Genomic DNA, 56,507 nt, shown 5'->3' on the forward strand with positions numbered 1-56,507 from the left:
GATCAGTGCCGGCCCTGCCCCCTTGTACGGAACCTGCGAAACCTTGATACCCGCGGAGGAAGCGAACAGTGCAGCGATCAAGTGCGAACTGGATCCGACCCCCGCATTGCTGATGAACAGCTTGTCCGGGTTGGCCTTGCCGAAATCGACCAAGGCTTTGATGTCCTTGGCGGGATGCTCTTTGCGGACCATCAGCACCAGCGGCGTATCCGGAAAGCGGAACACCGGGGCGAAATCCTTGACTGGGTCGTAGTTGAGTTTCTTGTACAGGGCGGGCGCGGCGCCCATGTAGCCCATATGGCCGACCAGCATCGTGTAGCCGTCGGGCGCCGCGCGCGCCGCCTTGGCCGCACCGACGGTGCCGCCTGCTCCAGGCGTGTTGTCAATGACGATGGGCTGCCCCAGCTCACGCGCCACGCGCTCCGCAATGCTGCGCGCGAGTGCGTCGGTCGGTCCACCGGCAGCGAAGGGAACGATCCAGGTGACCGGCTTCGTCGGATAGGCCTGGGCGAGCGCACCGCCCGCCACGAATGCCAGGGCAAGCGCGCCCAGTTTCCAGTTCGAATTCATGATGAGTTCCTTGGGAGCGTGGATGGGGTCAGCGGGCAGCGGCCGGCACATGCATGTCGATGCCGGCGGGGTGGGGATTGGTGTCCTTCATGTCTTCCGGCAGCAGGTTGCCGTCGTCCAGTTGCGCGTCCGCCGCAGCGATGTCCGGGTAGCGCTCGGGATACAGATGACGCTCGGCGACCTTCGGGTCGAAGGTGCCCGACCACTTCGCGACCACCACGACGGCGACGCTGTTGCCGATCGTGTTGCAGGTCGCGATCGCCATCGACAGGAAGCGGTAGACGCCGAAGATGACCGCGAGTCCCTCGACCGGGAGGATGCCGGTCGAAGTCACGGTGGCCGCGAAGACCACGAACGAGCCGCCCGACACCGTGGCCGCGCCCTTGGACGTCAGGAGCATCAGCAGCAGGATGCCGATCTGGTGGTCGATCGACAGCGGAACACCGTAGGCATGCGAGATGAACATCACGCCCATCGCCATGAAGATCGAGGTTCCGTCGAGATTGAAGGCATACCCGGTGGGCAGCACCAGGCCGACCGTCTGCTTCGCACAACCCAGGCGCTCCAGCTTGATCAGCAGGCGCGGCAGCGCGCTTTCCGAAGAAGCCGTGCCGAGCACGATCAGGATCTCGTCCTTGATATAGCGCAGGAAGCGCCAGAGGCTGAAGCCCGCGAACTTCGCAATGAGGCCAAGGACGACCGCGATGAAGATCGCGATGACCGCGTAGAAGCTCAGCACGAACTGCGCGAGCGCCACGAGCACCGCGCTGCCGTTGCTGCCGACCGAGTAGGCGACGGCGCCGAAGGTCCCGATGGGCGCGAGCTTCATCACCAGGTTGATGAACGAGAAGAGCACTTCGGAGATGTAGTCGAGCCCGCCGTTGATCTTCTCGCGGCGGCCTTCCGGAATCGCGAGGATGCCGATGCCCACCATGACGGCCAGCACGACGACCTGCAACAGCTCGCCCTTGGCGAAGGCGCCGACGAAGTTGTCGGGAACGATGTGCGCCATGAACTCGAGGAATCCTTGCGGCGCCGCCGCCTTCGCCGTCGGTGCGACGGCGCCGCCCCCGGCGACGGTCATGCCCTTGCCGATGCCCAGCAGGTTGCCCGCCAGCAGCCCGACGCACAGGGCGATCGTCGAGATCACTTCGAAGTACACGATGGAGCGCCAGCCGACACGACCCGCGCTCTTGACGTCACCGGCCGAGGCGATGCCGTGCACGATGGTGAGGAACACCAGCGGCGCGACTCCTGCCTTGATGAGCGACAGGAACATGTCGCCGAGCAACTTGAGCTGTGATGCGAACTTTGGAAACGCGAAGCCGACCAGGATGCCCAGGATCAGCGAGACCAGCACCTGCATGCCGAGCTTGCGGTACCAGGGCAGCTTCTTCGGCGAGGCGAGCGCGCCGGGCTCGAGGGTGGATGTGGTTGTCATGTTGTCTCTCTCCAGGCGTCTCAGGCGCTGACTTCGGCGGACAGCGCCAGCGCGCGGTCCACCATCTGCGGTGCCAGGCCCAAGTAGTTGGCAGGGTCGGTGAGGCGATCGATGGTGGCGCGGTCGAAATGCTTCGTGACTTCCGGCAGGGCCGCCAGCGCTTCGGCCAGCGTGCCGCCCTTCTCGTTGACCGTGCGGCAGGCGTCGTACACGACGTCGTGCGCCTGCTGCCGACCGATGTGCGGGGCCATGCCCATCATCACGGCCTCGGCCACGATCAGACCCTTGGTGATTCCGAGGTTGTGGGCCATGCGGGCTTCGTCGACGATCAGCCCGCCGAGCGCGAACTTGGCCTGATGCAAGGCGCCCGAGGTCAGGATGAAGCTCTCGGGGATCGCGATCCATTCGGCGTGCCACGGGCCGGTGGCGCGCTCGAAGTCCTGCACCATCGCATCGACCATCAGGCCGGCGTGCTGGCGCACCGCCTTCGAGGCCGCCAGCATCAGCTCGCTGGAGATCGGGTTGCGCTTCTGCGGCATCGTGCTCGACGCGCCACGCCCCTTGACGAAGGGCTCGTAGACCTCGGCGAACTCGGTCGACGCCATGATCATGATGTCGAGCGCGATCTTGCCGAGCGAACCGGTGACGAGCGCCAGCAGGTTCACCGCTTCGGCAAAGCCGTCGCGGGCCACGTGCCAGGTGGTGGCGGGCACGCCCAGCTTGAGCTCGGCGGCCATCGCTTTCTGAACGTCGAAGCCCTTTTCGCCGAGCGATGCCAGCGTGCCTGCGGCACCGGCGAACTCGACGACCGCCACGCGCGGGCGCAACTCGGCGAGGCGCTGCTGGTGACGGTCGAACATGGCGAGCCAGATCGCCACCTTGTAGCCGAAGGTCACGGGCAAGGCCTGCTGCAGATGGGTGCGGCCGGCCATTGGCGTGTCGCGATGCTTGCGTGCCAGTGAGGCGAGGATGCCGCGCAGCTCGCGGATGTCGGCGTCGACGCTGTCGAGCGCGTCCCGCACCTGGAGAGCGACGGCGGTGTCCATGATGTCCTGCGTCGTGGCACCCCAGTGCACGTAGCGGCCTGCCTCGCCGCACATCCCGACGAGTTGGTGCACGAGCGGCAGGATCGGATAGCCGACGATGTCCGTCTCGTGGCGCATGTGATCGAAGTCGATGCGCTCGAGCTTCGATTCGCGTGCGATGACCTCGGCCGCGTCGGCGGGAATCACGCCGACCCGCGCTTCGGCCTTCGCGAGTGCGACCTCGACGTCGATGTAGCGCTGGATGAGCGCTCCATCGGAGAAAATTTGCCTCATCTTCTGCGTGCCGAAGGCATCGCGGAACAGGATGGAATCAACGACAGTGCTGGCCATGGGAATCGAAGGAGTCGACATGAATGCCTCTTGAAGTGGGGAGAGATGAACGCTAATATGTCCGAACATATTGAACTTTAATATGTTCGGACATAACTCCAATATGGGGTTTACCCTTAAGAACCATGAACGCCATCCTTGAACCGGCTCCGCAGAAGGCCAACTTCGCGAACATCGCCCGCCACCTGACCGACGCGATCACGTCGGGGCACTTCAGCGTCGGAGCGCTGTTACCGACCGAACTCGAGCTGTGCAAGCACTACGGGACCAGCAGGCACACCGTGCGGGCGGCGCTGGCCGAACTGCAGCAACTCGGGCTGGTATCGCGGCGCAAGAACGTGGGCACGCGGGTCATCTCGGCGAAGCCGAGGGCCGGCTTCCGGCCGTCGCTGGCGTCCGTCGACGATCTGGTCCAGTTCGGCGAGGAGCATCTGCGCGTGGTGCAATCGATCGCGCCCGAAACGGTGACAGGTGACTTGGCGAAGGAATTGGGGTGTGGGGAGGGCACATCCTGGCTGCGCATCTCCACCTTGCGCATGGTCGGAGACGAAAGTGCCATGCCGATCGGCTGGACGGACGTGTATATCGACGCCGCGTTTTCCGAGATCGGAGAACTTGTGGAGGAATCGCCGGACGCGTTGATCAGCTCACTTATCGAGGAACGCTACGGCCGTCAGATCGCAGAGATCCAGCAAGACGTGAGGGCGTTCACGATCACCGATGCCAGCTTGGCCGAGAAGCTCCACGTCGAGCCTGGGACCTCGGCGTTGAAGATCGTGCGGCGCTATCTCGATGCCGACGACGAGCTGTTCGAGGCCTCGGTCTCGGTGCATCCCGCGGACAGATTTTCCGTGTCCATGCGCCTGCGCAGATGACGGGAGCTTGCCGTCGGACTCGAACTGGATTCTGAAGTCCGCTTTCGAGGTAAGGCGACATTCAGGTCAAACGCAACGAAGGTCCGGATGTGGCCGGGTCCGGCTTGCCGCCTGCGCATAGGCTACTACCGCTCCAGACTGGTTGCTGTCATTCACGGACAAAGCGCGAACGGCATGGATGGGCCCGAAGCCGTCGTCGAGTTCAGCTATTTGGACGCCGCGAAGCGGTCGTTCGAAAGCTCCGCGCCGGCTCGACGGCTTAGACGGACGAAATCGACATGCACAGGCACAAACTCGACCAATCCTTTGTCGGGCCGACTTACGCACTGTCGCCACTTCTGGGAGATGGGCGGCGACAGGCCTCACCCTACACGCGGCAACATAGGTGTTAAAGGCCCCGTGAGCATGAATGGAGGTTGAGGCGAGGCGCCACCTCCCACGTGTGGTTGCCGTGCATGGGCAGTTCTGATACCGTAAAATTTGCAGTAGGCAACGCCAAAGTAGCGATGCTTCCGTTCCCCTGCCCGGAGATCCCGGCTGCATCACGGAGGTCCATATGCCCCTGTACATCATTGAGCGAAACTTCGCCGAAAAGCTCGACTTAAGTGACGAAGACGTGGTTGCCGTGTCGAAGATCAATGGCGATTTGGGAGTGAACTGGCTTTTCTCCTTCCTGAGTGCCGACAAACGCAAGAGCTACTGCTTGTACGAATCGAAGGATCCGGAATCGATCCGCGAGGCTGCGCGGCGCGCGAATATACCGGCCGACGTCATCGTCGAAGTGTCGCAATCGTTCGGCCGCGATCCCAGGGTGCTGGCCTCGGCGGCAGGCTGATCAGAGCTGGCCGGTCACCCGCATCGTCAGACCTGACTATTCTCCGAAGCGGGGCCGAGGCGTACAACCGTTTCGTGGATTCACGTTCACCCGGACGTGCCACCAACCGGAGAGACACCATGTTGAACGCCGAGAAGATTGCCGAGCTTTCCACTGCGCTCCGCGGCCGGGTCGTGCAACCGGACGACGCCGACTACGACGTTTCCCGCCGCGTCTACAACGGGATGATCGATCGCCGCCCCAGGCTCATCGTCTATTGCCGTGACGTGGCCGACGTGATGCAGGGCGTCAGGTTCGCGCGCGAGCAGTCGCTCTTGCTGGCCGTGCGCGGTGGCGGGCACAACGGCGGCGGCCTGGGCACCTGCGACGACGGAATGGTCCTCGACCTGTCGGCGATGAAGGGTATCCGTGTCGACGCAGCGGCGCGCACTGTGCGCGTCGAAGGGGGCTGCACCTGGGGCGATGTCGATCACGCCACTCACGCGTTCGGCATGGCCACGCCGAGCGGCATCATCAGCACCACCGGCGTCGGCGGTCTGACGCTCGGTGGTGGCCTTGGACACCTGACGCGCAAATGTGGCCTGACGGTCGACAACCTGATCGAGGCCGACGTGGTGGTCGCCGACGGCAGCCTAATGACTGCCAATGCCGAACAAAACCCCGACCTGTACTGGGCGCTGCGCGGCGGCGGCGGCAACTTCGGGGTGGTCACGTCGTTCGAGTTTCGGCTCCATCCGATCGACACGGTGGTGGCCGGGCCCACCTTCTGGTCACTCGAACAGGCTGGCGACGTCTTGCGCTGGTATCGCGATTTCATCCTCGCGGCGCCAGAGGACCTGAACGGGTTCTTCGCCTTCCTGACCGTGCCGCCGGTGGCACCTTTTCCTCCGGCGCTGCATGGCCGGCAGGTGTGTGGCGTGGTGTGGTGCTACACCGGCCCATCGGCCGACRCCGACGCTGTATTCAAACCCGTGCGCGAATTCGGGCCGCCGCTGATGCACGGCGTGCAACTGATGCCCTTCCCGGCCCTGCAAAGTGCCTTCGACGGGCTGTATCCGCCGGGCGACCAGTGGTATTGGCGCGCGGATTTCGTCAATGAACTTCCGGATGCCGCGATCGTCGAGCACCAGCGCTTCGCCGCAGCCCTCCCAACCCCGCAGTCGACGATGCACCTCTACCCGATCGACGGCGCGGCGCATCGACCCCAGCAGGCGGACACGCCGTTCTCGTACCGCGACGCGCAGTGGGGCGAGGTCATCGTCGGCGTCAGTCCGGATGCGAAAGACGCGCCGAAGATCACCGCCTGGACCAAGAACTACTGGGATGCGCTGCATCCCTACTCGGCTGGCGGCGCGTACGTCAACATGATGATGGACGAGGGCGACGAGCGGATTCGCGCATCCTACCGCGGCAACTACGCGCGGCTGGCCGCCGTGAAACGCCAGTTCGACCCGGACAACCTGTTTCGCGTGAACCAGAACATCCGCCCGCAGTAATGGCAGCAGTCGTCAGGCAGGCGGATCAAGACTCCAATAGACCTTCGCGATTGGCAAATGCCGCGGCCTCGGTCCGGTTCGCCGTGTAGGTCTTCTCGAGGATGCTGCGCACGTGGGCGGCCACGGTGTTCGGGCTGATCGCCAGCACCTGTCCGATCTCGCGGTTGTTGCGGCCCATCGCCATCAGCCGCAGCACGGCCACCTCGCGTCCGGTCAGCCCGCAAGGGTATGCCGGCGGCGGCGGCGATCCGATGCGTTCGGCGAGCGCGTCGATGCGCGGCGTTAACGCGTTCATGCCCAGCACCGTAGTCTCGGCCCGTGCGTCGACCAACAGTTCGCGCGCCCGGTCGAAATCGCCGGCCCCCGCGCGCCGATGCAGCATCACGGCATAGGCATAGCGGCTGTGCGCCAGCCAGACACGCGATCCGCTGCGGCGGTCCATGGCGAGCGCGGCCTCGAAGTGGCGCTCGGCCAAGTCCCATTGCGCCATCACGCCGGCCAGGTTGCCCAGCAGCCGATCGGACGAGCCCAGGCAGGGCCCGCCGAAATCGGGCACCAGGTTGATACCGGCGTGGGGCTGCAGCAAACGGTACAAGCAAGGCCAGCCCGGGCTGCCAGGCGTGCGCCTCGGGCGTGGTGCGCGCGAAGTACTGCAACATCGGCAGCGCCTCTCGCAGCCGGCCCTGCTCGCGTCGCAGGCAGAACATCTGCATGCCGTGGGCACTGACCGCCTGGTCCTCGGCGAGGCGCCGTCCGCTGTGCAGCGCCTGCGTGGTCGAGGACTCCGCGTCGGCGAAGCGGCCCTCGTTGATGGCCACCAGTGCTTCCGTGTGCCTGCACAAGGTTTCCAGGTACGGCGAGTGGGTCTGTTCCGAAATGCGAAGACCCCAGTCGACCAGGCGACGCACCGCGCGCGCATCGCCCACCTGGATCAAGTTGGCCAGAAAGTACGGAAACGAGTCGACGCCCGGCAACAGGTTCATCTTCTCCGCGATGGCCAGGGACTCTTCGGCGGCCGCCATGCGCTCGTGCAGCAGGTCTGGCCAGTAGATGGCGGCGGTAATCGCCGACAGTGCCATGCACAGGCCCTTCATGTCGCCGATCTGACGCGCCAGCGCCACGGCGCGGCGGTGGGCCTCCTTCGCCTCGTCTGCGCAGTCGCAGTAAACGTAGGCCCGACACAGACGGGCCAGCAACTCGACCCGCAACGGGTCATCCGCCTGATGCAGCGCAATGGCCTCCAACAACAAGATCACCGCCGGCTCGCCGGAACGGGCCGCCATCGCATTGCCAATTTCGAATCCCACGGCGGCTTGGGCAAATAGCGCGGCTAGGCCGTGATTGCGAGCCAGTTCGGCCGCTTCCTGGTACGCGGCTCGCGCCGGTTCGCCGGATCCCAGCGACAGCTGAGCTTCGCCGAGACCCAGCAGCAAGACGCAGCGCTGGGCCGTGTCCTTGGCGAAGTGCTGCAGTTGCAGGCGCAACGCCAGGCCGTAGAGGCGCGCCGCTTCTTCGAAAGCGAACAACCGCGCCGCGTACTCGGCCGATTCCTTGGCATAGCGCAACGCCTTGACGACTGCGGCGCCGGGCCCAGCCTCGCTGAAATGGTAGGCCAGTTGCGGCAGGGCCTGGGCCTCATCGTCGCCGCGGCGCTGCTCGAGCATCTCGCCGATGCGCAAGTGCAGCCTGGCGCGGCGCCGGCCGAGCATCTCGTCGTACAGCGTCTCGCGGATCAACGCGTGGCCGAAACGAAACTGCTGAGAATTCGGCACTGGCTCGATCAAATGAACCGCCAGCGCTTCTTCGAGCGCCAGCAGAACCTCGTCTTCCGACTTGTCGGCCGCAAGCGGCACCAAGAGGTCGAGATCGAATGTCCGGCCAATGCACGCAGCGATCGACAGCAGCCCGCCGGCGGACACCGAGAGTCGATTCAGGCGCTTGCCGATGACCTCGCGCACGCTGCTCGGGATCTTCATCAGCAGGTCCGCTTCGTTGCCGACGGACCCGTCAGCTTGCGAAGTACGCGCCTCCATCATGAAGCGCAGCATCTCCTCGAGGTACAGCGGATGCCCTTCGGTGCGAGCGTGCATGGCACTCACGAAGCCGGCGCTCGCCGCACCACCACTTGCCGCGGTCATCCACTGCTCGGTCTCGTGGCTGCTCAATCCAGTCAGTTCGAGGCGACGGAATGCCGAAGAGCGCGCCAGCTCGCCCAGCGTTTCGAACAGCGGATGCTGACGCGACAGCTCCGTGTCGCGATAGGTCCCTATCACCAGCAGGCCGCAGTCCTCGAGTTCGGCGGCAAGAAAAGCGAACAGCCGCAGCGAAGTGGGGTCGGCCCAGTGCAGGTCCTCGAAGATCAGGAGCAGAGGCGCGCGCTGCGCTGCCATGCGCCAGAATCCGACGACCGCGTCGAACAGGCGGAAACGCGACTGCGCGGTGTCGCTGGATTCGACGCCGGGCTGGAGCGAGGTGAACCGCTCGGCCAGTTCGGGAACGATGCCTGCGATGTCCGCCAGTCCCGGGCCAAAAGTCAGGACCAGATCGCTGTCGCCATTGCTGCGCAAATAGCCCCGAATCAATTGGCGCCATGGCCAGTAGGGTGGCGCTCCGGGCTCTTCCAGACAGCGGCCCCACAACACCTGCACGCCGTCCTGTTCGGCTCTCGCGGCCAGCTGCTGCGCCAGGCGCGTCTTGCCCATGCCGCCCGAGCCGGCCAACAAGACGACCTGTCCGCGACCCTTTCGTGCGTTCTCCAGCGCGTTCGTCAGGTGAGCCATTTCCTGCTGGCGGCCGACGAACAGGCCGGCCGGACGCTGGGCCGAGCGCCGCGGCACCGCAGTGGCCGGCGGGGCTTCATCCGCCGAGGCATGCGCACGGGGTTCCTGCCCCTGAGGTGGCGCAGCACTCCGAGTGGGTTCCCGCGTCGCACCGGCATCGGTCTTACCGCTGCCAGGGTGGATGGCGAAGACGCGTATCGGCCTGGCGATGTTCTTGAGCCGCTGCTCACCCCGGTCCGCGAAGGTTGCACGGACCCGGCCGCTGACGACACCCAAAACAGCGTCCGAGACGGAGATGCCGCCGGGTTCGGCGAGTCCCTCGAGCCGCGCGGCGACGTTCACCCCATCACCATAGACCGTGCCGTCTTCCTTCTCGATCACGTCGCCGAGATGCACTCCGATGCGAAAGTGCATGCGACGGTCCTGCCCCGTATCCTCGGAAGCGATCGCCAGGCTCTGCTGAATCGCCAGGGCCGCATTGACCGCACCGGCGGCGGTATCGAACACCGCAAGCACCGCGTCGCCTGCCATGTCGATGACACGGCCCTGGTGCGCTTCGATCTCGATTCTGAACACGGTGCGTGCAGCGTCCAGCGCTGCCAATGTCGCCCGCTCGTCGCCAGCCATCAAGCGTGAAAAACCGGCTGCGTCGGCGGCAAGAATGGCTGTGAGTCTTTGCCTGACAGAAGGTTCGGTCACGGGCTGCTGTCCACAGAATGGAATTGCGAAGGGACGGGCCAAGTATGTTTGGCATCCGATGCCGGGTCAAACGTCTACGACGATGATTTTCAGGTCCCGAAAACGCCCGATCTGAGTCACAGGTCGGCGCACGGCGAAGGACTGCAACCACTGCACACCTGCCGTACGAGGTCGAACGCGACGGACTGGACCGGACGACGCTGGACGCRGCCTCGTGTGCCGTTCAGGCTGCGACAGTCACACCGTGGCGATCGAGAACGGCCAGCAGCTTTGGAATATCGGGTGGGCCCACCGGAATCTCGTGGTCGACGSCGGTGAACATTTGGGCGGCCAAGGCGTTCTGCCCGGTGATCTCRAGCATCCGGCCACCACCCTTGCCGTACTGAAARCCGTGYRCCGTTCSGCGCGGTACATGCACGAGCGTTCCAGGATGACAGGCGTGGGCGCGACCGTCGCAGAGAAAGCTGATCTCGCCGTCAGTACGTAGCAGGACTCGTCCCAGTCGTGACTATGCGAAGGCGGACCGCTTCCCTCGCCCCCTGTTGAAAAGAGATATGTACGGAACATTGGCAATGGATCTGGCGGCATGGTCACCGGAGTCTGTGACCTGGTGAGCGAAATGCGCCGTGGCGGCGCCCGTGAGGGAACGGGTTAGGCCGCCTTCTGAACCGCAAGGCGCCACCAAAGCCCGATCGCGCGCGGCGGGCGCTGGCGCCGGCTGAAAGGTGTGGTGTCGTCAGTCCACCTTGATGCTCGCGGCCTTGACCACCTGCTGCGCCTTGGCGGTTTCGTCAACGATGAACTTGTTGAACTGCGCCGACGACATGGTGAACGGCTCGGCGCCGAGTTTCTCCAGCCGTTCCATCAACTCGGGCGACACCATGATCTTCGCGACTTCGGCCTGCAGTCGCTCCACCACCGGTTGAGGCGTCTTGCCGGGAGCGAAGAGGCCGACCCAGAACAGGTATGCCGACCCCGGCACGCCGGCCTCCACCGTGGTGGGGGCGTCGGGCAAGGCCGACGAGCGTTTGGCAGTTCCCACGGCCAGCGCCTGCAGCTTGCCGCTCTTGATGAGCGGCAGCGCCGACACCATCGGCGCGAAGAACCAGTCGACGCGCCCGGCCATCACCTCGGTCATGGCCTCGGGCGTGCCGCGAAAGGGCACGTGCTGCGCATCGACGTTGGCCGCGAGCCGGAACACCTCGGCATTCATGTGCGTGGCCGAACCGTTGCCCGCGGAGCCGTAGTTGAAGCTTCCGGGTTTGGCCTTTGCCTTGGTCACGAGGTCCTTCACGTCCGCGAAGTGCGAGGGCGCGGTGACCAGCACGTTGGGCAGGCTGGCCATCGGCGTCACGCCGGTGAAGTCCTTGATCGTGTCGTACGACAAGGCCTTGTAGATCCACGGATTCACGAGATGTCCGGCCGAATGCACCAGCAGCGTGTAGCCGTCGGCCGGCGCCTTGGCGGCGATGGCCGCGCCCAGCGTGCCGCCTGCGCCGGGCTTGTTGTCGACGATCACGCTGGTGCCAAGCGCCGGCCCGAGCTTCTCGGCCACCAGGCGCGCGACGATGTCGGTGCCGCTGCCCGCGGTAAAGGGCACGATCAGCCTGATCGGCTGCGAGCCCGGCCATGGGCCCTGCGCGTGGGCGCCGGTCAGCGTGCAGGCCGCGAGTGCGGCGGCCATCGCCAGCGCGTGCCGGCGGCTCGATTGGAATGCTCTTTTCATGCGTCTTGTCTCCGTTGGGTCGAATTCGATGTACGCCGTCAGGCCGGTGGCGCGTTGGACATCACCAGCGCGACCAGGACGGGCCGGTTGCTGCGGTTTTCAAGCTGGCGTTTTTCGCCAGGCGCGAAACGGCAGCTGTCGTAGGGCTGGAGCACGTCTTCCTGATGCGCGTCGTCGAGTTCGCCGACGACATGCAGCTGGCCTTCGAGCACGAGGTAGAGCTTTTCCATCGGCGAGCCGTCGAGCCCGGTGTGGCCGCCGGGCAGGATCTGGCTCATGCCCATCCACATCTGCGTGGAGGGGCCGGCTTCCTTGCCCTGCAGGCGCAGGCAGCGCATGTCGAAGTGATTGGGCGCCTCGTAGCGGGGCGCTTCGTTGAAACGGGTCACGTGCATGGCGTGTGTTCCTTGCGGGTTCAGGGGCGCAGCACGACGCGGTCGGTGCTGCCGGAGAGCACCAGCCGGTAGGCGTCGATGGCTTCGTCGAGCGCGAAGTGGCGTGCCACGGGAAAAGGCTTCAAGGTCCCGCGCTCGAAGCCCTCGCGCATCGCGTCGAGCTGCGCGGTGGCGGCGACACAGTCCATCGCCAGCGAATCGATGCCCACGAAGGTGTGCATGCCGCGGTAGAACGCGAAGATGTCGAACGGCACCGCGCGGTCGTGCGTGGCGATGAAGATCTGCGTCGCGCCCTTGGCCATCGCCTTGTTGGCCGCCTCGAAGTACACGCTGCCCACGGTGTTGTAGACGATATGGGCGCCGCGCCCGACGGTGAGTTCGCGCACCTGTGCGCCGACATCGGCGTGACGGGACGCATCGATCACGTCGACCGGACCGCTCGCGAATCCCTCGAAGGGCCCGGCGCTGCGCTGCACCGCGATCACCCGCGCGCCGGCCTGCGCCGCGAGCTGCACCGCCGCCTGCCCGACCTTGCCGTTGGCGCCGAGCACCAGCACCGTCTGGCCCGCCTGCGGCATGCCGCTGCGGCGAAAACCTTCGTAGGCGGTGACGAAGGGCACACCCACCGCGCCGGCTTCGTCCATCGAGATGCCCTGGGGCTTGGCGCGCAGCGCTGCTTCGGGCAGCACCAGGTAGCGCGCATGCGAGCCGTCGCGCGTGATGCCGATGTCGCCGCCGGATCCGTAGACCTCGCGGCCGATCCATTCGGCGGGCCCGCTCACCACGGTGCCCGCGAAGTCGCGGCCCGGGGTGCGCGGCCAGACGGCCTGGGGCATGATGCCCAGCGTCGCCTTCACGTCGCTCGGGTTCACCGCGGCGGCGGCGATGCGCACCACGGCATGACCGGGCGGCGGTGCCGGCTCCGGCTGCGGCGCGGCTTCGAGCCGCAGTGCGTCGAGGTTGGCGGCCTTCTCGCTCACGCGCAGCGCGCGGGACGTGTGGGTCGCATGCATGGCCGCGATGCTCATCGTGCTGCTCCTTGCGCGGCGCTGGTGTCGGTCAGGCCCAGCAGGGCGCGCGCCTCGCGCGGGTTGGCCACTTCGCCGCCCAGACTGCGCAGGATGTCGCGCGCCTTGGCCACGAGCTGTGCGTTGCTCTGGGCCAGCACCCCCTTCTCGAGGTAGATGTTGTCCTCCATGCCCACGCGCACATGGCCGCCCAGCAGCCAGGCCTGCGCGACGATCGGGAACTCCGAGCGGCCGATGCCGAAGGCGCTCCAGAAGGCGCCGCGCGGCAGCAGGTTGCGGGCGTAGAGCAGCGTCTCCGGCGTGGGCGCGAAGCCGTACTTCACGCCGAGCACGAAAGTCCACATGGCGGGGCCGTCGAGTGTCCCGTCGGCGATCAGGTCGAGCGCCAGATGGATGTCGCCCGAATCGAAGATCTCCAGTTCGGGCTTGACGCCCGCGTCGCGGATCACGCGGGCCATGCGGCGCACGTTCTTCGGCGTGTTCATCACCACGTCGGGCCCGGAATTCATCGTGTTGAGGTCCAGCGAGCAGACGTCGGGCCTGATCAGTGCGATGTGCTCGACCCGCTTCTCGGGCGGCAGGAGGGTGCTGCCGGGCGCGGCGACCTTCGGGTCGTCCTCGCTCGGTATGAAGCGGCCGCCGGGGCCGGTCGTGAGGTTGATGATGAGTTCGCGGTTCTGCCGGCGGATGCGGTCGACCACTTCGCGGTAGAGGTCGACTTCCATCGAGGGCTTGCCGGTCTCCGGATGGCGCACATGGATGTGCACCTGCGCCGCGCCGGCCTCGGCCGCGGCCAGGCATTCGTCGGCGATCTGCACCGGCGTGATCGGCAGGTGCGGCGTCTGTTCGGGCTTCACGAGGTTGCCGGTGACCGCGCAGGTGATCAAGGTTTTGGTGCTCACAGGTGCCGCCCTCCGTCGACCACGATGCGGGTGCCGGTCACGAAGCGCAGCGTGGTCGCCAGCGCTTCGACGGTGGCGGCAACGTCGTCGGGCCGGCCGATGCGGCCCAGCGGTGTGGTGGCGGCCATCTTGTCGGCGAACTCGGCACCACGGCCCGGCACGAAACCGGACTCGACCGCACCCGGCGACACCGAGACCACGCGCACCGCGGGCGCGAGCGCCTTGGCCAGCGCGTCGCCGACGACGTCGAGGCCGGCCTTGGCCGCGACGTAGGCCAGGTTGCTGCCGACGCCGGTGAAGCCGGCGATCGACGAGACGTTGACCACCAGCCCGTCGCCGCTGGCCTTGAGCATCGGCGCGAAGGCGCGGATGGTCGCGAACACGCCGCGGAAGTTGGCGCGCAGCAGATCGTCGATCAGTTCGTCGGTGAGCGCGTCGAGGTCGGCGGCTGGCACCGGCTGCGTGTGGCCGGCGCTGTTGACCAGGATGTCGCAGCGGCCATGGGCGGCCTGCACCTCGGAGGCGGCCCGCTGCAGGCTGGGCGTGTCGACGATGTCGGCGCGGATCGCGCCGTGCCGCTGTCCGTGGGCGGCGGGCAGGGCGGCGGCCCGTGCGGCAGCAACGTCTGCGCCACGGTGCAGCAGCACGCAGGTGGCGCCGAGCGCGGCCAGCCGCGTGGCGGTGGCGTAGCCGATGGCGCCGAGGCCACCGGCGATGACGGCGACCTTGCCGTCGAGTCTGGAAACAGGATCGAAGCTCATGGGAAGAGGGGAGGTTGTGGAATCGGGCAATCAGGGAATCGGTGGCCGGGGGAACTTCATCTCGCCGGGCTCGAGCTGGAAGTCGTACTGCAGCGTGGCGGTCTTGCCGTCGGGTGCCAGCGCGAAGCGGCCGATCAGCTGGCGCGTCACGCCGAAAGTCGGATCGCTCTCCAGGTTCTCGTCGTCATCGGCGAACACCTGCGTGATCAGCACCTTGTGGCCCGGCTTGCTCACCATGAAGTGCAGGTGCGCGGGCCGGTTCGGATGGCGCTGCTGCGCGTGCAGCAGCACGCCGCAGGGGCCGTCGGTCGGCACCGGGTAGCCGGCCGGCCGCACGCTGCGGAAATGAAAGTGCCCTTCGGCGTCGGTGGTGAAGCGGCCGCGCAGGTTCATGTCGACCTGCGTCGGGTCCTGGTTCTCGTAGAGGCCCACGGGCGAGGCCTGCCAGACGTCGACCGTGGCGCCGGCGAGCGGGTGGCCCTTGCCGTCGCGCACGGTGCCCGTCACGTCGAGCGGTGTGCCCGGCGTGCCCGAGCGCGCGATGTTGTCGCCCCGGGCGCAGTCCGGCGAGTTGGCGCGCCAGAAGGGGCCGAGCAGCGCGGCCGGCGATTCGCCGTGCGGGTCCTGGTTGTTCTGCAGCGCCACCACGGTGGACACGCCGAGGATGTCGGCCGCGAGCACCACCTCGTTCTTGGTCTCGCCGGTGGCGTGGCCGATGGCGACGATGAATTCGAGCGCTCGCTCGAACTCCTCCTCGGTCAGCTTCACCTCCTGGACGAAGGCATGCAGGTGGCGGGTGAGTGCATCCATCACGGTGCGCAGCCGCGGGTCGGGCGTTCCTTTCATGGCGTCGAGCGCGAAGCCCAGCACCGAATCGGGGGAGGTGGCGATGTTCACGTTGAGATCCTTGCAATCGTTTGCACGATATTAGCCCAAATCACCAAAAAGTAAAATGGAGGAATTCCGACGTTCAAGGAGGGCGATTGCCGAACAAGGGTCGCCCGCCTGCATGACAATCGTTTGCATCAATGAGCACCAACCCGACTTCCACCCCCGTCACCATTCGCGACGTTGCCCGCGCGGCCGGCGTTCATGTGTCGACCGTCTCGCGCGCGCTCAGCCCCGAGAAGCGGTCATTGATCAGCGACGAGGTGCTGCGTGTGGTCGAGGAGGCGGCGCAGCGCCTGGGCTACAGGCCCAACCGCGCGGCCTCGGCCTTGCGCACGGGCCGCACCCACACCATCGGCGTGCTGGTGCCCGACATCACCAATGCCGTGTTCCCGCCGATCCTCCAGGGCATCGAGGCCAGCGCGGCCGCGCACGGCTATTTCGTCTTCGTCACCAACGTGGTGGACCCCGCGCTCGCGCGGCCGGTGCTGGAGCGCATGCTGGCGCAGCGCGTCGATGGCGTGATCCTGGCCACCGCCACGCGCGACGACCCGTTGGTCGACTTCATCGCCAAGGCAGGCATGACCGCGGTGCTGGTCAACCGCGCCGATGAAACCGGCCGCCTGCCGGCCGTGGTCAGCGATGACCGGCTCGCGATGAAGCTCGCGGTCGACCACCTCGTCGGCCTGGGCCACAAGCGCATCGCGCATCTCGCGGGACCGCAGACCATTCCCACCGGTGTGGGCCGCTGGCTGGGCGTGGAGCAGGCCTTGCGCGATCACCGCATGAAGCCGTTCCGCATGGTCGAGTGCGCGAGCTACAGCCGCGAGGCGGGCGCGATGGCGATGAAGCAGATGCTCGCGGCCGGCGCCGCGCCCCAGGCGGTGGTCTGCTGCAACGATCTCGTGGCGCTGGGCGCCTACGACGCGCTTCGCGATGCCGGCCTGCGCGTGCCGCAGGACATCTCGGTCACCGGCCACAACGACATGCCGCTCGTGGACATGGTCGATCCGCCGCTCACCACCATCCGCCTGCCCCATCGCGAACTCGGCTGGCGCTCGGCCGAGATGCTGTTCGAGGAGATCGACGGGCGCGCGATGTCAGCGTCGACCGTGGTGTTGAGGCCGGAGCTGGTGGTGCGCAAGTCGACAGGCGCACCGGCGGCGCGCTGACCCCCGTCGGCGCTTCCTATAATCCGCCCCGACGGTAGATCGCTCCTTGCTGGAGCGATCTCCGCCACGGTTCGAAGGTGCCCCCCATGCCGGAAATGGTTTGGGAGGTTAAACGGGAAGCAGGTGCGCGCGTCGATGACGCGCAATGCCTGCGCTGCCCCCGCAACGGTAAGCGGATAGAGAAGTTTCGAGTGAGCACCTGCGGGTGTTCGCAGCCACTGCGCTCGAGTCGAGCGTGGGAAGGCGAGGCTTCTGTTGTCGTGCGCAAGCGCATGACAGCAACCCGCGAGCCCGGATACCGGCCTTCGCAATCGCCTTCGGACGCTGCGGGAGTGCGTTTGTCCGGGCCGCTCGGCACCTGCGTGCCGGGTTGGCATCGACTCGTGCAATTGCAGCGTGTGTCTCTCTTTGAACAGCCCAGCGGGAATGCGGGCTGGAGGAACCGCATATGCGCAAGCCTGCCGAGCTCGGGATCCGGCCCCGGGTTTCAGGTCCTTTCACGACCCCACACATCACGATCCCGGGCCTTGTCGCCCTGCTCGCCAGCACCTCGGCGCCGGCGCAAGTGAGCTTGCGACCCGTCGAGGTGACAGCCATCCAGCAGGATCAGGCGCCGGCGCTTCAGGCAACGACCGAAGTTGCCGGCAGGCTGGGCCTGAGCGTCATGGAAACGCCGGCTTCGGTCGAGGTGATCAGCCAGGAGACCATGGAACGGCGTGGCGCGCGGACTTTCGAAGAGGCCTTGCGCGGCGGCGTGGGCATCACTGCCGGTGGAGCGCCCGGATCGCCATCGGTGATCTCGACGCGCGGCTTCACCGGTGGTTTCATCACCTATCTGTTCGACGGCGATCGCATTGCGGTGCCGACGATGGTGAGCCGGACCCAGGACACCTGGAACTATGAGCGCATCGAAGTCCTGAAGGGCCCCTCTTCGGTGCTCTACGGTGAAGGCGCCATCGGCGCGGCCGTCAACTTCGTGACCAAGCGACCCGACCGCAGCAACCCTGGGGCCGAGGCCATGCTTTCCTATGGAAGCTTCGGCACGGCCAGGGCCGGCGTCGGCCTGGGCGTCAACGTGGGCGAGGCCAGCGCTTTCCGACTGGACTACAGCCACCAGCAGACCGATGGGTACATCGACCGCAACAAGCAGCGCTACGACAACCTCACCATGGGCTTCAGCACGGCATTGACGCGTGAGCTCACGCTCGATCTGTCGATGGACTACGCCAGGGACAGTGCGCTGTCCTATCAGGGCACGCCGCTGGTGCCGCGTGCCTATGCGCTCCAGCCGACGGACATCGTCAGCGACGCCGGCGGGCGAGTGGTCGATCGCGGCATCGCGTTTCGCAACTACAACTTCGACGATGCCGAGATGAGTGCGGACAGCCTCTGGACGCGCGCCAAGCTCAGCTGGCAGATCGCGCCGGAATGGAAACTGCGCAACCAGCTTTCCTACTACACGGCGGACAGGACATGGCGCAATTCGGAGTCCTATGCCTTCGCCGCCCCGCGCCGCATCGTGCGCGACCTGGTTGGCATCACCCACGACCACCAGATCCTGACGGATCGGCTCGATCTCACGAACACGTCGCCGATCGGGGGAATGAAGAACCGGTTCGTGGGGGGGCTCGAATACACGAAGACCGACTTTTCTTCCAACCGCGACTTCTCCAACGGATCGACCGCAGCCAACAATGCGCTCTCGGTGAGCGAGTTCGCCACCATCCCGGGACGCTACGGCGTCTTTGCCGCGAACCCCGCCCTGTTCGCGGGTGCCGGCAATCGCACAGTCTTCGAGGCACGGATTCCCACGGGTGCGATCTTCATGGAAGATGCCCTGTCCGTCGGCGACCGATGGACCCTCGTGGGCGGCCTGCGGCAGGACTACGTGAAGCTGGAGCGCCAGAACATGGACCTCAACACCGGGGCCCAGGCATCGTTCACGCAGAGGTACAAGCCCACATCGGCGCGTCTGGGCGTGGTTTTCGCGATCGACCACTACACTTCGGTCTACGCCCAGTACTCGAACGCGAGTGCGCCGGTCGGTACGGGCAACCTCCTGCTGCTCTCGGCGACCAACGCCGGCTTCAGCCTCTCGACGGGCAAGCAGCTGGAGCTCGGCCTCAAGCAGTCGGCGCTGGAGGGCCGCCTCGACTACACGCTGGCGGCCTACAGGATCGAACTCGACAACGTGCTGTCGCGCGATTTCAGCAACCCGACGCTCACGGTCAACAGCGGCAAGCAGTCCGCGCAGGGCCTGGAACTCGCCGCGGCCTGGAAGGCGACACGCGAGCTGACACTGAGCGGCAATCTCGCATGGGTCGATGCGCAATTCGACAGCCTCATCGAGGCCGGCAACGTCTCGCGCGCGGGCAACACCCCGCCGAACGTGCCGGGCGCGGTTGTCAACCTCTGGGCCGACTACAAGGTGCCGGGATGGCCGCTGCGCATCGGTGGCGGCGTCAACCGAACCGGCTACGCCTACGCCAACAACGCCAACACGGTCCGCATGAACGGATTCACGACCGCGACCGCCTATGCGACCTGGAGCCTGCAGAAGGGCGAAATCACCTTTCGCGTGCGCAACCTGACCGACGAGCTCTACGCCTTTTGGAGCGGCGCCAATTCGAACAATCAGGTCATGATCGGGGCCCCGCGCAGCTTCGAAGTCAGCTACCGGGCGGCCTTCTGATGAGCGCGCGCGGGGGAGCTGTCCCTGCATTCAGACCACGGCGCCATGGCTTTGCCTGATCCGCATCCGACAACGCAGGTGGCGCGGGCATGAAGCGCGCACTGGTCTTCATCCACAAGTGGCTCGGCATCTCGCTGGCCTTGCTGTTCCTGATGTGGTTCGTCACCGGGATCGTGCTGTACTACGTGTCATTCCCGAATCTCTCGCAGGCCGAGCGGCGCGCGGGGTTGCAGCCTCTGGCGCTCGGCGCCGGTTGCTGCCTGACCGCCGAAGAGGCTGCCAGGCGGGCTGGCGTGAGCTTCACCGAGGCACGCCTGGGCATGGCCGAGCCGGGAGAGCCGCTCTGGCGGCTCCTGGTCGATGCCGGGCCGGCGAAGGCCGCGCAGTGGCAAGCCCTCGATGCCCGCACCGGCACCGCGAAGGCCCCGCTCGGCGCCGTGCAGGCCATGAAGGTGGCCGAGTCCTTCACCGGCCGACGCGCGCTTTCGGCCGAAGCGCTGGAGCGTGACCAATGGACGGTTCCGCAAGGCTTCGATCCCTACCGTCCGCTCTTCAAGGTCAGCCTGGAAGGAGACGACGGTCTCGAACTGTACGTGTCGAGTACCGCCGCCGAAGTGGTGCGCGACACCCGCCGCAGCGAGCGGTTCTGGAACTGGATCGGTGCGGTCCCGCACTGGATCTATCCGACCGTGCTCCGGCAGTTTCCGCAAGCGTGGAACCAGGTGGTCGTCTGGCTGTCGATCCCTGGCGTGGTGCTGGCCGCGACCGGACTGGCGCTGGGCATCTGGCAGCTGTTCCTGAACCGAACGCGCTGGATTCCCTATCGCAAGTTCTGGATGCGTTGGCATCACATCGCGGGCCTGGTCGCCGCGGTGTTCACGCTCACCTGGATCTTCTCCGGCCTGATGTCGATGAATCCCTATGGCGTGTTCTCGTCACGCGGGCTATCGGCTTCCGAGCGCGAGCGCTGGCTCGGCCCCAGCCGGGACGCGGTCCTGGCGCCGCCGCTTGCCCTGGCTGCGGTCTCGGCCGGCGAGGCCGGTGCGCAGCCATTGGAACTGGAGCGGATTCGAGTCGACGGGCAGGTCTGGTATCGAATCCAGGGCACAGGCCGGCGGTGGTGGGTGCGCGCGGACGATGCGAGCGCTGCATCGACATTGGATCCGGCGCTGCCTGACGCGCTGATGTCGGGCGTCCTGCGGCATCTGCGCGGTGCAGACACACCTGCGTCGAGCGTGGTGCGGATGGATCGCTACGACGATGTCTACTACGCGAAGAATCCAGGCTCGGCCGAAGCCTCGGAGGGCCGGCCTTTGCCGGTCTGGCGCGCGCATTGGTCCGACGGCACGGACCTCTATGCCGATCCCGCCTCGGGCAGGGTGTTGTTGCGGGTCGACCCCTCGGGACGATGGCAGCGGTTCATGTACCAGGGATTGCACAGCCTCGACTTCGAACCGCTGCGGGAACGACCTTGGTTGCGCGAGGCGTTGGTGCTGATCCTGTCCGCCCTGGGCATCGCCTTGTGCATCACATCGTGCGTCGTCGGCTGGCGCGCTCTGGTGCCCAAGACTGCGGCGCGCAAGACAACCGGGCCGCGCATCGCATGAGCGGAGGTGTTCCGCTATGATCAGCCCGTTGGTGCTCGCTTCGTCTTTCCGGTCGAAGCAGTTCAACGGGAATCAGGAGGGGTGGTGCGGCAAGCCATCGCGCGCCCTAACCTGAGCTGCCCCCGCAACGGTAAGCGAACGTGAGCCCTCGTGCTCGCCGCTCGTGTCTATAACCCACTAGGTGCAATCCGCGCAATCGGTGCCGCCTGGGAAGGGAACACGGGTCGTCTTCGCCAGCCCGGATACCGGCCAACGAGGCGGCGCGCTGTGCGAACGGCGCGCCTTGTGGTGCGTACCTGCGGGGAAGCGGGTGAGCATGGCTGGCGCGGTATTTTCCCTATGACACGTATCCCGTTCAGGCGACATGGCCCTGGCTCACGCCGCTGTGCGGTGGCATTCATGCGCGTTCATGCGCTGCGAGTGGCCGGCAGGCCGAGGTGGGTCSAGGGATGATTGCGCCCGCAGCCTTCAGCTGTCCCGCGCTGCTGGTCACGGCCCCGGCCTCGGGCCAAGGCAAGACCACCGTGACTGCCGCTTTGGCGCATTGGCATCGCAGCAAGGGCCGGCGCGTGCGCGTGTTCAAGACCGGGCCGGATTTTCTCGACCCCATGGTCCTCGAACGTGCCAGCGGCGCGCCGGTGCAGCAGCTCGACTTGTGGATGGGGGGGGAAGCGCACTGTGCCGAGCTCTTGCACAGTGCGGCTGCGCAGGCCGACCTGATCCTGGTCGAAGGCGCGATGGGGCTGCACGATGGAACGCCGTCGAGTGCCGATCTGGCGCTGCATTTCGGACTGCCGGTACTGGCCGTGATCGATGCATCGTCGATGGCGCAGACCTTTGGCGCAGTCGCCCACGGGCTGGCGACCTATCGCCCCGGCCTGCAGCTGGCGGGCGTGCTGGCCAATCGCGTGGGCAGCGCGGGCCATGCGCAGATGGTGCGCGAGAGCCTGCCGGCCGGCATGGCCTGGTACGGCGCGCTGCCGCGCGGCGGGCACTATGCGTTGCCATCGCGTCACCTCGGCCTCGTGCAGGCCGGCGAGGTGGACGACATCGCCGAGCGCATCGGAGCCGCCGCGCTTGCGCTTGCCGAGCACGGGGCGCTGCCGATGCCGCCCGCCGTGGAATTCCACGCGCCGCTGCGCTCGGCTTCGGATTCAGGTCTGCCCGTCTCGCTCGCCGGCGTCACCATCGCCATCGCGCAAGACGCCGCCTTCTCGTTCGTCTACTCCGCCAATCTCGACCTCCTGCGCACCCTGGGGGCGCAACTCAGCTTCTTTTCGCCGCTGGCCAACGAACCGGTGCCGCAAGGGGCGCACGCGCTGTACCTTCCGGGCGGTTACCCGGAACTGCACTTGCGGGCGCTGGCCGGCAATGCAGCGATGCGCGAATCCATCGCTGCGCACCATGCCGCGGGTCGCCCGATGGTCGCGGAGTGCGGCGGCATGCTGGTGCTGCTGGAGTCGCTGAGCGACGCTGCTGGCCACAAGGCGCCCATGCTGGGTTTGCTGCCCGGGCAGGGCGCGATGTCCGACCGGCTCGTCAACCTCGGCATGCACAGTCTGGCGTTGCCCGAAGGCGAGGTCCGCGGCCACACTTTTCATCACGCCCGCATCGACACGCGCGCGCCGGCTGCACTGCACACGCGGGCCCGGCGCCACCACGGCCAAGCCGAAGCGGTCTTCCGCCAGAAACGCCTTTTCGCGTCCTTCATGCATCTGTACTTTCCGAGCAATCCGGCGGCCATCGCCGCGTTGTTCAAGCCCTGATCGCGAGCTGGCAACGCCGCAGACGACCCACCGAACCACCACAGCCCATGCAAACCTCGACTCCCACGCCCATGCAGAGCCGCAAGATCCCCGCCACCATCGTCACCGGCTTCCTCGGCAGCGGCAAGACCACCCTGCTGCGCCACCTGTTGCAGAACGCCCAGGGCCGGCGCATCGCGGTCATCGTCAACGAGTTCGGCGAATTGGGCATCGACGGCGAGCTGCTGCGCGGCTGCGGCATCGGCTGCGACGAGACCGGGGCGCCGGACGGCCAGTTGTTCGAGCTGGCCAACGGCTGCCTGTGCTGCACCGTGCAGGAAGAGTTCGCGCCGGTGATGGAGCAACTGGCCGCGCGGCGCGATCAGATCGATCACCTGGTCATCGAGACCTCGGGCCTGGCCTTGCCCAAGCCCCTGGTGCAGGCCTTCCAGTGGCCGGCGCTGCGCAACGCCTTCACGGTGGACGCGGTGATCACGGTGGTGGATGCACCGGCCGTCGCCGCCGGCCGATTCGCGGACGACCCGCTGGCGGTGGACGCCCAGCGCCGCGCCGACGAGAACCTCGACCACGATTCGCCCTTGTCGGAGTTGTTCGAAGACCAGCTGGCGACCGCCGACCTGGTGGTCGTGCACAAGACGGATGGGCTCGACGCGGCGACGCTGGCCGGTGTGGAGGCTGTCGTCCGCGCCGAGACCGCGACAGGCGTGAAGCTGGTGCATGCGCAGCATGGACGCATCGACCTCGGTGTGCTGCTGGGCATGGAGCGTGCGGTGGAAGATGCGATCGACCAGCGCAGGACTCACCACGACGAGGAGGAAGACCACGACCACGACGCCTTCGACTCGGTCTCGGTCACCCTGCAGGTCCCTGACCGCGGCCGCTTGCTGGCCGCCTTGCAGAGTCTGGTCGAGCGCCACGAGATCTATCGGGCCAAAGGCTTCGTCGCACTGCCCGGCGCGGCGATGCGGCTGGTGGTGCAAGGCGTCGGCACGCGCTTCGACAGCTACTTCGACCGGCCCTGGCGCGCCGACGAGGCTCGGCAGACGCGCCTGGTGCTGATCGGGGCAGGCCTCGATGCGGCGGCCTTGCAAGCCGAACTGGACGCGGCGCTGGGCGTGGCCGCGGTGGCCTGACGCGTCACCGAAAGCCCTTCATGCATCTGCTGTCCACCCGCCCCGGCGGCCACGTCGAAGACGGCGGCCAAGGCGTCGTGCGCGTGGCGCAGACGCCCGCCTCGGTGGTCGTGCTCAGCGCCGCCGACACCACCCTGTCGCTGCTCGCCGACGCGGCCGGGCAGATGGGCGCCGACTATCCCAGCGTGCGCCTGGCCAACCTGATGTGGCTTCGACAGCCGGCTTCCGTGGACATGTATGTCGACGACGTGCTGCGCCATGCCCGCGTGGTGGCGATCGACCATCTGGGTACCCCGAGCGACTGGGCCTACCTGGTGGAGCGCGCCATGTCCTCGGCGCGCGAACGCGGTCAATGGCTGGCGATATTCTCGGGCGACGCCTTCGAAGACATGCATCTGCTCATGCGCAGCAGCGCGCCGCACGATGATTGCCGCCATCTTTGGCGCTGCCTGCGCGAAGGAGGGCTCGACAATGCGAAGGCCTTCTTCTCGCTGATCGGCCATGCGGCGTTCGGGCTGGGCAGCCGGCCGGCGCAGCCGGTGCCCCTGCCTTCGGCCGTGCGCTATCGGCCGCCGGAGGCCGCCGGCCGCGCCACTTGGAAGGCAGGCGCGCCGGTGGCGCTGCTGCTGTTCTACCGCGCCCATCTGCAGGCGGGCAACACGGCGGTGTTCGACGCCATGCTGGAAGCGCTGTCGGCCGCCGACCTGAACGCGCTGGCACTCGCCGTGGATTCGCTCAAGAACCCCGACAGCCACGCCGCGGTGCAGGCCCTGGTCGCGGAACACCGCGTGGCGATCGTGCTGAACGCGACCAGCTTCGCGGTGGCGTCGATCGACGGCCGCGACGATGGGAGCGCAGGCGACGGCGACATGCCGCTCGCCACGCTGGCCGGGGACGCCCCCGTGCTGCAGCTCATCACCGCCGGCGGCACGCAGGAGCAATGGCTGGCCGACCCGCACGGCCTCGCGCCGCGCGATCTGGCCATGCAGGTGGTACTGCCCGAGGTGGATGGGCGCATCCTCACGCGCGCCATCAGTTTCAAGGGCATGGCCTGGCGCTGCGAGCACACCGAGCTCGACGTGCTTCGCTACCAGGCCGAGCCCGGCCGAATGGCCTTCGTGGCCGAACTGGCACGCCGCTGGTGCGTGCTGCGCGACAAGCCCAACGCCGACAAGCGGATCGCGCTGATCCTGGCCAACTACCCGATCGACGATGCGCGCATCGCCAATGGCGTCGGCCTGGACACGCCGGCGTCGACCGTGGTCGTGTTGCAGGAACTGCGGGCCGCGGGGTACCTGACCGGGGATCTGCCCGCCAGCGGCGACGCCCTGATCGCAGCGCTGTTGCGCGGCATCACCAACAACAGCGACGCCAATGGCGCCCGGCCCGCCGCGCAGAGCTTTTCCCTGGCCGACTACCTGGAAGATTTCAATCGATTGCCCGCCGACAGCAGGGCGGCGGTCAACGCCCTGTGGGGCACGCCCGAGCAAGAGCCGACGCTGCGCAGCGGGCGCTTCACGATTGCCGGCCTGCGCTTCGGTCATGTCTTCGTCGGCATCCAGCCGGCGCGCGGGCGTGCCGTGGACCTGGCGGCCACCTACCACGACGCGGACCTGGTGCCGCCCCACCACTACCTGGCCTTCTACTTCTGGCTGCGCCGCGCCTTCGCGGTCGACGCGATGGTGCATGTGGGCACGCACGGCAATCTCGAGTGGCTGCCGGGCAAGAGCGTGGCACTGAGCGAGGCGTGCTGGCCCGATGCCATCCTGGGCCCGCTGCCGCATCTCTATCCCTTCATCGTCAACGACCCGGGCGAAGGGAGCCAGGCCAAGCGGCGTACCCAGGCCGTGATCATCGACCACCTGATGCCGGCGATGACGCGCGCCGAGACCTATGGCCCGCTGCAGCAGCTGGAGCGGCAGATGGACGAGTACTACGAAGCCCTGTCGCTCGACCCGCGACGCGCGCGGCTGCTGCGCGAGGACATCCTCGGGCGCACCGTGCGCGAAGGCTTGCACGAGGAACTGGGTTTCGCGCCGCCGACCGACGAGAGCGCCCGGGAGAGCCTGTTGAAGGGGCTGGACGCCTATCTTTGCGAGATCAAGGAATCCCAGATTCGCGATGGCTTGCATGTTCTGGGGCGTTCGCCGCAAGGCCGCCAGCGCATCGACACGCTGCTGGCGCTGGCGCGTTTTCCGGGCGGCACGGGCGCCAGCCAGAAGAGCCTGCTGGTCGCACTGGCGCAAGATCTTGGCGTGGAGGGTGCGGACGGCTTCAGCGCTCTGGGGCCGGACTGGGCCGCGCCGTGGCAAGGTCCGCGTCCCAAGGTGTTGCAAGCGCTCAGTGCCGAGGCATGGCGCCACGCCGGCCACACGCGCGAGCGGCTGGAGCTGCTGGCCGCGCGCCTGGTGGCGGAGCAGGCGGTGTCCGGCGACACCCGGGCGGGCGCTGCGCATGATGCCTTCGATGTCCATGCCTGGCCGCATGCGGCACCGGTGCTGCAGCGCCTGAAGGAGGTGCTGGCCCCGCGCCTCGATGCCTGCGGTCCGCAGGAAATGACGCAATTGCTGCGCGGCCTGGCCGGACGCTTCGTGCCCCCCGGCCCGAGCGGCGCGCCGTCGCGCGGTCGGCCCGATGTGCTGCCCACGGGACGCAATTTCTACAGCGTCGACACCCGTGCCGTGCCCACGCCCACGGCCTACGCCATGGGTGCGGCCGCGGCCGAAAGACTGATCGAGCGGCACCTGCAAGACCACGGCGCGATGCCTGGCGAAGTGGGCTTTTCCGTCTGGGGCACCAGCACCATGCGCACCGGCGGCGAAGACGTGGCGCAGGCGTTCGCGCTGCTGGGCGTGCGGCCGAAGTGGGCCGACGGCAGCGCGCGCGTGATCGACATCGAAGTGCTGCCGATGGCCATCCGCCATCGGCCGCGTGTGGACGTGACCCTGCGCGTGTCGGGGTTCTTCCGCGATGCCTTTCCCAACGTGATCGACCTCTTCGACACTGCCGTGCGCGCCGTGGCCGCGATCAGCGAAGACGATGAATCCGACGAGGTGAACCCGATCCGTGCCCGCGTTCGGCGCGAGGCCGCCGAGGCCCTGGCGGCCGGCCAACCCGTCGACCAGGCGCAGCGCCAGGCCACGTGGCGCGTGTTCGGCCCGCGCCCCGGCGGCTACGGCGTGGGCGTGCAGGAGGTGCTGGACAGCGGTCGATGGCAGCACAGTGCCGACATCGCCCAGGCCTATCTGCAGTCCGGTGCCTTTGCCTACGGGCAGGGCGAACATGGTGTTGCCGCGCGCGCCTCGTTCGAGCAACGTCTGGGGCAACTCGATGCGGTGCTGCACAACCAGGACAACCGCGAGCACGACGTGCTCGACGCTGCCGATCACGCCCAGTTCCAGGGCGGGATGGCGGCCGCCGTGGCGCATCTTGCGGGCGCACCGGCTGCGCTCTATCACGGCGATTTCAGCGTGCCGGGGTCGCCGCGTATCCGCAGCTTGCGCGAAGAGGTCGCGCGCGTGGTTCGCGCGCGGGCTGTCAACCCGAAGTGGCTGGACGGCGTGCGGCGGCACGGCTACAAGGGCGCGGCGGAGATCGCCACCACCGTGGACAACCTGTTCGCGTACAGCGCCACCACGGGCGTGGTCGGCGATCACCAGTACGCGCTGGTGGCCGATGCCTACCTGCACGACGACAAGACGCGCGAGTTCCTGCAGCGGCACAACCCGCTGGCCTTGCGCAGCATTGGCGAACGCCTGCTGGACGCCATGCGGCGCGGCTTGTGGCAAGAGGCCGGCGACCACCGCGAACGCATCGAACACCACCTTCTGGCGCTGGAGCGCCGGCTCGAGGAACACGGCGAAGGGCCGCTCTGATGACACCCCATTCCACCGAAGCGATCGCCGGCCCGAGGCTCGAGGCCGCCAGTCGGACGACCTTCCCCTTCAGTGCGCTGATCGGTCAACCCATGCTGCAACGCGCGCTCTTGCTCGCGGCCATCGATCCCGGTATCGGCGGCGTGCTCATCAGCGGACCGCGCGGCACCGCGAAGTCGACCGCGGCGCGGGCCCTGGCCGCGTTGCTGCCGCCTACGCCCGCTTCATCGGCTGCGCCCTTCGTCACCTTGCCGCTGTCCGCCACCGTCGAGCAGCTGGTGGGAACGCTGAACGTCGAGGACGTGCTCCGCGATGGGCGGCTGCGCCTGGCGCCGGGCCTCTTGACGCGCGCCCACCATGGCGTGCTGTACGTCGATGAAGTCAACCTGCTGCCCGACGCGCTGGTCGACGCGTTGCTCGATGTCGCCGCCAGCGGCGTGAACACCGTCGAGCGCGACGGCATTTCGCAGCAGCACGCCGCGCGCTTCGTGCTGGTCGGAACCATGAATCCCGAGGAAGGCGAACTGCGCCCCCAGTTGCTGGATCGTTTCGGCCTGTCGGTGGCGCTGGCCAACCCGAGCGAAGCCGGGCAGCGGATGGCGATCGTGCGCGCGCGTTTGCGCTTCGACGAAGACCCGCTCGGGGTGGCCGAAGCACATGCCGGTGAACAGGCCCGCCTGGCTGCGGCGGTCGTTGCAGCCAGCGCCGGGCTGGCGCGCCTGGCGTGGTCGGATGCCGTGCTGCAGCGTGCTGCGGAATGCGCGCTCGCGGCCGGCGTGGACGGCATGCGGGCCGACCTGGTGATGCTGAGAGCGGCGCGTGCGCTCGCTGCTTTCGAGGGTCGCACCGAAGTCACGACGGACGATGTCGATGCGGTGGCGGAACTGGCATTGGCCCATCGACGGGAGGAGGGCAGGAGCAGCCCGGCGCCGGAGCCGAAAGCCGACATGCGGCAGGCGGCGCCGACATCCGCCGGCAGTTCCGCACCATCCGCCAACAGTTCTCCCATGGGCGACTGGGGTGCGCTGCCACCGATTCCCGAAGCCACTGCCCGCGTGCTGCCCGAAGGAGGGTGGCCCGCAAAAAAAGCGTGAGCCACCGCAGCCGCCTCATGCGCGCCGGGCGCGGAGGTCTGCGGTGGCTGAATCCAGCTCGGCAGCCATTGCTGGCGCCGCCTGCACATCCGGATGCCGGGCCTTCGCGGGCTGCCATCGCATGGTTGCCCACCCTGCTGGCCAAGGGCCCGCAGCCTTTGCAAGGCGGGCATCTGCGCTACAGCCAGCGCTCGGTGCAACCGGCGCGTCTGCACCTGATCGTGCTCGACACCTCCGGCTCGATGCGCCAGCGCGGGCGACTGGCGCTGGCCAAGGGGCACGCCACCTGGCTGATCGAGCAGGCAGCGCGCGCCGGCGACAGCGTGGCCATGCTGAGCTTTGGCGGTCAGGGCGTCGAACTGCGGCTGCCGCCCGGGCGGGCGCGCGCGTCTTGCAGGGAAAAGATTCGAGCGCTGGGCGGTGGCGGTGGCACGCCGCTGGCGCATGCCCTGGCACAGGCCGACAAGGTGCTGCGCCGCGCCGAGCGTCGCGACGGCACGGCGGAATCCTGGCTCTGGCTGCTGACCGATGGCCGGACGCTGGAGCAGCCGGCGGCACCCGAGGCCCCGCGGCATGTCGTCATCGTCGATTTCGACGAAGCCGCGCGCGCCATCGGCCGCTGCGCCGCCTGGGCGCAGCGCTGGGGCGCGGAACATCGCCTCGCCAGCCGACCCGAGTGACCCCACGAAAAAAGCAGAACCATGTCCCACGCAGCTCACCCAGCGCCCACCGCACCCGTCACCGAAGTCATCGTCTGCACCACCTGCCGACCTGCGGGTGCGTCGCGCGATGTGCCGGCGGCCGGCCAGATCCTGCTGGACAAGGTGCGGATGCTGCAGTGCGAAGACCTCCGTTCCGGCGTGCAGGTGCGCGGCATCGCCTGCATGAGCGGTTGCTCGAGGGCCTGCACGGTTGCGTTGCAAGCGGCCGGCAAGCCCACCTACTACTTCGGCGATCTGCTTGCCGATCCCGAAACGGCGGCCCAGGTCCTGGCGTGTGCCGGCTTGCACGCGCGCAGCGTCGACGGCGCGCTGCCGCGCAGCCAGCGCCCCGAGCGCCTGCGCAGCGGCATCCTTGCCAAGCTGCCGCCGTTCCTGTCGGCGGTGGTGGCCTTATGAGCGTGCGCGCATGACACTTCCCGATCCTTCCGAAGCGGGTTCGCACGCCGTGTCGACCGGACTGCGCCCTGCCGCCAAGGGCTGGTGCCCGGGCGCGCATCGCGCCATGGCTTCCGGCGATGGCCTGCTGGTGCGGGTGCGGCCGCAGCTGGCGCGCTTGACGAGCGCGCAGGCCCTGGGGCTGTGCGAGCTGGCCCGGCGCCTGGGCTCGGGGCTCATCGACCTGACCCATCGTGCCAACCTGCAGTTGCGTGGCGTGACGCCCGACGACCACGGCGCGGTGGTCGATGCACTCTGCGCCCTGGGCCTGGCGGATGCGGACGCCACGCGAGAAACCTGGCCGCCGGTTCTCGTGGCGCCTTGCTGGCAAGCGGGCGATGACACCGAAGGCATCGCCACGGAATTGTTGTCGCGCCTGAACGAACTGCCCGCGCTGCCGCCCAAGTTCGGGTTCGCAGTGGATGCGGGGCCGGCGCCGGTCCTGGCTGCGGCCCCGGCCGACGTGCGCATCGAGCGGGCCCGCTCGGGTGGCCTGCTGGTGCGCGCCGACGGCGCCGAGGCCGGACATCGCGTGTCCCGCGCCGGGGCGGTGGATGCGGCACTTGCGATGGCCGACTGGTTTGCGGCGACGGCCAAGGGGGTCGAACCGGCATCGCGGCGGATGCGTCGCCATCAACAGATCTTCAGCTGGGCGGACGGCCCGCAGCCGCTCGAACCCGCAGCCGCCTCGGCCTCGCTGCCCGCACCCGGCATGTCCTCGCTCGGACCGGTCTACGGCGTGCCTTTCGGACGGATCGAGGCTGCGGCCCTCGCCACGCTGCTGCGCGACAGCGGCGCCGTGGGGCTGCGCCTGACGCCGCATCGTGCCCTGGTCCTGGAAGGGGGCCGGTGGTGCGATGCGAGGGCCTTCATCACCGTGGCCGGCGATCCCTTGCTGCGCGTCGATGCCTGTCCCGGCGCGCCTTCGTGTGCCTCGGCGACGGTGGCGACCCATGCGGTCGCCCGCGCGCTCGCTTCGGGGCTGGATGCGGCGGGCACCGGTGCACCCCGCAGCCTGCACGTGTCCGGCTGCGCCAAGGGCTGCGCACGCGCGCGCCCGGCCGATGCCACCTTGGTGGGCCGCAACGGCGCCTTCGATCTCGTGCGCAGCGGCTGCGCCTGGGACGCGCCCGTGCAGACCCGACTGTCCCCTGAAGCCTTGTGCTCACTCATCGGAATGCCCTGATGCACGTCTTTGAAACCGATGGCGCGGAAATCTACCGTCGCTCTTTCGCCATGATCCGGGCCGAGGCCGATCTCGCGCGCTTCGATGCCGACGACGAGCCCGTCGCGGTGCGCATGATCCACGCGGCCGGCCTCATCGGACTGGAAGCGCAGCTGCGCTTCCAGCCCGGCTTCACGCGCGCGGCACGGGCGGCGCTGGCGGCCGGTGCACCCATCCTGTGCGATGCACGCATGGTCAGCGAGGGCGTGACCCGCTCGCGCATGCCGGGCGGCAACGCGGTGGTGTGCACCTTGCACGACCCGGAGGTGCCCGGTCTGGCGGCGGCCATGTCGACCACCCGGTCTGCCGCCGCGCTGGAACTGTGGCGACCTCGGCTGCAGGGCGCCGTGGTGGCCATCGGCAACGCACCGACGGCCCTGTTCCATCTGCTGAACATGCTGCAGGATCCGGCCTGCCCGCGGCCCGCGGCGATCATCGGTTGTCCGGTCGGCTTCGTCGGCGCGGCGGAATCGAAAGACGCGCTGTGGGCCGAACAGCCCGCGCCCTGCTGCATCGTGGCCGGGCGCCTGGGCGGCAGCGCCATCACGGTGGCGGCGATCAACGCGCTGGGGAGTCGTCTGGAATGAACCCGCGCGGCACCCTGTACGGACTGGGCCTGGGCCCCGGGGATCCGGACCTGATGACCGTGCGCGCGCACCGCCTGTTGCAGCGCGCGACCCATGTCGCCTACTTCCGCAAGGCCGGCCGGCCCGGGCAGGCGCGCCGCATCGTGGACGATCTGCTGCCCGAAGCGGTGACGGAACACGCGATGGAATACCCCGTCACCACCGAGATCCCGGTGGACGATCCGGCCTACAACCAACTGCTGTCCGGCTTCTATGCCGAGTGCGCGGCGCAGCTGCGGGCGCTGTCGGACGCCGGCCACGACGTGGTCGTGCTGTGCGAGGGCGATCCGTTCTTCTATGGCTCGTTCATGCACCTCTACACCCGGCTGATCGAGACCCACCCGGTGCAGGTGGTGCCGGCGATCACCGGCATGTCGGGTGCATGGACGGCCACCGGCCAGCCCATCACCTGGGGCGACGACGTGTTGACCGTGCTGATGGGCACGCTGCCCGAAGCGCGGCTCGCGCGCCACATGGCCGACAGCGAGGCGCTGGTCGTCATGAAGATCGGTCGCCACATCGACAAGGTGCGCCGTGCATTGACGACGGCGGGTCGACTGCAAGACGCCTGGCTGGTCGAGTTCGCCACCATGCCGGGTCAGAAGGTGATGCGGCTTGCGGAGGCCGAAGGCCGCGTCACGCCCTACTTTTCGATCGTGCTGGTGCATGGGCAAGGACGGCGGCCATGAGCCTGGCGACGAACGCGGCCACGGTGCCGACGCATGCAGCGGGCTGGCTGGTCATCGCCGGGCTCGGCCCGGGCGCCGATGGCTGCGTGACACCCGAGGTGAGCGCGGCCCTGGCCGATGCCACCGACGTGGTCGGCTACATCCCCTACGTGGCCCGGGTGGCGCCGCGCGCCGGACTCAGGCTGCACGCGAGCGACAACCGCGTCGAGATGGAACGCGCCGCCCACGCGCTGCGCCTGGCCGCCGAAGGCCGGCGCGTGGTGGTGGTGTCGTCGGGCGACCCGGGTGTGTTCGCGATGGCCTCCGCGGTGTTCGAGGCGGTGGAGGCGGGCGATGCTGCATGGCGCCTGCTGGACGTGCGCGTGTTGCCCGGGATCACCGCGATGCTGGCTGCCGCCGCGCGCGCCGGAGCGCCGCTGGGCCACGACTTCTGCGCCATCAACCTGTCGGACAACCTGAAGCCCTGGGCCCTGGTGGAACGCCGTCTGCGGCTGGCGGTGCAGGCCGATTTCGCGATGGCCTTCTACAACCCGCGTTCCGTGTCCCGCCCGAGCGGCTTCGCCCGAACGCTGGCCGTCCTGCGCGAGGCCTGCGGCGCGGCGGGAAGCCCGGCGCGTCCGGTGATCTTCGCCCGTGCCGTGTCCACGCCCGACGAGACCATCCGCGTGGTCGCGCTGCAAGATGCACAACCCGAAATGGCCGACATGCGCACCGTCGTCATCGTCGGATCCAGTCTGACGCGGGTCATTGCCCGCCAGGGCCGACCCTGGGTCTACACGCCGCGCTCGGCGCCGCGCGAGGTGGCCGCATGATGCGCTGCCTCCAGCCACAGCAGCACCTCGGCCACGCGTGTCACTTCCTGTCGCGCGGGCAGCGGTGGCCGCGCCACCATCACGATCGGCAGTTCGAGCTCGCGGGCAGCGTGCAGCTTGGCCTCTGCACCGGTGCCGCCGGCGTTCTTGCAGACCAGGACGTCCACGCGCTGCGCGCGCAGCAGGGTGATGTCGCCCTTCAGGTCGAAGGGCCCGCGCGAGACGATGACCGTGTGTTGCGGCAAGGGCGGCCGCAGCTCGGGCAGGTCGACCAGCCGCAGGATGTAGTGATGCTGCGGCTGTGCCGCGAAGGCGGACAGGTGCATGCGGCCCAAGGCCAGCATCACGCGGCGCGGCGGCCCGCTCAGCGCGGCGACGGCCGCGGGCAGGTCGGGCACGGGCTGCCAGCGGTCGCCGGGGCCTGCCTGCCAGCCGGGGCGAGTCAAGGCCAGCAAGGGCAGGCCGCACTCCGCGCAAGCCGCGACCGCGTTCGCGCTCATGCGCGCGGCGAAGGGATGGGTGGCGTCCACGACGTGCGTCACCTGCTCTTCGCGCAGATGGCGCACCAGGCCGCTCACGCCGCCGAAGCCACCCACGCGCACGGCGATGGGCTGCGCCTTGGGCTGGGCCACCCGGCCGGCATAGGACAGCACGGCGCGTTCGCCTCTTTCGGCGAGCGCCCGTGCCAGCGCGCTCGCTTCGAGCGTGCCGCCCAGGACCAGGACATTGCGCATGGCTGAATTCACTGAAGTTACCCCGTGGTTGACGATCATCGGGCTCGGCGAAGACGGATGGACGGGCCTGCCTTCCGCCAGCCGCGCAGCACTCGATGCGGCCGAACTGGTGGCCGGCAGCGCCCGGCATCTGGCGTTGTTGCCCGGTCTGCGCGCCGAGCGGCTCGAATGGCCGGTGCCGTTCGCCGATGGCATCCCGATCCTACTGGCACAGCGCGGTCGCCGCGTGGCGATGCTGGCCTCCGGCGACCCGTTCTGGTTCGGCGCGGGCAGCTCGGTGACGCGCCATCTCGGCGCGCACGAATGGCATGCCTTGCCCGCTGCATCGACATTCGGCCTGGCGGCTGCGCGCCTGGGTTGGCCGCTGGAGCACTTGACCTGCCTGGGTCTGCACGCGGCGCCGCTGGCGCGTCTGCGACCGCACCTGCACACGGGCGAGCGGCTGCTGCTGCTGCTGCGCGACGGTGCCGCAGTGGCGGCGCTCGCGCGCTACCTCGTCGACAACGATTGCGGCGCCAGCGCGATGAGCGTGCTCGAAGCACTGGGTGGCCCGCACGAGCGGCGGCGCGACGTCGCTGCGTCCGCCTTCGACCTGACCGATGTGCGGCATCCGGTGGCCGTGGCCTTGCAGGTGGCCGGAACGGGCATGGCCATGCCGTGCAGCACGGGCCTGCCGGACGACGCATTTGCACACGACGGCCAGCTCACGAAGCAGAAGGTGCGTGCCCTGGCGCTGTGCGCCCTGGCTCCGCGGCCCGGCGAGCGGCTGTGGGACATCGGTGCGGGCTCCGGGTCGATCGGCATCGAATGGCTGCTGGCGCATCCGAGGTGCGAGGCCGTGGCCATCGAGGGCGACCCCGAGCGCGCGATGCGGCTGCGTGCCAATGCCGACCGGCTGGGCGTCGATCGGCTCGCATTGGTGACAGGCAGCGCACCCGAAGCCTTGGCCGGCCTGCCGCCGCCGGATGCGGTCTTCATCGGCGGCGGCCTCAGCGACGCGATGCTGGCGCATCTGTGGCGCCTGCTTCCGCAAGGCTGCCGTGTGGTGGCCCATGCCGTGACACTGGAATCCGAAGCGCTGCTGAGCGACTGGCACGCGCGCGCCGGCGGCAGCCTGACACGCATCGAGCTGGCGGAGGCCGCGCCCTTGGGGACGCGGCGTGCCTGGCGCGCTTCCTACCCGATCGTGCAATGGAGTGCGACGCGATGATGGTGGCGGGCTTCGGTTTCAGAAGCGGTGCGACGCTGGCATCGCTGCGCGACGCGTTGGCGCACGCGGCCGCGGCCTTGCAACCCACGGTGCCGGTGCAGTCGATTGCCTTGCTCGCCACTGCGCAAGACAAGGCCGACGCACCGTCCCTGCGTGCGCTGGCCGAGGAGCTGGGTGTGCCGGTGTGCGCCGTGGAGRCTGCGCGGATGAACGCCACCGTCACCCTGACCGACCACGCCACGGTACGTGTGCTGCGCGGCAGCGGCAGCACCGCCGAAGCGGCGGCCCTGGCGGCAGCCCTGATGCACGGCGGTCCGGGTGCAACGTTGCTTCATCCACGCGTGGTGTCGACCGACCGCGTTGCCACCTGCGCGATCGCCGCGTGCACACAACAATCGGAGTTTCGACCATGACCATCCACTTCATCGGCGCCGGTCCCGGTGCGCCAGACCTGTTGACCTTGCGCGGGCGCGACCTGATCGGCCGCTGTCCTGTCTGCCTCTATGCCGGTTCGCTGGTGCCCGAAGAAATCCTGGCGCACTGTCCACCCGGCGCGCGCATCGTCAACACCGCGCCACTCGATCTCGATGCCATCGTCGCCGAATTCGTCGCCGCCCATGCGGCAGGGCAGGAGGTGGCGCGGCTGCATTCGGGTGATCTTTCCGTGTGGTCGGCGATGGGCGAGCAATTGCGCCGTCTGCGGGCCGTCGGCATCCCCTACACGGTCACGCCCGGCGTGCCCTCGTTCGCCGCTGCGGCGGCCGCGCTGGGTGCCGAACTCACGCTGCCGGGCCTGGCGCAGTCGGTGGTGCTGACGCGCACATCCGGCCGCGCGTCGCCCATGCCCTCGTGCGAGACCTTGGCTGGCTTTGCCGCCACCGGAGCCACGCTCGCCTTGCACCTGTCCATCCACAAGCTGGCCGAGGTGGTCGCAGAGCTGGTGCCGTTCTACGGCGCCGAGTGTCCGGTGGCCGTGGTCTATCGCGCAAGTTGGCCGGACGAGCAGATCTTCCGCGCGACCTTGGCCACCATCGAGGCGACGATGGGCGAGGGCGTGGAACGCACCGCGCTGATACTCGTCGGCCCCGCACTGGCCGCTGAAGGCTTCGCCGAAAGCCGTCTCTATGCCGGCGACTACGACCGGAGGTTCCGGCCGACGCGCGCCGAACCGGGCAATTCGCCAACCGCCTGACATCACATTTCTCGTTCCCTTCCTTCAACCCCCTCGCAGCTCCGCTGAGCGGACTGCACTCACCCTACGGAGCCCCGCCATGCACATGGAACCCGGAATCGTCGACGGCAGCAAGATCCTGCTGTCCTATGCCACGGCGAGCGCCTGCGCGCTCTATGCAGTGAAGCTGTCCCTGAACCACATTCGCGAGGAGGGTGCGGGCTCGCTGCTGCTGCGCAGCGTGCTCGCCGCCATGCTGGTCTTCGTATTCTTCGAGGTGTTCCCGCACGCGCCGGTCGGCGTGTCCGAGGTTCACCTGATCCTGGGCTCGTCGCTGTTCCTGATTCTGGGCGCAGCGCCCACCGCCATCGGCCTGGCCGCGGGGCTGGCGCTGCAGAGCCTCTTCTTCGAGCCGAAAGACCTGCCGCAGTACGGCATGAACGTCACCACCTTGCTGGCCGCGCTGTTCGCCATGCAGGCGGTGGCCAAGCGGGTGCTGCCGGCCAAGCTTCCCTATGTCGAGCTGGGCTACGTGCATGTGCTCAAGATGTCGGTGGTGTTCCAGGGAGGGATCGTCGCCTGGGTGGCTTTCTGGACGATCTACGGCCGCGGCTTCGGGGCAGAGACGCTGCAAGCCGTGGGCAGCTTCGGCGCCGCCTACATGACGGTCGTGCTGCTGGAGCCGCTGGTCGACCTGGCCGTGCTGGCAGCAGCCAAGGGGCTGCGCGGGCGGGCAGGGCAGGGCGGGTCGGTGCTGCTGACGCGGCGTCTGCACCACGCAGCCTGAACACGAGCTGGCCGATTGCCGCGCGGGCCCGCCGATGAATGCCGTTTCCACGATCGAGCTGATGCTGATTGGCATCGGCACCGGCAATCCCGAGCATCTCACGCTCCAGGCCATCGGTGCATTGAACCGCGCCGACCTCATCCTGATTCCGCGCAAGGGCGCCGACAAGGCCGAGCTCGCCGACTTGCGCCGCAAGATCTGCGCGACGCATCTGAACGGTCAGGCCCGATTGGTCGAGTTCGACCTGCCCGTGCGCGACACCGCCGCGCCGAGCTATCTCGACGGCGTGCACGAGTGGCACGCGGCCATTGCCGCCGTGTGGGCGGGGCAGATCGCCACATGCCTGCCTCATGGCGGTCGTGTGGCACTGCTGGTCTGGGGAGACCCCTCCCTCTACGACTCCAGCATGCGCATTGCCGAACGGCTGCAAACGGCTGGCATGGCGCTGCGGGTCGAGGTGATTCCCGGCCTGAGCAGCGTTCAGTTGCTGACCGCCGCACACGCCATCCCGCTCAACACCCTGGGGGCCTCGGTGCTGATCACCACTGGACGTCAGTTGAGGGCCGGCGGCTGGCCGGCAGGCCTGGACACGGTCGTGGTCCTGCTCGACGGTGTCAGCGCATTTCAGGTTCTACCCCCGGAGGGCATTGAGATCTATTGGGCAGCCTATCTCGGAATGCCGTACCAGTTGCTTCTTGCCGGCCCTCTTGCCAGCACCGGACCACGCATCGCTGCGCTTCGCGCAGCAGCCCGCGAGGAGCACGGGTGGGTCATGGACAGCTACCTTCTTCGGCGGAGCGTGTAGTTCTCCCAGGTCTTGCCGGTTCGACGGATTGAACGCGCGGCCTTGCTGGCGCGCGTCATCGGGTCGACGACGGCTTGCACCGTCTTGATCCGATCGACCTCGCGCGTCGACATGGTGATCGTTACCGCCGGTATTGCCATCGCTGTGCCTCGGATCCAGGAACTGGACCAAGGCCACGATGCGACATTTCGTTGGCGCACCGCGAAGTGGGAGCGGTTGACACGCCAAGGGAAAGTAGATACATTAGTATATACTTTATGCACCCGGAGTCCGCCATGCCGCAGTCCATCGCCAAACTCTTCGCGACCGGTGGCAGCCAGGCCGTGCGTCTGCCGGCCGAGTTCCGCTTCGAAGGAGCCGCCGAGGTGTATATCCGCCGCGATGAGATCACCGGCGACGTCATCCTTTCGGCGCGCTCGCCGGTGGACTGGAGATCGTTCATGCAGTTGCGCGAACAGTTGGGCCCGGTGCCCCATGACTTCCTGGTTGATCGCGAGCAGGACCAGCAACAGCGCGACCCCTTCGAGGGCTGGAAAGAGTGACCCTCTACATGTTGGATACCAACGCGGCGAGCGAAGCAATGCGCGGCCACCCCGCATTCGATGCGAAATTGCAGGCGCTGCCGCCGGGCCAATGGTGCATCTCGGCGGTGACCAGTTCGGAGATCCGCTACGGCGTCGCCAAGCGGCCTGAGGCCGTGCGGTTGCATCGGATCGTGGACGAGTTTCTGCGCATCGTGCCGATCATGCCGTGGGATGCCCAGGCGGCGAGCCGGCATGGTGCGCTGCGGGCGGATCTGAAGGCACGCGGCATGCCCATCGGCGACTTCGACGAGATGATCGCGGCGCACGCGCTGGCCCTCGGCGCCGTGGTGGTCACGGACAACACCCGACACTTTGCACGCGTGCCGGGCCTTGTGATCGAAAACTGGCTTCGGCCGGCGGCCGGCCACTGAAGCAGCAATCCGCACCGATGGCCGAGCACTTCGGCAACCTCGATATCGGCCTTGGCGTCAGGCCCAGGATGGCCACGACCTTTCACGAAGTGCTGACGTTCGAGACTCGGGTGCCGTAGGGACTCAGGCCTCCGCGTCCGACCCCGTCTCCTCCGCTACGCCGCTACGCCGCTACGCCAGTGTGATGCGTGCGCATTCGTTTCGCGTGTGTGCTCTGCTTGTCTCGCCGCGCGAATCGGCAACGATGAGCACCCATTCGCCCCCCGTTCCAGGGTCTCGACGATGCGAAGTCCCTTCGCCACCGTCTCTGCCCACTCGGCCGCGGGCTCGGAGTCCGCAACGATGCCGCCGCCGAGCTGCACCATCACTCGCCCGTCGGCAACGATCGCCGTGCGGATGACGACCGACAGGTCCATGTTGCCGCGGCAATCCAGATAGCCCACCGAGCCGGCATACCATCCACGGCGCATGGGTTCGAGTTCCTCGATGATCTGCATCGCCTTGACCTTGGGCGCACCGGTCATCGAACCCGGCGGCCAGCAGGCGCGCAGCAGTTGCGCAATGCCGCGGTCCGGGCGAATTCGAGCACGCACGGTCGACACCATCTGCCACACGCTGGCGTAGGACTCCAGCGCGAACAGCTCGGGCACTTCAACGCTGCCGACCACCGCCACGCGCCCAAGGTCGTTGCGCATCAGGTCGACGATCATCACGTTTTCCGCGCGGTCCTTGACGCTCGCCGCCAGATGCCGGCGTCGCGCGGCATCCTCGGCTTCGTCTGTGCCGCGTGCTGCAGTGCCCTTGATCGGACGCGCCTCGAGCCGGTCGCCCCTGCGATGAAGGAATCGCTCGGGCGAGCAACTTGCGATCGCGAAGCCCGGCCCTTCGAGGTAGGCAGCGAAGGGCGCCGGATGCGCAGCCACAAGATCTTCGTACAGGGCCCAGGTATCGCCCTCGAAGGCCCGATCTTCACGTCGCGTCAGGTTGACCTGAAGTACATCGCCGCGGACGATGGCCTTCTGGATGGATTGGACGCCGCTCTCGAACTGAGCGCGTGACGTGCCCAGGGTGCGGGGACCTGCGTGCCAGTGCCCGCGTTCGGGCAGCGGGCCGCAAGCACGCTCCACAGTGCGGCGCCAGGCTTCGATCCGATCGGTGCGGGTCCAGGGCCAGCGCTCCGAAGGGCCGCGGACGGTGGCCTCCCACCACTGCCCGCTCGGATGGTGAAAGCCCAGCACCTGGTCCACCGCCATCCACCATTGCCGGGGCAGCACCGGATCGTGCAGGGCCTGTTCAGGCAGGCGCTCGACATGGCGGGCGAGGTCGTAGCCCAGCACGCCCACCCAGCCACCGACGAAGTCCATGCCCTCGGGACAGTCGCCCTCGAAGCGGACGCTGTCAGGATGCCCCGCGGCGACCGCTGCGAGCGCTTCGAAGGGGTCGGCCCAGGAGGCGATCTCGCGGCCGTCCCGTTCGAGCCGGGTCGTGGTTTCGTCTGTGTACAGTGTGGCCAATGCCGGTCCGGCAACGTAGGACCACTGGGCCTGGCGCGGCATGGGCAGCGCGCTTTCGAGCAGCGCGAAGCGTCCATCGCCGCGCAGCCGCGCCATCGTGCCACGTGGACCGTCCGGCAGGGCCACGGGGCGAATCGTCACTTGAATTTCGATCATGTCTTCATTCAAATATCAGGCGCTTGAGCGTCAACGCTTTCACCTTCCATCGGATTCGCCCGCGCGGGAAGAGCACGCCCGCGAGGTGCTGCGCCTGCTGCTGGCGCAGGATGGATCGACCACCCGTCTGTGCGAAACCATCGCCGGCGGTCCGGTTTCGCTGCATGTGCTGGAGCAGCGGATCGTGCAGGCGGTGCCGGCCGAAGTGCGTGCCGCGCTTCCAGGCGCGAGCTTCATCGAGCGGATCACCTGCCTCGCCGCTCACGGCCAGGTGATGATGGACAACCTGTCGTACATCGCACTCGAGGGCCTGCCGGAGGATGTGCAGCGCGACCTCGAGGCTGGCGCGATGCCGATCGGTCATCTTCTGTCGCGCCTGTGGGTGCGCCGCTCGTTCCTCGATGCGTCGCCGGCGCTGTACGAACGGCTCTGGGGCGCGGGAGGTGGGCTCCCTGACACCGAAGCGTCGCGCACGTACTGCATCGTGACACCCGAGGGCCCGCGCATGCTCATTGCCGAGACCTATCGTCGCGGCATGCTGATGCGCAGACCGGCGGCCTGAAACTGACGCACCGGCAGCGCGCTGAGCCCTCGGTACACCGCATTGCCGCTCCAGCGCGGCTGGGCGTCGACCAGGCGCAGATGCGGGAACCGATGCAGCAGGCGATCGAAGACGATCTGAGCCTCCATCAGCGTCAGGCTGGCGCCGATGCACACATGCGGCCCGGCGCCGAACGACAGCAAGCCGCCGGGGCGGCGCGCGATGTCCAGGCGATCGGCTTCTGAGTAGCGCACCGGATCGCGGTTGGCAGAGGCGATGAGCGCGACCACCAGGTCGCCGCGGCGCAGCTGCCGACCGTGCAGCACCAGATCGGCCGCCACGCGGCGGCCGGTGTACTGCACCGGGCTGTCGAAGCGAAGCAGTTCGCGCACTGCGCCCGGCAGCAAGGCCGGGTCGTTCCGGAGGCGTTGCCACTGGCCAGGATCGGCGAGGAGTGCCTGCAGGCCGTTGCCCAGCAGGTTGCGCGTGGTCTCGTGGCCGGCGAACAGCAGCATCGCGCATTGGGCGAGCAGTTCGGCACCGGGCTGGATGTCGCCCGCCGCCTCGGCCCGCAGCAGCCGGCTCACGAGGTCGTCGCCCGGGGTGCTCCGCCGCTGCGGCACGAGATGCTCGAAGTAGCCGGTCATCGCCAGCAGGCTGGTGCGTGCGCGCCGTGCCTGTTCGAGCGACGGCAGGGGTGCACCGATGAAGGTCGCCAGATCGTCGGACCAGGCGATGAAGTCGCCGCGATCGGCCGCAGGGATGTCCATCAGCATCGCCATCACCTCGGCCGGCAGCGGCCGCGCCAGCGCCTGCATGAAGTCGAAGCCCGCGTCGGCATCCACCGCGTCGAGCAGGGCGTCGACGCGCCGCTCGATGGCCGGCGCGAACTGCTGCAGGACGTCGCTGCGAAAGCCTGCGTTGAGCACACCGCGGATGCGCGTGTGATCCGGGGCATCGACAAACAGCATCGCCCGCGCGAAGAGCTGCTGGAAATCCCTCAGCTCGCTGCGGGCGGCCGGGCTTTGCATCACCCAGCCGCCGGTGCGCTGCGCCGAGAATCGCACGGCATCGCGAAGCACCGCCTCGACATCGGCATGGCGGGTCAGCAGCCACGCACCGCCGAAGAACTCGTCGCTCCAGTGGATCGGCCCGGCCTCGCGCAGCGCGGCGTAGGCCGGATAGGGGTCGGCGCGGAACGCCGCGTCGATGATCGGACGGCCGAGCGGGTTCGGCGGCGGCGCCAGCACCGCACTCATTGTTTGCTCTGCGCTCTCAACCCCAGCCGCTCGAACAGCGCCCGGTCGCGCTCGGCCTGCGGATTGCTCGTGGTCAGCAGCTTGTCGCCGTAGAAGATCGAATTGGCGCCGGCGGCAAAGCACAGCGCCTGCAGCGCCTCGTCCATCTGCTCGCGCCCGGCCGACAGCCGCACCATGGTCGTCGGCATCGTGATGCGCGCCACCGCGATGGTGCGCACGAACTCGAAGGGGTCGAGCGGCTCGGTGCCCGCCAGCGGCGTGCCGGCGACCTGCACCAGGTTGTTGATCGGCACCGACTCGGGATAGGGCTCGAGGTTGGCCAGTTGCGCGATCAGCCCGGCGCGCTGGGCGCGGCTCTCGCCCATGCCCACGATGCCGCCGCAGCAGACATGGATGCCGGCGTCGCGCACATGGCCCAGCGTATCGAGCCGGTCCTGGTAGGTGCGGGTGCCGATGATGTTGCCGTAGAACTCGGGAGCGCTGTCGAGGTTGTGGTTGTAGTAGTCCAGCCCCGCATCCTTCAGGGCCCGGGCCTGTTCCGCTTCGAGCATGCCCAGCGTCATGCAGGTCTCCAGGCCCAGTGCGCGCACCTCGCGCACCATGTCGGTCACGCGCTCCATGTCGCGCGCCTTGGGGCTGCGCCAGGCCGCGCCCATGCAGAAGCGCGTGGCGCCTTGGGCTTTGGCCGCCTGTGCTGCTTCGACGACTTCCTGCAGCGGCATCAGCTTGCTCGCCTCGACGCCGGTGTCGAAGTGCGCGGACTGCGGGCAGTAGCCGCAATCTTCCGCGCAGCCACCGGTCTTGATCGACAGCAGCGTGGACAACTGCACTTCATTGGCATCGAAATGCTCGCGATGAACCTGCTGCGCGCGAAACAGCAGATCCATGAACGGCAGCGCGAACAGGGCCTCGATCTCTGCGACGCGCCAGCGCGCCTCGGCCTGCGTCGGGATGCGAGAAGGCGCAGGGCGCAGCGCGGAGAGAGAAATGGTGTTCGTCGTCATGTGGATTCCAGATCGTGGGTTGTTTTTCGCGTCAAAGAGGGCTTGTCTCAAAGGCCGAAGAGCGCCCGCAGCGCGGCATCGTCGAGGTGGGCCGAAACTGCCGCAGGGTCAGGGCTGGCCAGCCGGGGAACCACGCCGAGGCAAGGCGCCTGCCAGTGCCGCCGCAGTTCATGGCCAAGGGTGRCAAGGTTGTCGTCGCGATGCAGCATCGCCGGATCGACAGTGTTCGCGACCCAGCCAGCCAATCGCAGACCGCGTGCACAAATCGCCTCGGCACTGAGCAGTGCATGGTTGATGCAGCCGAGCCGCAGCCCGACCACCAGCACGACCGGCAAGCCCAGGTCCATGGCGAAGTCGGCGCTGTCGAAGTCCGGCCCGAGCGGCACACGGAACCCGCCAACGCCCTCGGCGATCAGATACTCGGCGCGCGTCGCGAGCGCCAGGGCGCCCTGCAGCAGGGCGGCGCGTTCGATCGAACGGCCCTCGAGCGCCGCCGCGATGTGCGGTGCGCAGGCAGCTTCGAACTGGAACGGCCCGACCTCGGCATCGGCCAACGCCACCGAGCTCGCATTGCGCAGCGCGCGCACATCGTCGTTGACGTCCTCGCCATCGATCACCTCGGTGCCGGCCGCCACCGGCTTGTAGCCGGCGCAACGCCGGCCCTGCTCGCCGAGCCAGTGCAGCAACGCGGCGCTGATGCGCGTCTTGCCGACCTCGGTGTCGGTGCCGGTGACGAAGCAACCACGCATCGCAGCGGAACTCATCGCAGCGTCCCGGCGGCCCGCGTCAAGCCATCGAGGAGCGCCTGCACATCCTTCGGCGTGTGCGCGGCGCTCAGCGTGATGCGCAGCCGTGCGGTGCCTGCAGGCACCGTCGGCGGACGGACCGCCGGCACCCACAGGCCCTGGGCGTCGAGCGTTGCCGCCAGGTCCAGCGCCGCGGCGTTGTCGCCGACGATCATCGGCTGGATCGCCGTGGCGGAATCGGCCAGGCGCCAGCCGAGACCGGGGTACTCCTGCGTCAATGTCGAGAGGCCATCGCGCAGCATGGCGATCGATTGCGCCAATCGGGCCCGCCGCGCGTCGCCCTCGTCGCCGGCGATCAGGCGCAGGCTGGTGAGCACGGCATGCGCGATCGCCGGTGGTGCCGCCGTGGTGTAGATGTAGCTGCGCGCCGATTGCACCAGCCAGTCGATCACGCTCGGGTGGGCGGCCACGAAGGCCCCGCCCAGGCCTACGGCCTTGCCCAGCGTGCCCATGTAGATGAGGCGCTCGCTGCGCAGGCCGAAGTGCGACAGGCTGCCGCTGCCGCGCGGGCCCAGCACGCCAAAGCCATGCGCATCGTCGATGACCAGCCAGGCATCGTGCGCCTCGGCCAGCGCCAGAAGGGCCGGCAGGTCGGCCAGGTCGCCATCCATGCTGAAGACGGCATCGGTCACGATCAACTTGATCGGTGTGCTGCATCGCCCGAGATGGCTCGCCAGCACATCGAGCCGGCCGTGGGGGTAGCGCTGCAGCGGCGCCTTGGCCAGCAGCGCGCCGTCGACCAGCGATGCATGGTTGAGCTTGTCGGCGAAGATCGTCGCGCTGGCATCGCCCAAAGCGGTGAGTAGTGCCAGGTTCGCCATGTAGCCGGTGCAGAAGCTCAGCGCCCTTGCCTCCGGGATGCAGGGCGACAGCCAGCGCGCGAGTTCGTCCTCGAGCAACACATGGGCGCGCGAATGGCCGCTGATCAGATGTGACGCGCCGCTGCCGGCGCCATGGCGGCGCGCGCCTTCGGCCAGCGCCTCGATCAGGGCCGGATGGTTCGCCAGCCCCAGATAGTCATTGCTGCAGAAGGCCAGCACGTCGCGCCCGGACACCCGCTGATGCGGCGCACACGGCGACTCGGTCGTGCGGCGCTGCCTTCGCAGCGCCTGGGCGTCGCGCTCACGCAGTTGGTGGTTCAGGTGTTCGATCAGCATGGGCGTTCTCGATGTCGGCCGTGGCGTCCAGCGTTGCCATCACGCGTTGCGCGAGCCAGGCTGCCAGTTCGTCGTCCAGCACATAGGGCGGCATCAGGTAGACGGTACGGCCGATCGGTCGGATCAGCAGTTCGCGCGCGCGGCCGGCGAGGTGGAAGCGTTCGGCAAAGCGCTCACCGACGAAGGCCTCCCGCACATCGAACGCCCAGATCATCCCGCGCKGGCGGAAGTGCTCGACGCGCGGGTCGTTCCGCAAGGGCGAGAGCGCCGATGTCAATGCCGCAGCGCGCTGCCGGTTGCGCTGCAGGACGTCGTCCTCTTCGAAGCGGTCGAGCACCGCCAGCGCCGCCCGGCAGGCCAGCGCATTTCCGGTGTAGGAGTGCGAGTGCAGGAAACCGCGCGCAACGTCGTCGTCGAGGAAAACCTCGTAGATCTCGTCGCGCGTCATCACCAGCGACAGTGGCAGCGTGCCGCCGCTGATGCCCTTGGACAGGCAGACGAAGTCCGGCCAGATCCCGGCCTGCTCGCAGGCGAAGAAGGTGCCGGTACGTCCGCAGCCCACTGCGATCTCGTCGGCGATCAGGCTCACCTCGTAGCGGTCGCACAGCGCGCGCACCGTACGCAGGTAGGCCGCGTCGTGCATCGCCATGCCGGCGGCGCCCTGTACCAGCGGCTCGATGATCAGCGCGGCGATGTGCGCATGGCGCGCTTCGAACAGTGCCTCCAGCTCGGCGGCGGCACGCGYGGCCACGTCCACGGCGGTCTCGCCGGGCGCGGCCTGGCGTGCGTCGGGCGACATCACCTGGTGGGCACGCATGAGCAGCGGATCGTAGGCGTCGCGGAACACCGGCACGTCGGTGACTGCCAGGGCGCCGAGCGTCTCGCCGTGGTAGCCGTGCCGCAAACAGACGAACTCCCGCTTCTCCGGACGCCCGAGGTTGCGCCAGTGGTGGAAACTCATCTTGAGCGCGATCTCGACCGCCGAGGCGCCGTCGCTGGCGAAGAAGCAATGGCCGAGCACGCCACCGGTGAGGGCCGACAGGCGCTCGGCCAGTTCCACCGCCGGTGCGTGGGTGCAGCCGGCCAGCATCACGTGCGGCAGGCGGTCGAGCTGGTCCTTCAAGGCCGCGTTGATGCGCGCATCGGCATGGCCGAACAGGTTGACCCACCACGAGMTGGTGGCGTCGAAGTAGCGATGGCCTTCGTGGTCGATGAGCCATGGGCCCTCGCCGCGCGCGATCGGTAGCGGCGGGACTGYGGCGGCGCGCTGCATCTGTGTGCACGGGTGCCAGACGCTGCGCAGGCTGCGCTGCTGCCAAGCCGCATTTGGGCCGATGGGTGTGTGCATGCAATGAATATGAGAAGTGCTGCGTGTGCCGCGCCGGCCAGGGGCTCAAGCGTGACAGTGCGGCTGGAACTGATCGGCCTGTCCGCGCAAGGCGAATCAGGGCGGGAAGCGCCAACGCTCAGGCCGCAGCGGCCTCAGCCGAAGCTCGCTGCACCGGGATGTGGGCGCGTTCTTCAACGATGCGGTGGGTGGCATTCAGCATGTCTTACTTGGGCAATGAACGAAACATCAGGATGAGACGAGATAGGTGGGGAAGAGGCAGTGGATCTCGCTGGCAGCTTCTGCTTCGGACCCATGCGCGAAGGCGCCGAATGCTAGTGGAGAACCATCAAAAGAAAAATTCCGGACCAGGTACTTTGCACCTGTCGATCTCAAGCAAAGTGCGCAAGCCCGTCCAGAGCAGGGCTGAAGGACGCGAGGGGTCGGAGGCGCTCGGCCGAGCAGGCCATGGTGTTGGTTCCCGCCGTCGAAGCCGGCGGTGTCGTCTGGTGCCCCGGGCCAACGCATGGCGCGAATCGGGGTTTCAGAGATTGCCCCGTGAACTTTTGAACTACACTGGATTCAGCAAAAGTCACGATTTTCTCACTACCAACGACGATTCAATGTTCGGCTACCGGCTTGAGGGACGAGAGAAGAGGAACATCAGTTCGATGTGGTCGCACGCCGTTTCGCCTCGCCATGACAGTTCCTGAAGACCGCGTCATGGGACCGGCGTGAAAAAGGAGCTGCGAAAACTTGCGCAATCGCATGGACTGAGAGGGCGGCAAAAGGCGATGCAGGCTGTGACGGTCCTTCGCATGTACCGCAAGGATCCGAAGGCCAACGACTTCCTGCAGCACGAAGCCGAGCCTATTTTGCGAAAGGTGCTTTACCACCTGCGCCAGGCTGCCATTCTCGAAAGTCTGGCGGAGCGTGACGCGACACAGCCTTTTCTGCCATCGCCTGGGGTTGCGCAGCCCGGCCACGAGTGAATGGCCATGTGCGCATTGCCTGCCGGCGGCCGTGCCTGCCAACGCCGTCCTGCCATCAAAGCGGGCCGCGTGCCCAAGGCCCCCAGATCGCGAACGTGATGCCGGGCGACTGCACGTTCACGAACAGCACCTTGCCCGCCGGATCGAAGCAGGCCCCGCAGAACTCGCTGTTGCGGTAGTCGCCCGGCGCGACCATCTTGCCGGCTGAGGCGATCTGATCGGCGCTGAGGTTCACGTTGTGGCGCGCGAACACGAAGCTCGCACCTTCGGAGGTCAGGCCGACCAGGCGCTCGATGCGACCTTGGCCTTGGTCGTCGACGCCGCCGCCGTCTTCGCAAAGCAGCACGCCGCCGCGCGGGCTGATCGTGATGTTGTCGGGGTTGTTGGCGGTCACGGCGTTGAGTGACACGAAGACCGCCTTGAGCATGGCCGTGGCCAGGTCGTACTCCCACACGGCGCCTTCGCCGTTGCCGCCCGCGCCCGCGTCGTTCACCCCGGTCGCGGTGTCGACGATGAAGAGCTTGCCGTCGTGATGCCAGATGCCTTCGCCTCGCGCCATGCGCAAGCCGCCCTGCGCCCAGCCCTGCGCAAACGGGCCGGCCACCGATGTGGTGCCCGCAAAGCCTGGCAGCGCAATCGACGCCGGGTTGGCATCGGGATCGGCGATGTCCACCCATTCGAGGCTGTGCGTGTCGCCGGTCGAGGCGACATTGAGGTCGGCGTTGACCTTGCCGACCACCTTGGCCATCTGCAGCTTGCCGCCCGCTTCGTAGCTGCCCGGGCGGCCGCTCGCATCGTTGGGGATGAAACGATAGAAGCCCGACTTGTTGCGGCTGTCCTCGGTGAGGTAGGCGAAGCGCGTCTTCGGGTCGACGGCGACGGCCTCGTGGCTGAACCGGCCCATCGAGACGATCGGCTTGCCCGTCGTCTCGGCCGCGTTAGCGCGCACCTCGAACACGTACCCGTGCTTCTTGCCGCCTTGCGATTCGAGGTTGCTGCCGGTCTCTTCGCAGCTGAGCCAGGTGCCCCAGGGCGTGGGACCGCCGGCGCAGTTGGTGAGGGTGCCGCCCAGGCTCGCCTCCATGCCGAGCCACTGGCGGCCCTTGAAGCGCAGGTTGGTGGTTCCGCCGCCGGCAAATCGACCGTTCACGCTGCTCGAGGCGGTGTCGTACATGGCCGGCGCCTGGATCAGGCCTGTCGATTGGCCGCGCTCGTGGTTGCGCACCAGCACCACGTCGACGCTGTTGCCGCGACCGTACGAAGCAATCACCGCCATGCCGTCGTGATTGCTCGGGCAGGGTTGGCCGTTGTTCATCGGGTCACCGGTCCAGCCGTAGGACCGGTAGGCAAAACCCTCAGGCAGCTGCAGCAGCGGCAGGCCCGTGGCTTCATCGAGCGCCGGCGCGACGGGACCGTACGGGCTGGCGACGAGGCCGGTGCTGCCGGTGGCGGCGTGGGCGTTTCGAGCTTGCAGCGCCTGCATGGTGCCGATGAACGAGAGGGCGGCAACCGAGGTCGAGCCGCGCAGAAAACCGCGGCGGGAATTTAGCGACATGAGAGCTCCTGGGGGTGTGGGGGGTGCCCCGCATTGAAGAGCGTCGCCGTGACAGTGCCGTTACAGGCCGCGGTTCTTGGGGGGTATGGTGAGCGAGCCTGGTCAAAGTTGTTGAGCCGCCGGCGTGATCCGTCCCTGCGAACCTGCGCGCGACGGCGGCGCTTGGATTGAATCTGGCCGCGTTCGCTGCGTGAGCAGTTCCTCCGCGCCTCCGAGTGGCCGCGCGATGCGAGCAAGCGCGGCGGATGGGCTCGGAAGAGCAGTGGCTCATGCGGGCATGCGGCAGTGGAGTGGCTTGAGCCGCTGAACAGGTCGCCTCACCTCTATTGATGAGGTCGAGCCTGAGGCGCGCCAGTTTTTTCTATCAATTTTCGGTTCCCGCCCTAGACTTCACGTCGCGGCCGCTACGCCGTGCACATCGGCAGATTCTTTCGGTGCCCTGTCGGCCACAACGGCGATTGGGTTCGAGTCGAGGTAGCAAACGCGGTTTTCCATCGCACAACCTCGACAGCGATGTGGCGGTCTCCGGCGCTGGTAGGGGACGCTGAGGCGCCGCTCTTGACCGAGCGGATTCCCCGATGCCGGGGACCGCCTCCCCGACCGGTCTGGGTAGGTGCTGACCATCGTTCGAGGAGTCTGCCATGCCGATGCCGCTAGAGTTGCTCCAGGCGCTCGCTGATGCCGAACCGCCGATCGACATCGTCAATCCATCAGTCCAACGGGAACTGCGAATCCTCCATGAGGCTGGCCACATCATCTGCAGCTTCCCGCCGCTGGGGACGGCCCGGCCGCAACCCGCCTGCGTCCACATGGTGACGGCGCTCGGTCACAAGGCCCTCAGGTACTTCGGGCCAGGAGCGTCGTGGCGCAAGACTTAGTATCCCGCGCCTGCATGGGCGCGATTGAGCAACGGCGAGGCCGCACTCACGGCCGCAATTTCGTTGGCGGCCTCCGTCAACGCCGGGGCGAGTTCCCGAAGCTTCTTTTCATTCAGGCGGACGGTCGGCCCGGAAATGACCAACACGCCGACTGCGCCCTTGTTGCCCGGCCGGATCGCGACTGCGACGGACGCCAGCCCTTCCACATAGGTCTCGCTCGTGACGGCATAGCCATCCGCTCGGATTCGGCGTAGCGCCTTCATGAGCGCGGCAATGGAAGGGGGGGCGTTGGGACCGAAGCGCTCCGGCTTTCCCAGCCCCTGTTTGGTAACGAGTGCAATTGCATCGTCGTCGCTCAGTGTCGCGAGCCAGCACTGCCCTGAAGACGTACAAGACAGCTGTGCGTCGATCCCCATGTCGGGGTCGTACTTCAAGCCGCTGCGCGCGCCCTGTGAAAGCGCCACCCAGGTCAGGTGATCCACATCCACCACGCCGAGGCGCACCAGTTCGCCGCTGGATTCGGCCAGCCGGTCCAGGATGGGCTGGCACAAATCCACGACACCGGAATACTTCAGGTAGTTGAGGCCGAGAGAAACCAGTTTTGTCGTCAAGACATAGTCTCCGCGCTCTCGCGACTGCCGAACGTATCCTTGCGCTGCAAGTTCCAGGAGCAAGCGATGGGCCGCGCTGCGCGGCATCTCCAGCTCATCGGCCAGGGTGGCGAGGGAAACGCCGTTGACGTCGGCGGCCAGCCGTTCGAGGATACCCAGGGTTCTTTGCAATACGCCGGACATTCGGATCTGCCTTCAGCGGCCTCGAGGCGCGCGTGGGTTGTTTAAATGGCCAAGCTTACCGGTTGTCGGGTCTGCGCCGCCCGAAGCACAGCCTGGATCGCCTGGAGGGTCCGCAACGCGTCGGGCCCCGAGCACACCGGCGTCTCCTGACCTTCCGCTACGGCACGGAAATGGCGCAGTTGTTCGGTGTAGGGGTCGGCGGCGTGGACCGCCGTGCGTTCGTGCGTCAACGGAGCGTGCCAGCCGCGGCTGCCACGGTAGCGCCACACATCGAGCCGCGGCAATGTCAGCGAGCCTTCCGTGCCGGAGATGAAATGCGAGTTCACGTCCTGCTGCGCATAGTGTGATGCTTCTCCGGCGGCCAGATCCCAGTTCCACGGCGAGACTGCCGTGTCCGAAACGCACATCGTGCCGAGCGCCCCGTTGGCGAATCGCAGCGTCACTGCCGCAGTGTCCTCGACCTCGAAGCCGCGCAAGGCGTTGGAGGTGAGCGCCTGGACTTCTGCGATTTCGCCCAGCAGGTAGCGCAGCATGTCGATGTCGTGAATCAGATTGATCAGCACCGGGCCTCCGCCCGGCTGCCGCCGCCAAGCAACGTCGTAGTAGCTGTCGGGCTTGAGCCAGGTCGCCATGGCGTTCACGCTGACCGGGCGGCCCAGCACGCCATCTGCGATGAGCGCCTTGGCCGCACGCATGATCGGATTGTGGCGCCGCTGGTGACCGACCATCAGCGGCACGCCGTGCGCCGTTGCGGCATCGCACAAGCGCTTCGCTTCCTCGGCGTTGTCGGCGACCGGCTTTTCCATCAGGACGGGAAGCCCGCGGGCGATGCAAGCCAGGCCGATTTCGGCATGGGTGGCGTTGGGCGTGGCGACGATCGCGCCCTCGATCGGCGCGCGCGCAAGCATGTCGCGGTAGTCGGCGAACCATGGCACTGCCAGGCGGTCGGCCAGCAGGCGAGCGCCGTCGGTCGGGTCGGCGATGGCGCCTAGCGCGACCGCGTCGTGCCGCGCAAGACGTTCGATGTGCATGCGGCCGATGGCACCCGCTCCGATCACGCCGATGGGGAAGCGGGGATGAGGTTCGCAAGCAGATGAAGACATGTCAGATCCCCGATGCGGGTGTTGGAACAAAGTTCAATATCTGAATAGTATTCCAAAAAACAGGATCGTGCAGCGGCGTCCTCGCTCTACGGCTTGAGCGTTCGCTCCGGGTTGCGCATGGCCTCGGCCGCGCGAGCTCGGAACTCGCGTGGCGTCATTCCGGTTCGCTTCCGGAAGAATCGACTGAAGTAGGCCTCGTCAGCGAAGCCGAGCCCGTCGGCCAACTGGCGGACGCTGCTCGCGGTATAGACGAGTTCCCGCTGGGCCTCGTGGATCAATCGGGCTTGCACCACTTCCAAGCCGGACATGCCCAGTGCGTCGCGGCAGAGACGTGTCAGCTGGCCCGGTGTGACGCCCAGCTGCGATGCGTACGCCTGCATCGGGAGGTGCTCCTTGAAATGCCGGTCGACGAGGGCCCGGAACTTTTCGATCTGCACGGCCTTTCGTGAAGCGAGCCGCACCGGCTCCGTCGCCTGGATCGCCTGCAGTCGTGCGATCTTCACGAGCAGGGCGATCAACAGTGACATGCCCGCCGCCACATGGCCGGTGGCGTGGAAGCGACTCTCGCGCTCGATCGCCAGGAAGAGTGGCATGAGTTCTTCAATGTCGCGTTCGCTTGGCAGAGCGGTGGCGCCTGGCTTGTGGACCGTCTGCAGCAACTCTGGCATGAGTACGCCGGCCAAGGATTCCAGCGGGCGTTGTGCCGCCGTGATCACCGGGCCGTCGACGTCGGGAGAAAAGTGAAATCCATGCACGGTTTGTGCAGGAATCAGAAGAATGCAGGGCGACGCCAGCTGGATCCGTGCCTGATCGAGCAGCACTTCGACCGAGCCCTGCGTCAGGCAAAGGATCTGGATGAATGCATCGTGCGTGTGGGGTCGGATCTCCCAGTTGTAAGGGAGCGAGCGCTCCGGGATCCATTCGAAATCGAAGAAGCTCTGCCAGGCTGGCAGTGCTTGGTCCCCGTAGAGGGAGTAGTTCGGAATGTCCCTCGCCATGTGATTTCCGTCGAAGCCTGCACGAATTGTCCTGACATTTGCTGGATTCGTCAAAACCAGTCAGCGCGGGCATGCCAACAATTTGGTCTTCAAAAAAAGGAGACCTCATGACCCCCAACTCTCGGCCGCACTGGCTCGGCTTGGAAGGACAGGTGTGCGTCGTGACCGGCGCTGCCAGCGGCATCGGCGCTGCCGTCGCCCGCAGCCTGGCGCAGGCAGGCGCAAAGGTCGCGCTGCTCGATCGCGATCTCGCGGGGGCACAGGGCGTGGCCTCGGAACTCGGCGCCTCCGGTCTGGCCGTGCGCTGCGACATCGCGGACGAGGCCAGCGTGGAGGCCGCTGCGCAGCACGTGCGGGCCGAACTCGGCAACTGCCGAGTCCTTGTCAACAACGCCGGCCTGCTGCGCCCGGGGGGGTTGGCGGATGTGAGCCTCGCCGACTGGAACCATGTCCTGTCGGTCAACCTCACGGGCTACCTGCTGTGCGCACGGGCCTTCGCAGAGCCCATGCGAGAGGCCGGGTGCGGCAGCATCGTCAATGTGGCTTCCATCTCGGCCCTCTTTCCGCAGACGGGCAGCGGCGCCTACAGCGCCAGCAAGGCGGGCGTGCTGCTGATGTCGCGCCAGATGGCGGCGGAGTGGGGGCCCGAAGGCGTGCGCAGCAACGCCATATGTCCCGGAATGATCCGAACGGCGCTTTCGGCCGGCTTCTACGAGGAGGCCGGCTTCGAGGCCCGTCGCGCCGCCGTGACCGCCAGTCGCCGGATCGGGGAGCCGCAAGACATCGCCGACGTGGCGCTATTTCTTGCCAGCCCGCGCTCGGCGTACGTGAACRGCGCTGAGCTTTCGGTCGACGGTGGCATGTCCTCCATGTTGATGGACATGGTCCCGCGCCCCGGATTCAACAACGCTGTCGTCAACTGAACCCGCGAACGGAGATCGAGAAAATGTCCCAAGACTTCCAATGCGATCTGATCGTGATCGGCTCCGGCGCGGCCGGCCTTGCCACCGCCATCACGGCGAGAAAGCGCGGCCTCGATGTGGTGGTGCTGGAGAAGGAGCCGGTGTTCGGCGGCACCACCGCACTTTCCGGGGGCGTGCTGTGGATTCCGATGGGCCCGCATGGCCGCAAGCAGAATCCGGCCGACACGCGGGAGGCCGTGCGAACCTACATGATGCAGGAGACGGGCGCGTTCTACGACGAAGCCGCGGTCGAAGCGTTCCTCGACCACGGTCCACGGATGGTCGAGTTCTTCGAACGCGAGACCGACGTGAAGTTCGTGCCGACGCTCTATCCCGACTACCACCCCGATGCCCCGGGCGGTGCAGACATCGGTCGCTCGATCCTGGCGGCCCCCTACGACATCCGCGGCCTTGGCAAGGACATGGCGCGCTTGAAGCCCCCGCTCAAGACCATCACCTTCATGGGCATGATGTTCAACTCCTCGAACGCCGACCTCAAACACTTCTTCCAGGCGACGAAGTCACTGACCTCCTTCCTGTACGTCGCCCGGCGACTCGCAACGCACATGAAGGAATTGCTGCTCTACCGTCGCGGCATCAACGTGACCAGCGGCAATGCGCTGGCGGCACGTCTGGCGAAATCTGCGCTGGATCTGGGCATCCGGATCCTCACGCGCTCACCCGCGAAGCAGGTGCTGCTCGAAGGCGGCAAAGCGGTCGGCGTGCTTGCGACAGGCCCGCAGGGCGACTGCCGGATCACCGCACGCCATGGCGTGGTACTGGCCTGCGGCGGATTTCCGCACGACATCCAACGCATCGCCAAGGCCTATCCACACGTTCAGCGCGGCGCAGAGCACCTGTCGCCTACGCCTGTCGGCAACACCGGCGACGGCCTCGCGATGGCTGAGGCCGCCGGCGGCACGGCCGACATCCGCTTCGCAGACAGCGCGGCTTGGATGCCGGTGTCCCGCGTGGACTATGGCAAAGGCGACATCGGCGTGTTCCCGCACCTGCTGGACCGCTACAAGCCGGGCGTCATCGGCGTGTTGAAGAACGGCAAGCGCTTCACGAATGAATCGAACTCCTACCACGACGTGGGCGCGGCCATGGTGCGCGCCTGCGCCGGGCAGAAGGAAACAGCGATGTGGCTGGTGTGTGACAAGGTGACGCTCGGCAGGTACGGCATCGGCTTCGTCAAGCCTGCGCCCATGCCAATCGGAAAACACCTTCGCAGCGGCTATCTGATCCGAGGGGCGACGCTGTCCGAACTCGCGAGAAACGCCGGCATCGACCCGGCGGGTCTCGAGGCGACGGTGCACGCGTTCAACGTCGGCGCCGTCAAGGGTGAGGACCCGGAGTTCGGCCGCGGCACCACCTCGTTCAACCGCTATCTGGCAGACCCCGAGAACAAGCCGAACCCGTGCGTGGCGCCGGTCGAGAAGGGGCCTTTCTTCGCCGTCAAGCTGATCATGGGAGACCTCGGCACTTTCGACGGCATCAGGACGAGCGTGGTCGGCGAAGTGCTCAAGCGCGACGGCACGCCAATTCCAGGGCTGTATGCCGTCGGTAACGATCGGGCCAGCGTGATGGGCGGAAACTACCCCGGGGCCGGCATCACGCACGGCCCGAACATGACTTTCGGTTTCGTGACCGGCAATCACATTGCCGACAGGGCAGCAGCGCGCAAAGGCGGTGGCCGGACATCTGCAGGCATGGATGCTCGCACCTCAGCGCACAGCGTCGAGGTTGTCTGATGAACGCGATGAACAAGCCGCTCGTCGATCACCGCATCTACACCATCGCGCTGCGCAAGATGCCCGAGTTTCTGGAGGTTTTCGACCGGCTCGCCATGCCGGTTCTGCTGGAGACGCTCGGCCATCCGGTCGGCTTCTACACCGCATGGGTCGGACCGCAGAATCAGTTCGTTCACCTTTGGGGCTATGACGATCTGGCGGACTACGAGCGCCGGTGCCAGGCACGCGACGCGCACCCGGATTTCCCGGCCTACCTGGCGGCGTCGGGCCACCTGATCACCGCCCAGGAAACGCGGCTGATCAAGCGGGTGGATCTCCCCGGCTGGCGGTTGTTGCCCAGCTAGGCTTGCGATGCCAGAAAGTGCTTCGCGGCCATGATCTCGACTTCCTGCGCCATCCTCGGCGTGAACCCCATCTGGTCAAGC

Annotated in this window: 51 protein-coding genes, 1 pseudogene and 2 riboswitches (1 of these 54 running past the window's edge); of the genes and pseudogenes, 29 read left to right on the forward strand and 23 right to left on the reverse strand. The window is 67.7% G+C overall.

What is annotated here, in order from left to right; translation table 11 throughout:
* The 3 genes from AC1D2K_RS00005 to pcaB all read right to left on the reverse strand — a co-directional run.
* Positions 1–570: tripartite tricarboxylate transporter substrate-binding protein (locus tag AC1D2K_RS00005; RefSeq protein ID WP_478085271.1), on the reverse strand; the 570-nt coding region annotated here is incomplete at its 3' end.
* A gap of 28 nt (positions 571–598) precedes the next feature.
* Positions 599–2,011, reverse strand: a complete 1,413-nt coding sequence (locus AC1D2K_RS00010) for a cation:dicarboxylate symporter family transporter (protein WP_478085273.1) — start codon at positions 2,009–2,011, stop codon at positions 599–601.
* Positions 2,012–2,031: 20 nt separating this feature from the next.
* A complete protein-coding gene (pcaB, locus tag AC1D2K_RS00015; RefSeq protein ID WP_478085275.1) occupies positions 2,032–3,408 on the reverse strand; it encodes a 3-carboxy-cis,cis-muconate cycloisomerase in 1,377 nt (458 codons plus the stop codon).
* A 104-nt stretch (positions 3,409–3,512) separates the two neighbouring features.
* Here pcaB and AC1D2K_RS00020 point away from each other — a divergent pair, with 104 nt between their 5' ends.
* The 3 genes from AC1D2K_RS00020 (at position 3,513) to AC1D2K_RS00030 (ending at position 6,593) form a co-directional block, all read left to right on the forward strand.
* The gene (locus AC1D2K_RS00020; protein ID WP_478085277.1) at positions 3,513–4,262 is read left to right on the forward strand and encodes a GntR family transcriptional regulator; all 750 of its coding nucleotides are present in this window, start codon (positions 3,513–3,515) and stop codon (positions 4,260–4,262) included.
* Positions 4,263–4,818: 556 nt separating this feature from the next.
* Positions 4,819–5,097, forward strand: coding sequence for a DUF4242 domain-containing protein (locus AC1D2K_RS00025; protein WP_478085279.1), 279 nt, complete (start codon positions 4,819–4,821; stop codon positions 5,095–5,097).
* Between the two features lie 119 nt (positions 5,098–5,216).
* On the forward strand, positions 5,217–6,593 hold the full coding sequence (locus tag AC1D2K_RS00030; protein ID WP_478085280.1) for an FAD-binding oxidoreductase: 1,377 nt from the start codon (positions 5,217–5,219) through the stop codon (positions 6,591–6,593).
* A gap of 25 nt (positions 6,594–6,618) precedes the next feature.
* Here the strand turns inward: AC1D2K_RS00030 and AC1D2K_RS00035 are convergent, their stop codons facing one another.
* From AC1D2K_RS00035 to AC1D2K_RS00070, 8 genes and pseudogenes are all read right to left on the reverse strand, one after another.
* Positions 6,619–7,512 carry a LuxR C-terminal-related transcriptional regulator gene (locus AC1D2K_RS00035; RefSeq protein WP_478085400.1) on the reverse strand — a complete coding sequence of 298 codons (894 nt, stop codon included), beginning with the start codon at positions 7,510–7,512 and terminating at the stop codon, positions 6,619–6,621.
* A gap of 1,360 nt (positions 7,513–8,872) precedes the next feature.
* Positions 8,873–10,072 (reverse strand): annotated as a pseudogene (locus AC1D2K_RS00040) (AAA family ATPase); the annotation flags it as partial.
* Between the two features lie 736 nt (positions 10,073–10,808).
* Entirely contained in the window at positions 10,809–11,798 is a 990-nt protein-coding gene (locus AC1D2K_RS00045; RefSeq protein WP_478085281.1) for a Bug family tripartite tricarboxylate transporter substrate binding protein, read from the reverse strand.
* A gap of 38 nt (positions 11,799–11,836) precedes the next feature.
* A complete protein-coding gene (locus AC1D2K_RS00050; protein ID WP_478085283.1) occupies positions 11,837–12,193 on the reverse strand; it encodes a cupin domain-containing protein in 357 nt (118 codons plus the stop codon).
* A gap of 20 nt (positions 12,194–12,213) precedes the next feature.
* Positions 12,214–13,221 carry a quinone oxidoreductase family protein gene (locus tag AC1D2K_RS00055; protein ID WP_478085284.1) on the reverse strand — a complete coding sequence of 336 codons (1,008 nt, stop codon included), beginning with the start codon at positions 13,219–13,221 and terminating at the stop codon, positions 12,214–12,216.
* Positions 13,218–14,123, reverse strand: a complete 906-nt coding sequence (locus AC1D2K_RS00060; protein WP_478085286.1) for a beta-keto acid cleavage family enzyme — start codon at positions 14,121–14,123, stop codon at positions 13,218–13,220. Before AC1D2K_RS00060 ends, AC1D2K_RS00055 begins: the two co-directional genes overlap by 4 nt.
* Complete coding sequence (locus AC1D2K_RS00065) at positions 14,120–14,884, reverse strand: SDR family NAD(P)-dependent oxidoreductase (RefSeq protein WP_478085287.1); 765 nt, start codon at positions 14,882–14,884, stop codon at positions 14,120–14,122. The genes AC1D2K_RS00060 and AC1D2K_RS00065 overlap by 4 nt, the downstream gene beginning before the upstream one ends.
* 30 nt (positions 14,885–14,914) lie before the next feature.
* On the reverse strand, positions 14,915–15,781 hold the full coding sequence (locus tag AC1D2K_RS00070) for a dioxygenase family protein (RefSeq protein WP_478085289.1): 867 nt from the start codon (positions 15,779–15,781) through the stop codon (positions 14,915–14,917).
* Positions 15,782–15,912: 131 nt separating this feature from the next.
* On the opposite strand from AC1D2K_RS00070, the gene AC1D2K_RS00075 reads away from it, so the two are divergent.
* From AC1D2K_RS00075 to cobJ, 13 genes are all read left to right on the forward strand, one after another.
* Complete coding sequence (locus AC1D2K_RS00075; RefSeq protein WP_478085291.1) at positions 15,913–16,944, forward strand: LacI family DNA-binding transcriptional regulator; 1,032 nt, start codon at positions 15,913–15,915, stop codon at positions 16,942–16,944.
* 59 nt (positions 16,945–17,003) lie between these two features.
* A riboswitch (cobalamin riboswitch) is annotated at positions 17,004–17,265 on the forward strand.
* Positions 17,266–17,392: 127 nt separating this feature from the next.
* Positions 17,393–19,636: a TonB-dependent receptor gene (locus AC1D2K_RS00080; RefSeq protein ID WP_478085292.1), complete on the forward strand. Its 2,244-nt coding sequence runs from the start codon at positions 17,393–17,395 to the stop codon at positions 19,634–19,636.
* 89 nt (positions 19,637–19,725) lie between these two features.
* Positions 19,726–21,243, forward strand: a complete 1,518-nt coding sequence (locus tag AC1D2K_RS00085; RefSeq protein ID WP_478085294.1) for a PepSY domain-containing protein — start codon at positions 19,726–19,728, stop codon at positions 21,241–21,243.
* Positions 21,244–21,255: 12 nt separating this feature from the next.
* Positions 21,256–21,511, forward strand: a riboswitch (cobalamin riboswitch).
* 181 nt (positions 21,512–21,692) lie between these two features.
* Positions 21,693–23,009, forward strand: a complete 1,317-nt coding sequence (locus tag AC1D2K_RS00090) for a cobyrinate a,c-diamide synthase (RefSeq protein ID WP_478085295.1) — start codon at positions 21,693–21,695, stop codon at positions 23,007–23,009.
* A gap of 71 nt (positions 23,010–23,080) precedes the next feature.
* Entirely contained in the window at positions 23,081–24,142 is a 1,062-nt protein-coding gene (gene cobW / locus AC1D2K_RS00095; protein ID WP_478085402.1) for a cobalamin biosynthesis protein CobW, read from the forward strand.
* A gap of 20 nt (positions 24,143–24,162) precedes the next feature.
* Complete coding sequence (gene cobN / locus AC1D2K_RS00100) at positions 24,163–28,017, forward strand: cobaltochelatase subunit CobN (protein ID WP_478085297.1); 3,855 nt, start codon at positions 24,163–24,165, stop codon at positions 28,015–28,017.
* Positions 28,017–29,111 (forward strand): magnesium chelatase ATPase subunit I, encoded by a 1,095-nt coding sequence (locus AC1D2K_RS00105; RefSeq protein WP_478085298.1) that lies wholly within the window; start codon positions 28,017–28,019, stop codon positions 29,109–29,111. Before cobN ends, AC1D2K_RS00105 begins: the two co-directional genes overlap by 1 nt.
* Positions 29,112–29,236: 125 nt before the next feature.
* Positions 29,237–29,791 carry a vWA domain-containing protein gene (locus AC1D2K_RS00110; protein WP_478085299.1) on the forward strand — a complete coding sequence of 185 codons (555 nt, stop codon included), beginning with the start codon at positions 29,237–29,239 and terminating at the stop codon, positions 29,789–29,791.
* A gap of 21 nt (positions 29,792–29,812) precedes the next feature.
* Positions 29,813–30,229, forward strand: coding sequence for a DUF1636 family protein (locus AC1D2K_RS00115; protein ID WP_478085300.1), 417 nt, complete (start codon positions 29,813–29,815; stop codon positions 30,227–30,229).
* Between the two features lie 10 nt (positions 30,230–30,239).
* Positions 30,240–31,454 (forward strand): hypothetical protein, encoded by a 1,215-nt coding sequence (locus AC1D2K_RS00120; RefSeq protein ID WP_478085302.1) that lies wholly within the window; start codon positions 30,240–30,242, stop codon positions 31,452–31,454.
* Positions 31,451–32,080, forward strand: coding sequence for a precorrin-8X methylmutase (locus AC1D2K_RS00125; RefSeq protein ID WP_478085404.1), 630 nt, complete (start codon positions 31,451–31,453; stop codon positions 32,078–32,080). Before AC1D2K_RS00120 ends, AC1D2K_RS00125 begins: the two co-directional genes overlap by 4 nt.
* Positions 32,077–32,808: a precorrin-2 C(20)-methyltransferase gene (locus tag AC1D2K_RS00130; protein WP_478085303.1), complete on the forward strand. Its 732-nt coding sequence runs from the start codon at positions 32,077–32,079 to the stop codon at positions 32,806–32,808. Before AC1D2K_RS00125 ends, AC1D2K_RS00130 begins: the two co-directional genes overlap by 4 nt.
* On the forward strand, positions 32,805–33,620 hold the full coding sequence (gene cobJ / locus AC1D2K_RS00135) for a precorrin-3B C(17)-methyltransferase (RefSeq protein WP_478085305.1): 816 nt from the start codon (positions 32,805–32,807) through the stop codon (positions 33,618–33,620). The genes AC1D2K_RS00130 and cobJ overlap by 4 nt, the downstream gene beginning before the upstream one ends.
* On the opposite strand, the gene AC1D2K_RS00140 is transcribed toward cobJ, so the two are convergent.
* Complete coding sequence (locus tag AC1D2K_RS00140) at positions 33,581–34,354, reverse strand: cobalt-precorrin-6A reductase (protein WP_478085306.1); 774 nt, start codon at positions 34,352–34,354, stop codon at positions 33,581–33,583. The genes cobJ and AC1D2K_RS00140 overlap by 40 nt on opposite strands.
* On the opposite strand from AC1D2K_RS00140, the gene cbiE reads away from it, so the two are divergent.
* The 7 genes from cbiE to AC1D2K_RS00175 all read left to right on the forward strand — a co-directional run bounded on the left by cbiE (position 34,353) and on the right by AC1D2K_RS00175 (position 39,282).
* Complete coding sequence (cbiE, locus tag AC1D2K_RS00145) at positions 34,353–35,564, forward strand: precorrin-6y C5,15-methyltransferase (decarboxylating) subunit CbiE (RefSeq protein WP_478085308.1); 1,212 nt, start codon at positions 34,353–34,355, stop codon at positions 35,562–35,564. The genes AC1D2K_RS00140 and cbiE overlap by 2 nt on opposite strands.
* Positions 35,561–35,977, forward strand: coding sequence for a cobalamin biosynthesis protein (locus AC1D2K_RS00150; RefSeq protein WP_478085310.1), 417 nt, complete (start codon positions 35,561–35,563; stop codon positions 35,975–35,977). Before cbiE ends, AC1D2K_RS00150 begins: the two co-directional genes overlap by 4 nt.
* Positions 35,974–36,756, forward strand: coding sequence for a precorrin-4 C(11)-methyltransferase (gene cobM, locus AC1D2K_RS00155; protein WP_478085312.1), 783 nt, complete (start codon positions 35,974–35,976; stop codon positions 36,754–36,756). The genes AC1D2K_RS00150 and cobM overlap by 4 nt, the downstream gene beginning before the upstream one ends.
* 79 nt (positions 36,757–36,835) lie before the next feature.
* Complete coding sequence (locus AC1D2K_RS00160) at positions 36,836–37,522, forward strand: energy-coupling factor ABC transporter permease (RefSeq protein WP_478085314.1); 687 nt, start codon at positions 36,836–36,838, stop codon at positions 37,520–37,522.
* A gap of 34 nt (positions 37,523–37,556) precedes the next feature.
* Positions 37,557–38,327, forward strand: coding sequence for a precorrin-6A synthase (deacetylating) (gene cobF / locus AC1D2K_RS00165; protein ID WP_478085316.1), 771 nt, complete (start codon positions 37,557–37,559; stop codon positions 38,325–38,327).
* A gap of 275 nt (positions 38,328–38,602) precedes the next feature.
* Positions 38,603–38,869 (forward strand): antitoxin, encoded by a 267-nt coding sequence (locus tag AC1D2K_RS00170; protein WP_478085318.1) that lies wholly within the window; start codon positions 38,603–38,605, stop codon positions 38,867–38,869.
* Positions 38,866–39,282, forward strand: coding sequence for a PIN domain-containing protein (locus tag AC1D2K_RS00175; protein WP_478085319.1), 417 nt, complete (start codon positions 38,866–38,868; stop codon positions 39,280–39,282). The genes AC1D2K_RS00170 and AC1D2K_RS00175 overlap by 4 nt, the downstream gene beginning before the upstream one ends.
* Positions 39,283–39,437: 155 nt before the next feature.
* Here the strand turns inward: AC1D2K_RS00175 and pabB are convergent, their stop codons facing one another.
* The gene (gene pabB, locus AC1D2K_RS00180) at positions 39,438–40,964 is read right to left on the reverse strand and encodes an aminodeoxychorismate synthase component I (protein WP_478085320.1); all 1,527 of its coding nucleotides are present in this window, start codon (positions 40,962–40,964) and stop codon (positions 39,438–39,440) included.
* A gap of 73 nt (positions 40,965–41,037) precedes the next feature.
* Between pabB and AC1D2K_RS00185 the strand changes: the two genes are divergently transcribed.
* A complete protein-coding gene (locus AC1D2K_RS00185; protein WP_478085322.1) occupies positions 41,038–41,514 on the forward strand; it encodes a chorismate--pyruvate lyase family protein in 477 nt (158 codons plus the stop codon).
* Here AC1D2K_RS00185 and AC1D2K_RS00190 read toward each other — a convergent pair.
* The 5 genes from AC1D2K_RS00190 to bioA are packed head-to-tail and all read right to left on the reverse strand — an operon-like array spanning position 41,475 to position 47,067.
* Positions 41,475–42,752, reverse strand: coding sequence for a cytochrome P450 (locus AC1D2K_RS00190; protein WP_478085323.1), 1,278 nt, complete (start codon positions 42,750–42,752; stop codon positions 41,475–41,477). The genes AC1D2K_RS00185 and AC1D2K_RS00190 overlap by 40 nt on opposite strands.
* Positions 42,749–43,756 (reverse strand): biotin synthase BioB, encoded by a 1,008-nt coding sequence (gene bioB / locus AC1D2K_RS00195; protein WP_478085325.1) that lies wholly within the window; start codon positions 43,754–43,756, stop codon positions 42,749–42,751. Before bioB ends, AC1D2K_RS00190 begins: the two co-directional genes overlap by 4 nt.
* A gap of 47 nt (positions 43,757–43,803) precedes the next feature.
* Positions 43,804–44,520 (reverse strand): dethiobiotin synthase, encoded by a 717-nt coding sequence (bioD, locus tag AC1D2K_RS00200; protein ID WP_478085326.1) that lies wholly within the window; start codon positions 44,518–44,520, stop codon positions 43,804–43,806.
* A complete protein-coding gene (bioF, locus tag AC1D2K_RS00205) occupies positions 44,517–45,719 on the reverse strand; it encodes an 8-amino-7-oxononanoate synthase (RefSeq protein WP_478085327.1) in 1,203 nt (400 codons plus the stop codon). The genes bioD and bioF overlap by 4 nt, the downstream gene beginning before the upstream one ends.
* Complete coding sequence (bioA, locus tag AC1D2K_RS00210; protein WP_478085329.1) at positions 45,685–47,067, reverse strand: adenosylmethionine--8-amino-7-oxononanoate transaminase; 1,383 nt, start codon at positions 47,065–47,067, stop codon at positions 45,685–45,687. Before bioA ends, bioF begins: the two co-directional genes overlap by 35 nt.
* Before the next feature lie 713 nt (positions 47,068–47,780).
* Between bioA and AC1D2K_RS00215 the strand changes: the two genes are divergently transcribed.
* Positions 47,781–48,038, forward strand: a complete 258-nt coding sequence (locus tag AC1D2K_RS00215) for a hypothetical protein (RefSeq protein WP_478085331.1) — start codon at positions 47,781–47,783, stop codon at positions 48,036–48,038.
* A 55-nt stretch (positions 48,039–48,093) separates the two neighbouring features.
* Here the strand turns inward: AC1D2K_RS00215 and AC1D2K_RS00220 are convergent, their stop codons facing one another.
* Positions 48,094–49,593 carry a PhoX family protein gene (locus tag AC1D2K_RS00220; RefSeq protein WP_478085332.1) on the reverse strand — a complete coding sequence of 500 codons (1,500 nt, stop codon included), beginning with the start codon at positions 49,591–49,593 and terminating at the stop codon, positions 48,094–48,096.
* A 641-nt stretch (positions 49,594–50,234) separates the two neighbouring features.
* Between AC1D2K_RS00220 and AC1D2K_RS00225 the strand changes: the two genes are divergently transcribed.
* Positions 50,235–50,471 carry a hypothetical protein gene (locus AC1D2K_RS00225; protein WP_478085334.1) on the forward strand — a complete coding sequence of 79 codons (237 nt, stop codon included), beginning with the start codon at positions 50,235–50,237 and terminating at the stop codon, positions 50,469–50,471.
* Here the strand turns inward: AC1D2K_RS00225 and AC1D2K_RS00230 are convergent.
* From AC1D2K_RS00230 to AC1D2K_RS00240, 3 genes are all read right to left on the reverse strand, one after another.
* Positions 50,468–51,265, reverse strand: a complete 798-nt coding sequence (locus tag AC1D2K_RS00230; protein ID WP_478085335.1) for an IclR family transcriptional regulator — start codon at positions 51,263–51,265, stop codon at positions 50,468–50,470. The genes AC1D2K_RS00225 and AC1D2K_RS00230 overlap by 4 nt on opposite strands.
* Positions 51,266–51,306: 41 nt before the next feature.
* On the reverse strand, positions 51,307–52,368 hold the full coding sequence (locus AC1D2K_RS00235; RefSeq protein ID WP_478085336.1) for a Gfo/Idh/MocA family protein: 1,062 nt from the start codon (positions 52,366–52,368) through the stop codon (positions 51,307–51,309).
* Between the two features lie 86 nt (positions 52,369–52,454).
* Positions 52,455–53,366, reverse strand: a complete 912-nt coding sequence (locus tag AC1D2K_RS00240) for a helix-turn-helix domain-containing protein (RefSeq protein WP_478085338.1) — start codon at positions 53,364–53,366, stop codon at positions 52,455–52,457.
* Between the two features lie 107 nt (positions 53,367–53,473).
* Between AC1D2K_RS00240 and AC1D2K_RS00245 the strand changes: the two genes are divergently transcribed.
* Genes AC1D2K_RS00245 through AC1D2K_RS00255 form a run of 3 tightly spaced genes read left to right on the forward strand, consistent with a single transcriptional unit; the run spans position 53,474 to position 56,426 of the window.
* Complete coding sequence (locus AC1D2K_RS00245; RefSeq protein ID WP_478085339.1) at positions 53,474–54,289, forward strand: SDR family NAD(P)-dependent oxidoreductase; 816 nt, start codon at positions 53,474–53,476, stop codon at positions 54,287–54,289.
* A 23-nt stretch (positions 54,290–54,312) separates the two neighbouring features.
* A complete protein-coding gene (locus AC1D2K_RS00250; protein WP_478085340.1) occupies positions 54,313–56,082 on the forward strand; it encodes an FAD-dependent oxidoreductase in 1,770 nt (589 codons plus the stop codon).
* Entirely contained in the window at positions 56,082–56,426 is a 345-nt protein-coding gene (locus AC1D2K_RS00255; protein ID WP_478085342.1) for an NIPSNAP family protein, read from the forward strand. Before AC1D2K_RS00250 ends, AC1D2K_RS00255 begins: the two co-directional genes overlap by 1 nt.
* Here AC1D2K_RS00255 and AC1D2K_RS00260 read toward each other — a convergent pair.
* A protein-coding gene (locus AC1D2K_RS00260) for an acyl CoA:acetate/3-ketoacid CoA transferase (protein WP_478085343.1) crosses the window boundary here: on the reverse strand, positions 56,423–56,507 show its final stretch. The gene runs 1,499 nt beyond the window's last position; the window shows 85 of its 1,584 coding nt (coding positions 1,500–1,584); its start codon lies off the right edge, out of view — the gene reads right to left on this strand; it ends in the stop codon at positions 56,423–56,425. The two genes, AC1D2K_RS00255 and AC1D2K_RS00260, sit on opposite strands and share 4 nt — an antisense overlap.

Source organism: Variovorax sp. P1_H12_2 (assembly GCF_056405335.1).

Excerpts from the sequence above, each read along its gene's own strand:
- AC1D2K_RS00220 (WP_478085332.1), bottom strand. The coding sequence starts at position 49,593 with ATGTCGCTAAATTCCCGCCGCGGTTTTCTGCGCGGCTCGACCTCGGTT.
- cobJ (WP_478085305.1), top strand. The coding sequence starts at position 32,805 with ATGAGCCTGGCGACGAACGCGGCCACGGTGCCGACGCATGCAGCGGGC.
- AC1D2K_RS00235 (WP_478085336.1), bottom strand. The coding sequence starts at position 52,368 with ATGTCTTCATCTGCTTGCGAACCTCATCCCCGCTTCCCCATCGGCGTG.
- AC1D2K_RS00090 (WP_478085295.1), top strand. The coding sequence starts at position 21,693 with ATGATTGCGCCCGCAGCCTTCAGCTGTCCCGCGCTGCTGGTCACGGCC.
- cbiE (WP_478085308.1), top strand. The coding sequence starts at position 34,353 with ATGGCTGAATTCACTGAAGTTACCCCGTGGTTGACGATCATCGGGCTC.
- AC1D2K_RS00225 (WP_478085334.1), top strand. The coding sequence starts at position 50,235 with ATGCCGATGCCGCTAGAGTTGCTCCAGGCGCTCGCTGATGCCGAACCG.
- AC1D2K_RS00085 (WP_478085294.1), top strand. The coding sequence starts at position 19,726 with ATGAAGCGCGCACTGGTCTTCATCCACAAGTGGCTCGGCATCTCGCTG.
- AC1D2K_RS00020 (WP_478085277.1), top strand. The coding sequence starts at position 3,513 with ATGAACGCCATCCTTGAACCGGCTCCGCAGAAGGCCAACTTCGCGAAC.
- AC1D2K_RS00080 (WP_478085292.1), top strand. The coding sequence starts at position 17,393 with ATGCGCAAGCCTGCCGAGCTCGGGATCCGGCCCCGGGTTTCAGGTCCT.
- cobF (WP_478085316.1), top strand. The coding sequence starts at position 37,557 with ATGAATGCCGTTTCCACGATCGAGCTGATGCTGATTGGCATCGGCACC.
- AC1D2K_RS00065 (WP_478085287.1), bottom strand. The coding sequence starts at position 14,884 with ATGAGCTTCGATCCTGTTTCCAGACTCGACGGCAAGGTCGCCGTCATC.
- AC1D2K_RS00055 (WP_478085284.1), bottom strand. The coding sequence starts at position 13,221 with ATGAGCATCGCGGCCATGCATGCGACCCACACGTCCCGCGCGCTGCGC.
- AC1D2K_RS00240 (WP_478085338.1), bottom strand. The coding sequence starts at position 53,366 with ATGGCGAGGGACATTCCGAACTACTCCCTCTACGGGGACCAAGCACTG.
- AC1D2K_RS00075 (WP_478085291.1), top strand. The coding sequence starts at position 15,913 with ATGAGCACCAACCCGACTTCCACCCCCGTCACCATTCGCGACGTTGCC.
- bioB (WP_478085325.1), bottom strand. The coding sequence starts at position 43,756 with ATGACGACGAACACCATTTCTCTCTCCGCGCTGCGCCCTGCGCCTTCT.
- AC1D2K_RS00170 (WP_478085318.1), top strand. The coding sequence starts at position 38,603 with ATGCCGCAGTCCATCGCCAAACTCTTCGCGACCGGTGGCAGCCAGGCC.
- AC1D2K_RS00160 (WP_478085314.1), top strand. The coding sequence starts at position 36,836 with ATGCACATGGAACCCGGAATCGTCGACGGCAGCAAGATCCTGCTGTCC.
- AC1D2K_RS00035 (WP_478085400.1), bottom strand. The coding sequence starts at position 7,512 with ATGCGCGCGCGGTGCGTCGCCTGGTCGACTGGGGTCTTCGCATTTCGG.
- pcaB (WP_478085275.1), bottom strand. The coding sequence starts at position 3,408 with ATGTCGACTCCTTCGATTCCCATGGCCAGCACTGTCGTTGATTCCATC.
- AC1D2K_RS00250 (WP_478085340.1), top strand. The coding sequence starts at position 54,313 with ATGTCCCAAGACTTCCAATGCGATCTGATCGTGATCGGCTCCGGCGCG.
- AC1D2K_RS00140 (WP_478085306.1), bottom strand. The coding sequence starts at position 34,354 with ATGCGCAATGTCCTGGTCCTGGGCGGCACGCTCGAAGCGAGCGCGCTG.
- bioF (WP_478085327.1), bottom strand. The coding sequence starts at position 45,719 with ATGCTGATCGAACACCTGAACCACCAACTGCGTGAGCGCGACGCCCAG.
- cobW (WP_478085402.1), top strand. The coding sequence starts at position 23,081 with ATGCAGAGCCGCAAGATCCCCGCCACCATCGTCACCGGCTTCCTCGGC.
- AC1D2K_RS00115 (WP_478085300.1), top strand. The coding sequence starts at position 29,813 with ATGTCCCACGCAGCTCACCCAGCGCCCACCGCACCCGTCACCGAAGTC.
- AC1D2K_RS00255 (WP_478085342.1), top strand. The coding sequence starts at position 56,082 with ATGAACGCGATGAACAAGCCGCTCGTCGATCACCGCATCTACACCATC.
- AC1D2K_RS00045 (WP_478085281.1), bottom strand. The coding sequence starts at position 11,798 with ATGAAAAGAGCATTCCAATCGAGCCGCCGGCACGCGCTGGCGATGGCC.
- AC1D2K_RS00010 (WP_478085273.1), bottom strand. The coding sequence starts at position 2,011 with ATGACAACCACATCCACCCTCGAGCCCGGCGCGCTCGCCTCGCCGAAG.
- AC1D2K_RS00190 (WP_478085323.1), bottom strand. The coding sequence starts at position 42,752 with ATGAGTGCGGTGCTGGCGCCGCCGCCGAACCCGCTCGGCCGTCCGATC.
- AC1D2K_RS00130 (WP_478085303.1), top strand. The coding sequence starts at position 32,077 with ATGAACCCGCGCGGCACCCTGTACGGACTGGGCCTGGGCCCCGGGGAT.
- AC1D2K_RS00120 (WP_478085302.1), top strand. The coding sequence starts at position 30,240 with ATGACACTTCCCGATCCTTCCGAAGCGGGTTCGCACGCCGTGTCGACC.
- AC1D2K_RS00105 (WP_478085298.1), top strand. The coding sequence starts at position 28,017 with ATGACACCCCATTCCACCGAAGCGATCGCCGGCCCGAGGCTCGAGGCC.
- cobN (WP_478085297.1), top strand. The coding sequence starts at position 24,163 with ATGCATCTGCTGTCCACCCGCCCCGGCGGCCACGTCGAAGACGGCGGC.
- AC1D2K_RS00230 (WP_478085335.1), bottom strand. The coding sequence starts at position 51,265 with ATGTCCGGCGTATTGCAAAGAACCCTGGGTATCCTCGAACGGCTGGCC.
- AC1D2K_RS00050 (WP_478085283.1), bottom strand. The coding sequence starts at position 12,193 with ATGCACGTGACCCGTTTCAACGAAGCGCCCCGCTACGAGGCGCCCAAT.
- AC1D2K_RS00025 (WP_478085279.1), top strand. The coding sequence starts at position 4,819 with ATGCCCCTGTACATCATTGAGCGAAACTTCGCCGAAAAGCTCGACTTA.
- cobM (WP_478085312.1), top strand. The coding sequence starts at position 35,974 with ATGACCATCCACTTCATCGGCGCCGGTCCCGGTGCGCCAGACCTGTTG.